We start from the raw sequence: 55,724 nt of genomic DNA on the forward strand, positions 1-55,724 counted from the left end.
TAAAGCAGCGAGTGCACGCATAGGACATTCCGAATTTGACAGCGCGACCCGAAGTGGCACCTCACAGAACGTATGCGAGTAATTGACTCGCTACCTTTTGCAAAGGCCTTTCATTATGAAGTCGGGTGCGCCGTTCTTATTGATAGGGGAGTGGCTGGCTTAAATGCCCTGAGGCGTGTCTTCGCCGCCCAATGCTTCGAACAACGGCGGCAGAAACTCGACCAGTGTCATCATCATCAGCGTGAAGCTGGCATCGAGTTGGCCCAGGTTGTCGTCGCCGCCATCCTGTTCAGCCTGATCCTGCAGCAGGTCGTCAAAACGCAGACGCTTGATGACCAGCTTGTCGTCCAGTACGAAAGACAGCTTTTCCTGCCAGGCCAGAGCCAGTTGAGTTACTTGCTTGCCGCTGCTCATGTGCAGTTGGATTTCTTCACCGGCCAGATCCTGACGCTTGCAGCGCACGATCCCGCCATCTTCGTGGGTGTCGCGCAGTTCGCACTCATCGCCAATCACAAAGTCGGCGGCGGCTTTCTGGGTGCTGACCCATTCAGTCAGGGTGGCTGACGGGGCGATCTTCACGGTGAGCGGACGTACTGGCAAGGATCCCATGACTTCACGCAGCGTCGAGAGCAGGTCTTCCGCACGCTTGGGGCTGGAGGCGTCGACCAGAATCAGGCCCTGTGCCGGAGCGATTGCCGCGAAGGTCGCAGACTTGCGGATGAAGGCGCGGGGCAGGAATGCCTGGACGATTTCATCTTTGATCTGGTCGCGCTCTTTCTTGTAAACCTTGCGCATTTGCTCGGCTTCGATCTCGTCGACCTTTTCCTTTAGTGCATCACGGACCACGCTGCCCGGCAGAATGCGTTCTTCTTTACGGGCAGCAATCAGCAGGAAGCCCTGGCTGCTGTGTACCAAAGGCGCGTCGGCGCCTTTGCCAAACGGGGCTACAAAACCATAAGTGGCGAGTTCCTGGCTTGCGCATGGGCGAGCAGCCTTGGTTGCCAGGGCAGTTTCCAGTGCTTCGATATCAAACGGAACATTCTGGGTGAGGCGATAAACCAGCAGATTACGAAACCACATGGCGGGGTGACTCTCCATTTACACAAAGGGGGGCATTATTCTCCCCTAAAGCCTTCAGGCCAACCCTGAGCTAAGTCTTTGGCGTATCAATAAATTATTTTTTGCAAAGGGGGTTGCCAAGGTTCGAAATGCTATCTAGAATGCGCACCACTTCGAGAGTGAAGGGTGATTAGCTCAGCTGGGAGAGCATCTGCCTTACAAGCAGAGGGTCGGCGGTTCGATCCCGTCATCACCCACCAACTCGCTTTTTGAAGTTACGCGCAGCGGTAGTTCAGTTGGTTAGAATACCGGCCTGTCACGCCGGGGGTCGCGGGTTCGAGTCCCGTCCGCTGCGCCATTTTTTCCCCCTCCTGCTTCATCCCCTAATATCCTGTAATCCTCTTCCTGCAATATTCATCGACTTGTCGATATTCTCTGCTGTTCCTTGTACTTCCCCGCAAATAGCTGAACTTATTAGCATTTTCCTGTTCTGATCGATGTAGCCAGTGATCCCGTAGGCCTGATAAGCTCGCGCTTTCACTCAATTGCCTAAATTGGGCGCACCGAACAAGGAATTAGCATGAAACAGCATCGTTTAGCAGCTGCGGTAGCCCTGGTAGGGCTGGTGCTTGCTGGTTGTGATTCTCAGACCAATGTTGAGCTGAAAACCCCGGCGCAGAAAGCGTCTTACGGGATCGGCCTGAACATGGGTAAGAGCCTCGCGCACGAAGGTATGGATGACCTCGACTCCAAGGCTGTTGCACTGGGTATCGAAGATGCGGTCGGTAAGAAAGAACAGCGTCTGAAAGACGACGAGCTGGTAGAAGCTTTTGCAGCCCTGCAGAAGCGCTCGGAAGAGCGTCTGGCCAAGATGAGTGAAGAAGCCGCTGAAGCTGGCAAGAAATTCCTCGCAGACAACGGCAAGCGTGATGGCGTTACCACCACCGATTCCGGCCTGCAGATTGAAGTGATCAAAGAAGCTGATGGCGCTCAGCCAAAGCCGACCGACACAGTAACCGTTCACTATGAAGGCAAGCTGACTGACGGCACTGTATTCGACAGCTCGATCGAGCGTGGTACGCCGATTGATCTGCCTGTGAGCGGCGTGATTCCAGGTTGGGTTGAAGGCCTGCAATTGATGCACGTTGGCGAGAAAGCCAAGCTGTACATTCCAGCTGAACTGGCTTACGGCGAGCAGAGCCCGAGCCCGGCAATTCCTGCCAACTCGGTTCTGGTTTTCGACCTTGAGTTGATCTCCATCAAGGATCCGGCAGCCGCTGCTGCTCCGCAGGAAGAGCCTGCTGCAGCACCGCAAGAAGAACCTGCTGCCGAGTAAAGCAGCCGGTGACTAAACAGCGCCCCGTTTATACGGGGCGTTGTTGTTTTTGGCGGCGAAAATGCACCTTCCGGAGGCATTCTGGTGTACAGGTGTTACGGTTATGCACATTGTGGGAACACCATTGATCAGTCATTTGCAATGATCGATTAAAAACCTTTGTTATTTTTAACTTGTTGATTTTATTGACTTTTTTAAGCTGTCCAAAAAATCGCCGATCTGACGCCAGCCCGCATGGGGTGGGCGTTTGCTAAGCTCATTAAGAATTTGTTAACAAGGTTATCCACAGCTTCGGTGGATAACCGCTAGCGGGCCTGCAAATACGCGGGTTGTCGAGGAGTCAGCATGAAAGCACCTTGGAATTTCAGTCGATATCTGGCACTGGCCAAGGGATTCATCCGTCGTGGCAGGTTGCCTTCTTTACTCGCATCGGTTGCACGAAAGAGTGATCGGCAAGCGATGCGTCTATCTGGCCTCAAAGACGATTTAAAACTGTTTCAGGCGCTATGTGTTGCCTGGTTCAGGGGTGACTATCGGGCAATAAGTACCCAGGCGTTACTGGCGGCTGTCGGGGCGTTGTTGTATTTCGTTACACCACTCGATGGGTTACCCGATTGGATACTCGGTTTTGGTTACATTGACGACCTCGCCGTGCTGGCTTGGGTGGCGCGAACCTGGAGTGATGAGTTGCAGGCTTTTCGCCTCTGGCGCGAGCAGCAAACACCCGAGCAACAGTTATTGCTCGAACATATACCCGACCCGGATGAGAGCCCTGCGCTGCCTGTCGAATAAGCAGGCGCTGCCTCTGCGCGGCTGTAGCCGTGTATTCAAAGTACCGGAAACGTGATTTAACCGGCCACTTCCTTTGCTCATCTGACGTCAGATCAGTTAGCAAATACGCCGCTTTGGCGTGGGGCTGTTACTATTAAAAAAAATAGACTCAGTGATGAAGCTGTCGTTCGTTTGCCATGGAGTGCAAAGCATGAAACCACAAATTATCAGTCGTGACGGTCAGCCCGAGTACGCGGTGCTGCCGTGGGAGCAATACCTGAAATTGCTCGAAGCCGCACAAGGTTCGCAGCAGGTTGTTGCTCCCCAAGCCGAAGTTGCGGTGCCAACGCCGGCGCTGGCCGATATCAAGCGCATGCGTGAGGCCAAGGGATTAAGTATCGAACAGTTGGCGCGGGCTGTTGGCGTCAGCCCGCATTACATGAACATGATTGAGTCTGGCGAGCGCGAGCCGGATGCAGCGATTCAACGTGCGCTGGCGTGGAACCTGAGCGCTCAGCGCGCGGAGTCAGACTCTTGAGCGTGAGCATTAGTCGCCAGCACTGGCAGGCGCTGTTGGGGGCACTCGAAGACGCCCGGCGGCAACGGCATCTGCTGACTTATCGTGCCCTGATCGAACGCCTCGATCTGCCGGTTCCGGCGATGCAAACACTCACTGCAGCACTTGAGCATCTGGCGGCGATAGATGCTCAGGCCGAGCGACCGCTGCGCAGTGCACTAGTGATCAGCCAGAGTGCCAGCCGACTGCCGCGCACCGGCTTCTTCGATTGTGTCACCCGTCTGGGGCGTTTTAGTGGCGCACCGGATGGGGTTGCGGCTGCCTCCTGGCATGCATCCGAAGTGGTGCGGGTGTTTGAGTTTGATTATGAGGCCACCGCTTAATGTTGATGAAGTGGCGCGCCGCTTTGGGCTACTGGGTTTCCCGGCGACTGTTTCATCTGCCTTGGGCAGTGAAGCAGCCGCAACTGTGGAAGTGGATGGAAGGCCAGTTTGCGCGTAAGGCTGCACTGGGCGATGTGGCTGCACAGAGTTTCTACGGCCATATCCTGCTGTTTCGTGGGCAGGGGCTTGGCGCGCGCGAAGAAGGCATCCGTTTGCTGCGTCTGGCGGCCGAAGCCGGTGACGCCAAGTCGGCTTATCAGGTTGGCGTTGTGAGTCTGGCCGGCAGCACGCGCACCGCTCCCGATGCCGTGCAGGCTGTGCACTACTGGAAAATCGCAGCCGCTGCGGGCCATCCATTGGCAGCCAAGCGGGTGGCGGATCTCTACCGCGAAGGCGCTGAAGGCCTGCCAGCAGATGCAGCGCAGGCCGATCAGTATGCTGAAAAGGCCCGTCAATTGGGGCTTTAACGCGTCTGTAGAGCTAGGCAGACAACGCCAGCGTGTCGATTATATGCAGGCTGTAGCCGGGCTCAGCCTTGGCTTGATGCTTGGCCTGTGAGGCCAGGTTTGCCAGATCATCGCTGTCGAGGCGGCAGCCGTTATTGGCATGCACGCGAACCACCCCGATCGACAGCGTCAGTAACGGAAACTGCTGCGGCTTACCCTCACGGTCCTCTCCGCTAAAAAATCCTGCCTGCAAATCTTCTGCGCGGAAAAATCTTCGGCATTTTGCGCGGAAGTCTTCGAGCATCTGTTCAAGCTTGTGCGGCCCGTTGCGGGCATCGAGCAGCAGAATGAAGTCGTCACCGCCAATGTGGCCGATAAATTCTTCGCTGTGATTGATGAAGCTGCTCAGGCAGCGGGCCAGACACAGCAGAACCTCATCACCTCTGGCGTAGCCGAAGTGATCGTTAAACGGTTTGAAGTGATCAATATCGACGTAGCAAATCAGCGCCTCGCGTGGCTCAGACAACGCTTTGCTCAAGCGCTTTTGAATCGGCACGTTGCCTGGCAGCTGGGTGAGTGGGTTGGCGTAGCGCGCCTGTTGGATTTTCTCATCGGTGATCAGCTTGAGTAAGTCCATAGCGCGCCCAAGGCCTGCGTAGCGGCCGTTCTGGGTGATGATGAAGTCTTCCTCTATGCGTTGCCGGGCGCGGCTGGTAAGCAGGCGGCTGACCTGCTGCAGCGATTGGCTCATCTCGACTCTGAGGTAGTCTTCACTCATCAGGCGGCTTATCGGTTTGCGGGTGAAAATTTCGGCTGCAAACGGTTTTAACAACGCTTCAGAGAGCGAGTGACGATGGACGATGCCTATTGGCTGATCCTGATCATCCAGAACCGCCAGCGTGTTGAGCGTAGAGTCCGCACGAAAGGCATCAAGCACCTGACACGTCGTGGTGTGTTGGCGAATGGCTTTTTGCGGGTGCAACAGCTCCTGCAGGCCGCAAGAGGCTTCGCTTGTGTGGTCGGCGGCGCTGTCTTCTCGCGGCAGGATTGTTCCGGCATCTCGTGGCGGCTGGTCTTGCGGACGGCAAATGTAATAACCCTGCAGCAGATCGACGCCCATGTTGGCCAATACGTCGAACTCTTCCCCCAGCTCAATGCCTTCGGCGATGACTTCGGCACGCGAGGCGCTGGCCATTTTCAGGATTGAGCCGACAAACTCGCGCTTGACCGGATCGAGGTGAATACCGTCGATGAAGTGACGGTCGATCTTGACGAAATCCGGGCGCAATTCCGACCAGAGCCGCAGGCTTGAATAGCCCGCGCCCAAATCATCCAGCGCAATATTGAAGCCCATGGCGCGGTAGTGATGCAGGGCGGTGTCGAGCAGCTGGAAGTCGTGAGTGGGCGAATGCTCGGTCAGTTCGATCACCACATTGCTCGGCGCAATGCCGTGAGTCTGGAGCATTTTCAGGGTGCAGCCCGGTTTGTGGTCCGGCTCCATCAGTGAGTCGGGTGAGATATTGAGAAACAGCTTGCCGCTCAACCCCAACTGATTGAAACGTTTGCAGGCGCTCTCCCGGCAGGCCAGCTCCAGTTCACTCAGGCGGCCGGCCAGGCGGGCGATGGCAAACAAATTGATAGGCGAGTGCAGGGGGCTATTGGAGGGACCACGTGTTAGCGCTTCGTAGCCCAGAATACTGCGCTGCGAAAGTGAAACGATAGGTTGGAAAACGCTATGCAGGTCGCCGTGAGCGAGGATGTTATCCAAAGCGCTCAACTGCTCGGTGACAGTCATGTAGGGTCTCGATATCGTCAGGTGTGCGCTGACGAGAATGTCAGCTCAGGTATTTGACGACAGATTGGTGACCGTTTAATGACACTTGGGATAAAGCGTTAGGCGGGAGTAACTGGAGTCCGGCGGGGAACCGCCGAACTCCATGTTGCTGTTTACTTCTTGGCAACGCTCGCTGAGAGGCCGGTGTAGTCGAGCAGGATTTGCCCGGCTTCACTGAGGAAGGCATCGTCTTCCGGCTTTTTCTTGCTGTCATCTTCCGGCAGTTCGTCTTCGTCCTCTACCTTCAGTTTGGTCAGCAAGGTTTCGCCTTTGGCCTTGCGGCGACTGTTCTCGATGCTCAATTGCTGGGCTTCGATATCGTCATGCTCGGCGCGACGCTTGGCTTCGTTGAGGCTGACGGTTTTATCTTTCATCAGCTTCTGGGTCAGCGACAGGCGCTCACGGGCAAACGTGAAGTCTGCATTGTTCGCGGTGCGCTTCTCGTAGCGGTGCTGCAGTTCGCTCAGGTAAGGCTTGATCGGATCACGTTCAGGCCTGATCGCCGGGCTGATGGTGTCCCACGGCATGGCTTCGGGCAGGGCGCTCTCACCGATTTCCTTGGTGTCCATGATGTCCGGATATTTAATATCCGGCAGTACACCCTGATGCTGGGTGCTCTGACCGGATACCCGGTAGAACTTGGCCAGTGTCAGTTTCAGTTCGCCATGGTTAAGCGGCTGGATGGTTTGCACGGTGCCTTTGCCGAAGGTCTGGCCGCCGATGATGATTGCGCGGTGATAGTCCTGCATGGCGCCGGCAAAAATTTCCGAAGCCGAGGCTGACAAGCGGTTAACCAGCAGCGCCATCGGGCCCTTGTAGAAAATGCCGGGCTCTTCATCGGCCAGCACATCAACCTGGCCGTCGCTGTTGCGCACCAGAACTGTCGGGCCCTGATCAATGAACAGACCGGTCAGTTCGGTGGCTTCCTGCAAGGAACCGCCGCCGTTGTTGCGCAGATCAATGACGACGCCATCCACTTTTTCTTTCTGCAGTTCAGTCAGCAGGCGCTTAACGTCACGCGTGGTGCTCTTGTAGTTCGGATCACCGGCGCGGTAGGCCTTGAAGTCGAGATAGAACGCTGGAATGTCGATCACTCCGAGCTTGTAATCGCGACCGTCGTGCTTGAGGTGCAGAATCGACTTCTTCGCCGCTTGCTCTTCAAGTTTTACCGCTTCACGGGTAATGCTTACCGTCTTGCTGGTTTGGTCATTGGGCGCGTTGGTTGCCGGAATGACTTCCAGGCGAACTTTCGAGCCTTTAGGACCGCGAATCAGTTTGACCACTTCATCGAGGCGCCAGCCAATTACATCAACCATTTCGTCATCGCCCTGGGCGACGCCGATGATCTTGTCGGCCGGGGAGATTTGCTTGCTCTTCTCAGCAGGGCCAGCCGGAACCAGGCGCACGACTTTGACGTTGTCGTTGTCGCTTTGCAGGACCGCGCCGATGCCTTCCAGAGACAGGCTCATGTTGATGTCGAAGTTTTCCGCGTTATCTGGCGACAGATAAGAGGTGTGCGGATCATAAGACATGGCAAAGGCGTTGATGTACGCCTGGAAAATGTCTTCCCCGCGGGTTTGATCCAGGCGGGTTAACTGGCGCTTGTAGCGCTTGATCAGTTGCTCCTGAATATCCTTGAGGTCTTTGCCGGCGATTTTCTGGCGCAGCACTTCGTCTTTAACGCGCTTGCGCCACAGATCGTCGAGCTCGGCTGTGTTTTTCGCCCAAGGTGCGTTTTCGCGATCGATCAGCAGATCTTCATCAACTGTGAAGTCGATTTTATCGACACCTTTTTCAAGCATCGCCAGGGCAAATTCAAGGCGCCCCTGCAAACGCTGAAGCTGGCGCTTGTACATGACAAAGCCAGGCTCAAGGTTGCCGCTTTTGAGAAAATCGTCGAACTGATCCTGCCACTTGTCGAACTCGGCAATGTCGCCCGCAGTGAAGTAACTGCGTGCCGGGTCGAGCATCTTCAGGTAGCTGTTGTAGATGATTTCCGAGCGCTCATCGTTGAGCGGCGGTTTGTTGTAGTGATGGCGTTTGAGCAACTCCACCACATTCAAACTGGCAATGACTTGCTCTCGATCTGGCTGCAAATAGTTCCAGTGATCGGCATCGTTAGTCTTTGCAGATAACGGTAGAGATCCCAGTCCTATAGTGAGTGCCAGGGTGGCGCTTAACAGTGAACGCTTCATGCAGATTCGACTTAGTGACAATTGATAACGCATATTAGGCCATCTGTAAGGGCGCCAGGTTCCATCGGCGCAATGCAAAAGCCCGGACGTCAGCGCCGGGCTCGGTATAAATGCACTATGGAGGCACTGTGAAAGCATTGCAAGGCGTTGAAGGACGGGCAGAGTGGGTTGAGCAAGAAATCCCAACCTGCGATGTAGGTGAAATTCGTATCAAAGTGGCGGCAGCTGGGCTCAACCGGGCTGATCTGTTGCAACGTGCCGGGCTTTATCCGCCACCGCCAGGCGCCAGCGAGACGCTGGGCCTTGAGTGTTCCGGGATCGTCAGCGAAGTTGGCCCCGGCTGCGATTGGCAAGTTGGCGACCGGGTTTGCGCGTTGCTTGCTGGCGGCGGCATGGCGCAAGAGGTTGTGGTCAATGCGCAACATGCATTGCCGGTGCCTGATGGACTGTCGTTACATGAAGCGGCGGCCATTCCCGAGGTTTATGCAACGGCATGGCTGAATTTATTTCAGCTGGCCGCGCTCAAGCCGGGCGAGAAGGTGCTTTTGCATGCGGGTGCCAGCGGTGTTGGCTCGGCCGGCATTCAGTTGTGCAAGGCGTTTGGTAATCCGTGCTGGGTGAGTGTTGGCTCGGCCGATCGTCTGGCCTATTGCGAATCGCTGGGTGCACAAGGCGGTGTGCTGCGTGGTGAAGACGGGCCGAATGCGCTGCGCGACTTTGCCCCGTTTGATGTGATTCTCGATCCGGTCGGCGGCAACTATGTCGGGCTGAACCTGGATGTCATTGCATTGGATGGCCGCTGGGTGAACATCGGTTTGATGGGCGGACGCAAGGCCGAAGTCGATCTAGCCAAGGTACTCGGCAAGCGGGTTCAACTGATTGGTTCGACCTTGCGCAGCCGTGATGATCAGTTCAAGGCGGATCTGCTGCGCGACCTGCATGCGCAAGTTTGGCCGCTGTTTGCCGAGGGCCGTTTGAAGCCGCAACTTGAGCGCACCTTTGCCGCCAAGGATGCCGAGTTGGCCTTTGCTGAACTGGCCTCGAACAAGGTTAACGGCAAGGTTGTGCTGGTGGTGGACGAAAGCCTCAGCTAAGGCAATAAGCCGGCAATAGGGCCGCTGCGCTGCTATCTAACGGCGCGTGGCGGCCCTTTAATCTTTGCAAGGTGCGCGCAAATACTCTGCGTGCGGGCTTACTGCGTGCTGATAGATTTTCCTGCAGTTATTATAGGTCTTCGATTAGCTCACTCAATCGAGGCCATGCGTTCAATCAATGTGCTGTTTGCGGCGTTGGCGAATATTCTTGTTGTGTAAGTTTTCAACTCACCCAAGGAGTTCATCGATGTCATATATCAACAGCGAAGTTAAGCCATTCAACGCAACTGCTTACCATCAGGGCAAGTTCGTCGAAGTTAGCGAAGCCAGCCTCAAGGGCAAGTGGTCTGTCGTGTTCTTCTACCCGGCTGACTTCACCTTTGTTTGCCCGACCGAATTGGGCGATCTGGCGGACAACTACGCCGAATTCGAAAAGCTTGGCGTTGAAATCTATGGCGTGTCGACTGACACCCACTTCACCCACAAAGCCTGGCACGACACGTCCGACACCATCAACAAGATCCAGTACCCACTGATCGGTGATCCGACTGGCACCATCACCCGCAACTTCGGTGTGATGATCGAAGAAGCTGGCCTGGCTGACCGTGGCACGTTCGTGATCGATCCGGAAGGCAAGATCCAAATCGCAGAAATCAACGCTGGCGGCATCGGTCGTGACGCACAGGAACTGCTGCGCAAGGTTAAAGCAGCTCAGTACGTAGCAGCGCACCCGGGCGAAGTTTGCCCAGCCAAGTGGAAAGAAGGCGAAGCCACTCTGGCTCCTTCGCTCGACCTGGTCGGCAAGATCTAAATCGCTGCACCGCTGCCCGCTAACGGCAGGTAGTTCGCACCGTCGCCACACCGCGACGGTGCCCCAAGCGCCTGGGCGCAATCCGTCCGGGCGTTTTTGTCTCTGAAATTCGTAAAGAGGGAAGTCAAATCATGTTGGACGCCAATCTGAAAAATCAGTTGAAGGCCTACCTGGAAAAGGTCACCCAGCCGTTCGAGATCGTCGCGTCCCTCGATGACAGCGACAAATCTCGTGAGTTGCACAGCTTGCTCGAAGACATTCGCAGCCTGAGCGACAAGATTACTTTGAAGACCGATGGCACTGATGCACGCACGCCATCGTTCGCATTAAACCGTCCCGGCGCAGACATCAGCTTGCGTTTTGCCGGTATCCCAATGGGCCACGAATTCACCTCGCTGGTGTTGGCACTCCTGCAAGTCGGCGGGCATCCTTCCAAGCTTGCGGCGGATGTGATTGAGCAGATCAAGGGCATCAAAGGCGAGTTCACCTTCGAGACTTATTTCTCGCTCTCGTGCCAAAACTGCCCGGATGTGGTTCAGGCGCTTAACCTGATGGCAGTGCTCAACCCGAATATCCGTCACGTGGCGATTGATGGCGCGTTGTTCCAGAATGAAGTTGAAGCGCGGCAGATCATGTCGGTGCCGAGCATCTATCTCAACGGCGAACTGTTCGGTCAGGGCCGCATGGATGTCGAGCAGATTCTGGCCAAGATCGACACCGGCGCCGCTGCGCGTGATGCCGAAAAACTCAATGCCAAAGACGCATTCGATGTGCTGGTAGTCGGCGGTGGCCCGGCCGGTGCAGCAGCCGCTATTTATGCAGCGCGCAAAGGCATTCGCACCGGCGTTGCCGCCGAGCGTTTTGGCGGTCAGGTACTCGATACCATGGCCATCGAGAACTTTATTTCCGTGCAGGAAACCGAAGGGCCAAAACTGGCGCGTCAGCTTGAGGAGCATGTGCGCCAGTACGAAGTCGACATCATGAACCTGCAGCGTGCCAGTGCCCTGATTCCAGCCGCCAGCGCCGGCGGTTTGCACGAAGTGCGTTTTGACAGCGGTGCATCGCTCAAAGCCAAAGCCGTGATTCTGGCGACAGGTGCACGCTGGCGCGAAATGAACGTGCCGGGCGAGCAAGAGTACCGTGGCAAGGGTGTGGCGTATTGCCCGCATTGCGATGGCCCGTTGTTCAAGGGCAAGCGTGTGGCGGTGATCGGCGGTGGTAACTCCGGCGTCGAGGCGGCGATTGACTTGGCCGGTATCGTTGCCCACGTGACTCTGATTGAGTTCGACAGCCAACTGCGCGCCGATGCTGTACTGCAGAAGAAGCTCGCAACGCTTGCTAACGTTACGGTGATCAAAAGTGCGCTGACCACCGAAGTGTTGGGCGACGGCCAGAAGGTCAATGCGCTGGTCTACCGTGACCGCAACACTGACGAGCTGCACACGGTTGAGTTGGAAGGCATCTTCGTGCAAATCGGCTTGCTGCCCAACAGTGATTGGCTCAAGGGCGCCATTGAGTTGTCCCCGCGTGGCGAGATCATCGTCGATGCCAAAGGCCAGACCAACGTTGCCGGGGTATTTGCCGCAGGCGATGTGACGACTGTGCCGTACAAGCAAATCGTGATCGCCGTAGGCGAGGGCGCCAAGGCTTCATTGAGTGCCTTCGATCACCTGATTCGCAGCGTCTGAATCGACGGCGTTATGTGAGCCAAAGCGGATAACCTCAACGGGTTATCCGCTTTTTTGTGCCTGCTTGTTTTGCAGCTGACCTGCTCATCCTTAATGCTGGCCGGCAGTCACACCCGCGGGTGTTTCATCCGCAGCATTTGAACCCGCTGTGCTCAGCTATTCTGATCTCTCGACCCGGCGCTGCTGGCCTTCAAGGTCCGCGTCAGGCTTTGGGCTTAATTAAGATTGTGGGTGTAATATAAAAATCATATTATGCTTGTAATCTAAATGGGTGGATAGTGATTCCACCGGCTCAAACGTAGCCATCTCCATCTGAGGGCAAGGCAATGAATCAACCATCTGCAAAAGGCACGGCATTGATTACTGGGGCATCGTCGGGTATCGGCGCCACATACGCGCAACGCCTCGCCAAGCGCGGTTATGACCTGTTGCTGGTCGCCCGCGATCTTGAGCGCCTGCAAGCACTGGCATCCAAACTGAGTGAGGAGAGCGGTGTTCGGGTCGAGACGCTCAAGGCTGATCTGACCAACAGTGCAGACTTGCAGATTGTCGAGCAGCGCTTGCGCAGCGATAGCGCCATTAGCCTGCTGGTCAACAATGCTGGCGTGGCGGTCAATGGCACCTTGGCCGAAAGTTCGACGGAAAAAACCAATGCCCTGATTCAGCTGAACATCGTGGCCCTGACCCAACTCTCGGCCGCCGCTGCTTCTGCTTTTAGCGCTGCCGGTCGTGGCGCGATCATCAACATCGCCTCGGTTGTGGCATTGCTGCCCGAGATGTTCAACGCGGTCTACAGCGCCAGCAAAGCCTATGTGCTGAGCCTCACGCAAACGTTGCACGGCGAAGTTCGCAAGCATGGGGTGCAGGTTCAGGCCGTATTGCCAGGCGTGACCCGAACCGAGATCTGGGAGCGTTCGGGCATGGATGCATCAGCCTTGCCTCCCGAGATGATCATGGAGGTCGGTGAGATGGTCGATGCTGCGCTGGCAGGCTTTGATCAGGCTGAACTGGTGACCATTCCTTCGCTGCCCGATTCAGCCGACTGGCAGGCACTTGTGGCAGCGCGCACCAAGCTTGGGCCGAATCTGTCGCGTAATCAGGCGGCGGCGCGTTACAAATAATCCGCATCTGCAAAAAAGCCCCGGTCTGCGAAGTCCGGGGCTTTTTTGCGGCTGTAGTTTGGTCAACGTCAGCTGGCGGATTCAACCTGCTCGAGCAGTTGCTGGCGAACAGTTTTCAGCAGGTGCTGGGATAGTTGCTGATCACTGACGCTGCGCGCCAACACCAGAGCGCCGACCATGGCCGAGATCATCATGATGCTCTGCGCCTCAGCCTCTTCGGAATCCAGACTTTCTTCGATTGCTTGCAGGCGATCACGTACCACCTGATCAGTAATTTCGCTGGCCTGACCGCGCAGTCCTAACTCAGACGACATGGTGGGCAGCGGGCAGCCATCGCCCGGATTGGCACAATGTGCGCTCGACAAGTAACGGCGAATAAACGTCGGCAGAGGCGCGTCATTGGCAAAAATCTCATCGGTACTGGCCTTGAGCTGTTCGGCTGTGTGCGCCAAGGCCGTTTCGACCAGTTGATCCTTGGATTTGAAGTGCGCGTAGAACCCGCCATGAGTCAACCCAAGCGTCTTCATCAGCGGCTGCAAGCCAGTCGCACCAATGCCGTCCCGACGAAACAGGCGTGCGGCCTCATCGATGATGCGCTGGTGGGTTTTGGCTTTGTGGTCTTCTGAATAACGCATGGGTTACCTCATTTGGCGCTTTGTATGCTGATTGACATCTTAGGCTATCGGCGTGCGCTTATATAGCCTTGCCGCTGCACCCAGGCAGGCATTGATCGCGGGCTGAAGCTCCTGAGTAAGGTGGTCTAAATGTGCTAGCTGGGGCTTCCCAGAATCATGCAGGTGGTTGAGCCCACTGCGTAAAGGCGGTCATCGACGTCATAAATGCGGCCTTCGGCGATTGCCGTGGAGCGACCGACGTGAACGATTCGGCCTTCGGCACGGATTGGCCCGACCTTGTCGGTCAATGCACGGATATAGCTGATCCGCAGGTCTGTGGTGGTATAGCCCTGGCCGCGTTGCAGGCGCGTATGAATGGCGCAACCCATGCACGAATCGAGCAGTGTTGCGGCATAACCGCCATGCACAATGCCGAGCGGGTTGTAGTGCTGAGCGCCGGGCGAGCCCTGGAATACAAACAGGCCGGCCGACCACTCAATGGGTACGTAGTCAAGCAAGTGGCCGAACGGCGGGCAGGGCAGTTGGCCCTCGCCAATCCCATCAAAGAACTCCTGAGGCGACAGTTCGCAGACCTGGGCAAGCGTCATGCTGCCGGGCGCTGCCAACTTGTTGCGGGCAGTTTGTTCGGCCAACAGCCAGTTGGCGAGTTTTTCATCACGGGTTTCAGTGGACATGACGCGGACCTCGGTGGGATTCGATCAAGTGGATTGAATTATTAAATTACAGGTGTAATCTAAAGATGTAAATTATACCCATCATATAAGTCGTGCAAGTCGATAGCCGGTTTCAAGTCAGCTCCTTCTCTGTAGGAACAACGCCATGCCGAATGCCGTTCAGCCTTCGCGTCAGCTTCTCGTGTTATTGATGGCGCTCACCGCGCTGGGGGAAGTCTCGACTCAGCTAATCATCCCAAGTCTTTCTGCCATCGAGTGGGTTCTCGCCGCCAAGCCCGGCAGCAGCTTGCTGGCACTGTCGGTGTTTGTTGCAGCCTTCGGTGCCGGCCAGTTGGTGCTCGGGCCGTTGTCGGACCGTTTGGGCAGACGGCCAATCTTGCTCGCTGGGCTTCTGGTCTACTTGCTTGCGACTGGCTGGATGCTGCTGGCCTCGAGCATGCCTGAGTTTGTTGGCGCACGGGTCCTGCAAGGTCTGGGCGCTTGCTCGGCGCTGGTCATGGCGCGGGCCATTGTGCGCGATGTGTGGCAAGAAAAAGCCGGGCCAGCGTTGGCTGCAACGGTGATCGGCATGCTCTGCGCGATTGTCATATCACCTGCATTGGGCGGCTTGTTGTACAGGCTTGGCGGCTGGCATGCGCCGATCCTGTTGGCGTTCGGATTTGCCACGCTGACCCTGCTGGTCGTGGTTGGCCGTTACCGCGAAAGCAATCCTCATCTGAATCCGCAAGCCGGCCGTATGCGTTCACTGGCTACTGACTATTTCGACTTGCTCAAGGCTCCGTCATTTCGCGCGCTGGCCCTGACCTTGGCTTTCACCTATGGCGCTATGTTCGCAGTCATCGCCGGCTCATCTGCTGTGTATATCGGCCTGCTGCACCTGAGCCCGAGCCAATACGGCATGACGCTCAGCGCCATTGTGCTGGCGCTGATTGCGGGTGCGCTGTTTACCCGCAGTTACATCACCCGTCTGGGGCCAAACAAGGTGGTCAGTATTGGCGTGACCTTGGTTGCCGTTGGCGGGCTGGCGACACTGGCTACGTATCATTTGTTCGGATTATCTGTACTCGGTTTGTCGATTCCGCAGGTTCTGGTGACGCTGGGTGGCGGCATGGTATTGCCGGCCTCGGTGGCTGGTGCTGTGATTCCCAACGCCCATCGAGCGGGGCTGGCAGCGGGTTTTATGGGGTTCGCGCAAATGGCCGGAGCGACGTTGAGCGGGATCTTGCTCAGCGCCCTGCAAGATGGCAGCGCCTGGCCTATGGTTTTTCTCAATGGCAGTTTTGGGTTTATTGCCTGGGCCATTTTTCAAGGCCTGAATCGTCGACAGCTGGCCGTCGGGGCGGCGTTGCCCTGAGTTGGGCGAATGAGTTTACGCGCAGTCGGGCGCGGCTGTTTTCGCGGCCAGGCACTGCGCACTCGCCACTTTGCAGAGGAACGAGACATGAGTGAAACATTTGACGTGGTGATAATCGGTGGCGGGCCTGGCGGATATAACGCCGCCATTCGTGCCGGTCAGTTGGGGCTTAAAGTAGCCTGTGTCGAGGGCCGTGAAACCCTGGGCGGCACCTGCCTGAATGTCGGCTGCATGCCATCGAAGGCTTTGTTGCACGCATCCGAGTTTTATGAGGCCGCTGCCAGCGGCGAACTCAATAGCCTGGGCGTTGAGGTGCAGCCGAGGTTGAATCTTGAGCAAATGATGAAGCAAAAGGATGCCAGCGTCAGCGCGTTGACCAAGGGCATCGAGTTTCTGTTTCGCAAAAACAAGGCGCAGTGGATCAAGGGCTGGGGCCGTCTTGACGGTCCGGGCAAGGTATTGGTGACCCATGCCGATGGCACTGAAACCACGTTGCAGGCACGCGATATTGTTTTGGCCAGTGGTTCCGAGCCGATGCCGTTGCCGGGCGTGACGATTGATAATAAGCGCATTCTCGACTCCACCGGCGCTCTGGCCTTGGCCGAAGTACCCAAACATCTGGTGGTGATTGGCGCCGGGGTGATTGGCTTGGAGTTGGGCTCGGTTTGGCGGCGGCTGGGGAGTGAGGTCACGGTGGTCGAATACCTCGACCGTATCTGTCCGGGACTCGATGATGAAACAGCCGGTGCGCTGAAACGCACGCTGGGCAAGCAAGGCATCAACTTCAAGCTCGGCAGTAAAGTCGTCAGCGCGCAGGCCTCAAACGCGGCAGTTGAGTTAGCGCTTGAACCAGCAGCGGGTGGGGCGACAGAAACCCTTGCGGCCGATTACGTGCTGGTCGCCATTGGCCGGCGTCCTTATACCGAGGGGCTGGGGCTGGAAACGGTGGGGATCACAACCGATAAGCGCGGCATGCTTGGCAACCAGCAGCATCGCAGCGAAGTACCCGGTATTTGGGTGATTGGTGATGTCACCTCCGGGCCGATGCTTGCGCACAAGGCTGAAGATGAGGCGATCGCCTGTATCGAGCGGATTGCCGGGCACGCTGCCGAGGTGAATTACGCGGTGATACCGAGCGTGATTTACACCAAGCCCGAGGTCGCCAGCGTGGGCAGCAGCGAGCAGGCGTTGAAGGAGCAGGGACGTGCGTACAAGGTCGGCAAGTTCCCGTTTACCGCTAACAGCCGGGCCAAGATCAATCATGAGGCCGAAGGTTTTGTGAAGGTGTTGGCGGATGAGAAAACCGATCAGATTCTTGGCGTGCACATCATTGGGCCCAGTGCGGGCGAGTTGATTGGTGAGTACTGCGTAGCCATGGAATTTGCCGCCAGCGCGGAAGACATTGCGCTGATTTGCCATCCGCATCCAACCCGTTCCGAAGCGCTTCGCCAGGCAGCCATGAGTGTCCATGGCTGGGCGATGCAGGGCTGAGGATTGCGTGGCCGCCAGAATGGTCTGGCGGCCGCAGGTGCATTTACATGCCCATTGCCTTGGCGACACCGGCGCCGTAGGCCGGATCGGCCTTGCTGCAGTTGTCGATATGACGTTGCTTGATCGCCGCGGGCACGCCGTCCATGGCGCGAGCGGTGTTATCAAACAGTGCTTGCTGGCGCTCAGGGCTCATCAGGCGGAACAGCGCACCGGGCTGCTCAAAGTGGTCAACATCCACGCGGTGATCCCAGTTGGCGGCGTCGCCTTCAAGGGCCAGTGGCGGCTCGGCAATGTCGCGCTGGTCTTCCCATTCGCCCATGCTGTTGGGGTAATAGGCGATGGTTGAGCCTTGGTTGCCATCCGTGCGCATGGCGCCATCGCGGTGATAGCTGTTGTGCGGGCAGCGAGGCGCATTCACCGGAATGTGGTTGAAGTTGACGCCCAGCCGGTAGCGCTGTGCATCGCCGTATGAAAACAGGCGCGCCTGAAGCATTTTGTCCGGCGAGAAACCAATGCCCGGCACAATATTGGCGGGCGAAAAGGCGGCTTGCTCAACCTCGGCGAAATGGTTTTCGGCGTTTTTGTTGAGTTCCAGCATACCCACTTCGATCAGCGGATAGTCGGCATGCGGCCAGACCTTGGTCAGATCGAATGGGTTGTGTTTGTGGTGTCGGCCTTGCTCTTCGGTCATGACCTGAATGCTCATCTTCCACTTGGGGAAGTTGCCGGCTTCGATGCTCTCGTAGAGATCGCGCATGCTGCTTTCCCGATCCTTGCCGACGACCGTTTCAGCTTCGGCGTCAGTGAGGTTTTCAATGCCTTGCTGGCACTCGAAATGGAACTTGACCCACACCCGCTCGTTGGCAGCGTTAAGCATGCTGAATGTGTGGCTGCCGAAGCCGTGCATATGCCGAAAGCTTTTGGGAATGCCGCGATCACTCATGACAATCGTCACTTGATGCAGTGCTTCCGGTAACAGGGTCCAGAAGTCCCAGTTGCTGGTGGCATTGCGCATGCCGGTGCGCGGGTCGCGCTTGACCACGTGATTAAGGTCGGAGAAGCGCATTGGGTCACGGAAGAAAAACACCGGGGTGTTGTTGCCGACCATGTCCCAGTTGCCTTCCTCGGTGTAGAACTTCACCGCGAAACCGCGAATATCGCGCTCGGCATCGGCCGCGCCACGCTCACCGGCTACGGTTGAGAAACGCAGAAATAGTGGGGTTTGCTTGCCGATCTGGTTGAACAGCTTGGCCCGGCAATACTGGCTGATGTCATGAGTAACAGTGAATGTGCCGTAAGCGCCAGAGCCTTTGGCGTGCATGCGGCGCTCGGGAATCACTTCGCGGTCGAAATGCGCCAGTTTCTCGATCAACCATATGTCTTGCAGCAATGCCGGGCCACGCGGGCCAGCGGTCTGAATATTCAGGTTGTCGACGACCGGTGCCCCAGTTGCGTGGGTCAGGTTCTTCTTGCTCATCAGGAATCTCCATGGACGTTGCACATTCACCGCCGAGTCCACTCAACGGTGTATTGAATTCATGCATCAACAATAGAGCGTAGTGCATCTGCGAAGGTTCAGGCGGGCGCGCAACCATGCCACTTGCGGCGAAGCCTGCAATGACGCTGAAGGCCGGCAGCTCGGGTGCCTCAATGGTTGTGAAGTTAATTGAGACTCATAGTTTGGATGCATTCTGTAATCAGGCAGCGACGCCGCAACAGAGGCGCGAATTTAGCCAATGGATTCACATCTTGGTGCTCCGGCAGGCTTTCTTGACGGTAATTTCATGAGTTTTTCACGTTTACAGTTCTATCGTTCTGGCTCTAAAACAGGAGCCACACATGCCGTTTCTCTCACGCAAGGTGATTCTCTCTGTCAGTGTCGCCGTGATCGCTGTCGCCGCCTTAACCACTGTCGGTCTGCAGCGCTATAAGCCGCTTGAACCGGTCACTGTGACCGAGCATCAGCAAATCTGGGCCACGCCGGTCGACAAGGGTTTTAATCTTTATCAGATGACGCCCAACCTGTACCGCAGCGCGTTGCCGACTGCCGACAACGTGCCGATGCTCCAGGCGTTGAATGTCGGCACTGTTGTTACCTTCATCAAAGATGATGACAAAACGTGGATGGGCAACGCGCAGATGAGCCGCGTGAGCATCCCGCTGCATGCGGATCGGGTCACCGATGCCGACGTCATACGCGTGCTTCACGTGCTGCAGGATGCCGGTGAGAAAGGACCGGTGTTGATGCATTGCAAGCACGGCCGTGATCGCACTGGTTTGATGGCGGCCATGTACCGCATGGTTATTCAGGGCTGGAGCAAGACCGAGGCCATCAGTGAGATGCGCACTGGCGGTTTTGGCGATCCTGAGCGAATGGCAGATGCACTGGCTTATGTGCAGAACGCCGATGTCGAGGCGATCAAGCAGGCCTACAACTCTGGCAAATGCAGCACCTCGCCACTGTCGACTTGCTACGCCAAGAACTGGCTGACCAGCGTATTTTCCTTGGCCAAGGTTGACGATTGAGTCGTTCGCTGGGCCCCGCTTAAGGCTTACTCAAATGCCAACCCGTAAACGGCCTTTGTCCTGTGCAAAGGCCGTTTTTTGTACTCAGGGTTTATTGGCGAATGCCCAGTCGCTTGGCCAGCCGGTTCAGGTTGGCGCGATCTACGCCCAGTTCGCGGGCGGCGTCGGCCCATTTATGGTTGTGGCGGCTCAACGCCTCGATGATCAGCGTGCGCTGATAGTTGTCCAGCGAGGTTTTCAGGTCCTTACCCGGCGGACTCGACACAACCGGCGCCAGTGCGGCAGGTGATTCAATTGCTGCCGTGGGCTGGCTCAGGCCAAGCTGGTCTTCCTCAATACTGACCATGCGTGCACGCGGGGCATTATTGGCCAACGCTTTAAGCGCGGCGCGGCCGATCAGGTGTTCCAGTTCACGCACATTGCCAGGCCAGTCGTAACCTAGCAGCGCGCGTTGGGCATCACTGCTCAGGCGCAAACTGCGCAAGCCCAGACGCGCGCGGTTCTGTTCCAGAAAATAACCTGCCAGCATCAAAATATCCCGGCCGCGATCGCGCAACGCCGGGACGGGCAGCGGATACACGCTGAGGCGGTGATAGAGGTCGGCGCGGAAGCGTCCAGCGCGCACCTCGCCCGCCAAGTCGCGGTTGGTCGCCGCAATAATCCGCACATCAACATGCAGCTCTCGGTCAGAGCCGACGCGTTGCAACTGCCCGCTTTGCAGCACCCGCAGCAACTTGGCTTGCGTTGCCAGTGGCAGTTCGCCGACTTCATCGAGAAACAGGCTGCCGCCATCGGCCAGTTCAAACTTGCCCTGGCGCTCGCTCATGGCGCCGGTGAATGAGCCTTTCACGTGGCCAAACAACTCACTCTCAACCAGCAGGTCGGGCAGGGCGGCGCAGTTGATCCGAATCAGCGGTTTGCGCAGGCGCGCGGATTGCGCATGAATGGCTTCGGCGACCAGCTCCTTGCCGACTCCGGTTTCGCCGGTGATCAGCACGGTGAGCGGGCTGTTGGCGATCAGTTGAATTTCGTGCAGCAGTTGTTTGTGCGCCGCGCTTTGGCCGATCAACTCTTGTGGCTGATGTTGGCCGGCCGCCTGTTTGTAGCTCTCGGCCAGATGGCGCTGGTCTTCAACACTGCGTGCCAGTTGCTTGATGCGTTCGCTGGCCATGACGCTGGCGGCGGCTAGACTGGCAAAGGCTTGCAGGCTGTCGAGATCGACACTGCCAAAGCGTGTCGGGTCCAGCGAGTCGAGGGTCAGCAGCCCCCACGTCTCGCCGCTTACTTGTAATGGGCAGCCGAGACAATCGTGAACCTGTAAATGGCCACGATGCCCGTCAACCAAGCCGTCATAAGGGTCTGGCAGGTCGCAGTCCGAAGCAAAACGGGTAGGGCCCTGATTCTCCAATAACGCGTGCAGGCGCGGGTGTTCGTCGACTTTGAAGCGGCGTCCGAGGGTATCGGTGCTCAAGCCTTCAACGGCGAGCGGGATCAGTGTTTCGCCTTCGAGTTTGAGCAGTGCAACGGCGTCGCATGGCAGTACCTCGCGCAAGGCATGCAGCAGCCGGCGATAGCGTTCCTCGTCGCTTAAATCACGCGAAAGGTCGGCGACCAAGGGAACGAGAGCGTGTAAAAGTGGATTGGTCATAATGACTCTTGTGAGTCTAAAAGACTGCAAAAGTTAATTGTCATAATGACTCACTATTTTTGTAAGTCATTGAATTTATTAGATTTATAAGCTGGCACGAAGATTGACTGTTAATACATAGGAGCACGCTATCACGCAATTTCGACTGTAGAGGCGTTGCTCATCGTACCCCTGATATTTCTGACTTGCGAGAACACTGATGATGACTCCACAGCAGCGCGCGATTATCAAATCCACTGTGCCATTGCTCGAAACCGGTGGCGAGGCACTCACCCGGCATTTCTATCAATTGATGTTCAGTGAATACCCGCAAGTGCGTGTGCTGTTCAATCAGGCGCACCAGGCCAGCGGTGATCAGCAGCGCGCATTGGCCAACGCGGTCTTGATGTATGCCAAGCACCTCGATCACCTTGAGGCGCTCGGTCCGTTGGTCAACCAAATCGTTAACAAGCACGTGGCGTTGCAGATTCTGCCTGAGCATTACCCGATTGTTGGCACCTGCCTGTTGCGCGCCATTCGCGAAGTGCTCGGCGAAGAGATCGCCACGGATGAGGTCATCGAGGCGTGGGGATTGGCTTACGGCATGCTTGCCGACATCTTGATCGGTGCTGAAGAAAGCGCGTATCAAGCCAATGAACAAGCTGAAGGCGGCTGGCGCGGCGCTCGCACCTTCACCCTGGCGCGCAAGGTTGCAGAATGTGAAGAGATCGTCTCGCTGTATTTTGTGCCAGCTGACGGCGGTGCAGTCGTTGCTTATCAGCCGGGCCAGTACATCGGCATGAAGCTTGAAATCGACGGTGAGGAAGTGCGCCGCAACTACTCGCTGTCCGCCCTGAGTGACGGTAAGCAGTACCGCATCAGTGTTAAGCGTGAGGCCCAGGGGCGTGTTTCTAACTACCTGCATGACACCTTGCAGGTGGGCGACAGCATCGAGTTGTTTGCGCCAGCCGGTGATTTTGTCTTGCAACCGTCTTCACGGCCAATTGCCCTGATTACAGCCGGTGTGGGGATTACGCCTGCAGTGGCCATGGTTGAGGCGGCGAAAAACAGCGGTCGGCCCATTCACTTCATTCACTGCGCGCGTAATGGCAGTGTGCATGCGTTCAAGAACTGGATTGAGTCGGTGACAGCCGCTCACCCGCAGGTCCGTTACTACGTGAGCTACAGCGAGCCGCAAGCGGCCGATGAATGTGACGCCAGCGGCTTTCTGACACGTGAATGCCTGGGAAATTGGTTGCCGCAAGATCGCAACATCGATGCCTATTTCCTCGGCCCCAAGCCTTTTATGGCAATGGTTAAGCGCCATCTGAGTGAGCTGGGCGTGCCCACCGGGCAGTGCCACTACGAGTTCTTCGGGCCTGCCAGCGCGCTCGACGCGTAAAAGCCAACCAAGGGCGGCTTATCTCCGCCCTTGGTTGAGGCTACAGCTTTTCCTGCACGTGAGTGATTACTGGGTTAAGTGAGGTTAAACATGTTCATTCAATCGGCTGCGTCATGGTCACTGCATAAGCTGAGCTCGATACTGCTCAGTTTGGGCGTGCTGATGCTGGTGATCGGTGTGGTAGCTGCGTACCGGTTTGATCATTTACTCGCAATAGGGCCGCTCATCGCAGCGCACACAATGACGATTCTGGGGCCTGCATTACTCAAAATCGGCTATGTCATGCGCCTGCTGGCTGCCAATCAGGCTAAGGCGGTTTATCAGTTGGCCTGATGCCAATCGGCGCCTGATTTTTGCAGAATCGTAAAACCCGCTGGACAGTATATATGTTTTTTCGTATATTCGAATTTCCATATATTGTCCCTGAGCGGGTTTTTTTATGTCTGCTGACTTAACCCCCACCGCTGTTTTCAAGTGTCTGGCTGACGATACTCGCGTGCGTTTGATGTTGCTCATCGCCCGTGAGCAGGAGTTGTGCGTGTGCGAACTGATGTGCGCGCTGGAGCAGAGCCAGCCGAAAATCTCCCGCCATTTAGCCCAGCTGCGCAACTGCGGCCTGCTCACCGACCGGCGTCAAGGGCAGTGGGTGTATTACCGCCTGACCCCAGAGCTGCCAGCCTGGATCGAGCACGTCATCGCTATCACTCTGGAGGCCAATGCGCACTGGCTCGCGCCCGATGCACAGCGCCTTGATCACATGGGTGACCGCCCTCAACGTCTCACGTCTTGCTGCTAGGAAATAACCATGAAAGTCATCTTTATGTGTACTGCCAATAGCTGTCGCAGCGTGCTGTGCGAAGCGATGTTCAACCATATCGCGCCGGCCGGCATGCAAGCGTTCAGTACGGGCAGTCAGCCCAAGGGGCAGATTCACCCGATGAGCCTTAAAACTCTGGAGAAAGCCGGCATCAGCGCACAAGGCCTTTACAGCAAAGGCAACGAAGCATTGGCAGATTTGCAGCCTGATTTTGTTATCACCGTGTGTGACAACGCCGCGGGTGAGGCTTGCCCGATCTACTTCGGTTCTGCGCACAAGGCGCATTGGGGTTTGGCAGACCCCTCTGATTGTGATGAGTCAGAGGCGCAGATGGTCGCTGCGTTTGATGCAACTCTGGTACAGATTCGTCGCCGCCTGGAAGCTTTCATGGCGTTGCCATTTGCAGAGCTGGATCGCGACCAACTCAATGCACAGATGGCCCGAATTGGCCAGCTCTAGGCAAAGGAGATAGCGCAATGAGTAACAGCCGTTTGTCCTTTCTTGATCGCAATCTGACGCTATGGATTTTCCTGGCGATGGCGTTGGGCATCACCCTTGGCAGTGTGTTTGAGGGTTTCCCGGTGTGGCTGGACAGCTTGTCGGTCGGCAGTACCAACATCCCGATTGCACTGGGCTTGATCGTAATGATGTACCCGCCATTGGCGCGGGTGAAGTACGAGCAGTTGCCCGAGGTGTTCAAGGACAAGCGGATTCTGTTGCTGTCGCTGGTGCAGAACTGGGTGATTGGCCCGGTGCTGATGTTCGTGCTGGCCGTGGTATTTCTCTCCGACAAGCCGGAATACATGACCGGCCTGATTCTGATTGGTCTGGCGCGTTGCATTGCCATGGTCTTGGTCTGGAATCAGCTCGCCGGGGGCAACAATCAATATGTCGCCGGGTTGGTGGCATTCAACAGTATTTTTCAGATCCTGTTTTTCAGCGTCTATGCGTGGTTTTTTCTGGGCGTTCTGCCGCCCTTGTTTGGCCTGGAAGGCAGCGTGGTCGAGGTCAGTTTTATCGACATCGCCCAGTCGGTGTTGATCTACCTTGGCATCCCGTTCTTCGCCGGTTTTATAACCCGTAAAATGCTTATTGCACGCAAGGGGCAGGAATGGTTTGAGAACAGTTTCATGCCACGCATCAGCCCGCTGACACTGGTGGCGTTGCTGCTGACCATCGTTGCCATGTTCAGCCTTAAAGGCGACATGGTGCTGGAACTGCCGCTGGATGTATTGCGCATTGCCATCCCGTTGGCGATCTACTTTCTGGTGATGTTTTTCATCAGCTTTATCATGGGTAAATGGCTCGGCGCCGATTACCCGCGCACCACAGCGCTGGCCTTTACCGCGGCGAGCAACAACTTCGAGTTGGCCATTGCGGTGGCGATTGCAACCTTCGGGCTGGCCTCACCGGTGGCGTTTGCCACGGTGATCGGGCCGCTGGTTGAGGTGCCCGTACTGATCTCGCTGGTCAGTGTGTCGTTCTGGCTCAAGCGCCGCTGGTTCGACCCTGAGACTCAACTTCAAACAAAGGACTGATTGATGACCGATATATCCCAACACACCGAGCAGTTGTCTGCTACGGATCTGCCCAATGCCGATGAGCAATTGTTGGATATTCCGAATATCGACAAGCTCAAGGCTGCTGCTCAACTTACCCACAAGCCGCGCATTCTGCTGCTTTACGGCTCCAACCGGGAGCGCTCATTCAGCCGCTTGCTGACCGAAGAGGCCGCGCGCCTGCTTGAGCATTTCGGTGCTGAAACGCGGATATTCAATCCGTCCGGTTTGCCATTGGCCGACGATGCGCCGGACGACCATCCCAAGGTGGCTGAGCTGCGCGAATTGATGGTCTGGAGTGAAGGGCAAGTGTGGTGCTCACCCGAGCGCCACGGCGCCATGAGTGGCGTGTTCAAGACTCAGATCGACTGGGTGCCTCTGGCTATGGGCGCGGTACGACCCACGCAAGGCAAGACGCTGGCCGTGATGCAGGTGTGTGGTGGCTCGCAGTCGTTCAACGTGGTCAACCAGTTGCGCGTGCTCGGGCGCTGGATGCGCATGTTCACTATTCCCAATCAATCATCGGTGCCCAAGGCGTTTCTGGAGTTTGATGAAGCAGGGCGGATGAAACCTTCGGCGTTCTACGACCGCGTGGTCGACGTGATGGAAGAGTTGGTCAAGTTCACGCTGCTGTTGCGTGGGCAGTCCGAGTATCTGGTCGACCGTTACTCGGAGCGCAAGGAGTCTGCCGAGGCGCTCTCGGCGCGGGTCAATCAGCGCGCCATTTAGCGCTTACTCGACTGCTTCGGCGGTGGGTGCAGGTGCCGTGATATTGTCCTGCGCCTCACCCACCTGGCCGAAACGCTGTAACTGCATCTCTTGCAGGCGGCTCAGCGTGCGGCGGAACGCGAAGGCCAGATACCCCTCGGTATACAACTCGGTCAACGCCACGGCGGCTTCTATATAGAGCGGCACTTTGCGGTCGTAGCATTCATCGACCAGTGCAATGAAACGCCGCACGCTGTCATCGTGTACCGACAATGCCGGTAATTGCCGGTCACCCGCATCCACCTTTACCGGCGCATCCTCAGTGCCACGGGCTATCTTGGCCTTGCGTTGGCTGGCGCTCAGGTTGGGCACTTCACTGAGTATGATGGTGCTGAACTGATCGCACAGTGCGATAAAGTCCGGCGCGGCCAATGGCTGCATGCACAGGTCGCTGAAACGGCACCAGAGCACCGACTCGCAACGTTGCACCAATGAGAGTGTGCGGTTGCCGATTATCAGCGGCTCTGCGCTGCCGGTTTGCCCGCCGCTTAGCTTGGCAAACAACTCGGGCATGGCGCTCGGGGCGCCTGACTCCCTTAACCAGTAGCGTTGCTGGCGCTTTCCCGGATGCTGGCGATGATCTTGTCCGCCATCGACATTGACTACCTGCATGTGTTGCTCGATGGCGGCGATAGCGGGGAAGAAGCGTTCACGGTTGAAGCCATCGGCATAGAGATCTTCGGGCGGCTGGTTGGAGGTCGCAACCACGACCACGCCGCAGTCGAACATCACCCTGAACAGGTTGCCAAGGATGATCGCATCGCCAATATCTCCCACAAACAATTCATCAAAGCACAGCACCCGCACCTCAGTGCTGAGCTCGCGCGCCAATGCTTTTAGCGGGTCCGCAGTGCCGGTGAGTTGAAACAGACGCTGGTGCACCCAGCTCATAAAGTGATGAAAGTGCTGGCGCCGCGCCGGTATCGGCTGCGCGCTTGCTTGCAGGCTTTGATAGAACGCATCCATCAGCCAGGTCTTGCCGCGACCGACCGGGCCCCACAAATACACGCCGTTTATTGCAGTCGCCTGGCCATTGAGTGCGTTGAAGCATGCCTCCAGCGCTTCAGCAGCCTGGCGCTGCGCGGGGTCTTCGTGGAAGCCCTGAGTGGCAACGGCATGCAAATAGACAGCGAGCGGGGAGGCGGCGGGCATGAAGACTCTCTGGTTTGAAACGGCGGGGGCATTGTAATGCCTGCGTGCAGCTTGCAGGGCGCGGAGCGACTGATTGCCGCGCGCTGAAACGCAAGGGGAAGGGCGTTAGCTGCGGAAAATATTCACCGGGCTGAGCATGCGCGTTGGCAAATTCCCCCTCATGTTGGCTTCGATTGTGTCGATAACATATTGACGGCAAAGCTAAAACGTCTTGCCCGAAAGCAGTTGCAAAAAAATTTCTAAAGCAATTGCAGGTAGCGCCGATACAACTCTTGAATGCGAAGTAACTGGGTGATAGCGCAACACAGCAACCCAAACGCTCGCACCACCCGGTTACCTAAAGTACTAGCCCATTGGAGGCATGAATCATGGCCCTTACAGTCAATACTAACGTTGCTTCTCTGAACACTCAGCGCAACCTGAACTCGTCTTCCAATGCGCTGAGCACCTCTTTGCAGCGTCTGTCTACCGGTTCGCGCATTAACTCCGCCAAGGACGACGCAGCTGGTCTGCAGATCTCCAACCGTCTGGGCAGCCAGATCAGCGGTCTGGGCGTTGCTGTTCGTAACGCCAACGACGGCATCTCTTTGGCGCAAACCGCTGAAGGCGCACTGCAGCAGTCGACCAACATCCTGCAGCGTATGCGTGACCTGTCTCTGCAAGCCGCTAACGGCAGCAACGACTCCACCGACCGTTCTGCTCTGCAGAAAGAAGTGGGCGCTCTGCAAAACGAATTGAACCGTATTGCTGAAACCACCACTTTCGGTGGTCGTAAATTGCTCGACGGCTCGTTCGGTTCCACTGCTTTCCAGGTAGGTGCCAATGCTAACGAAACCATCAACGTTTCGATCGGCAACGCCAGCTCCAACAAAATCGGTGCTTACACCTCGGACAAAGCCGGTACAGCACTGGGAATCACTACTGCTACTGCCGCTGACGCAAGTGGCACACTGAAAATTTCGGCAAACGGTAAGCAAACCGACGTTCAAGCTTTCACTGCAACTGACACAGCAGCTTCGGTTGCAAGCAAAATTAACAGCGCTGGTACCCCGGTTAAAGCGTCTGCTCGTACCGATGCAGTGCTTACCAAAGCCTCTACAGTTGCAACTTTCAATCTGAAAATTGAAGTTTCTGGCACCGATACCTCAAAAGTAGATTCGACCATTGATTTGGCAGGTCTCACCAGCTTCGACCAAGTCGTAAGCGCAGTGAACTCAAGTGGTTCGGGTCTGCAGGCTAAAGTTAATGGTGATGGAACGCTTGAGATCAGCTCGGACAGTGGCGCTGCCATCAAGTTTACCGCCTCTGGTCTCCAGGCAGACGGCACTACTGCATCAGCCGCAGCAGACATCACCGTTCAGGCTCGCTCTTCGGAAGACTCGGATGGCGATAACGCGGGTGATCTCTCAACCGCCTCTAACATTGGTGCAGGTACTGCTGTTGCCAACGGTGCGCTGAAACTGAGCTCATCTTCAGCGTTCTCACTGTCTGGTACGGGTGCTGCCAAAGTGACTGGCGAGCCAGCCGGTATCCTGGCTACCGTTAGTGACGTTGACGTAAGCACAGCTTACGGTGCTCAGAACGCTATCGATGTCATCGACGCGGCGATTGCCTCTATCGACTCCCAGCGTTCGGATCTCGGTGCGGTGCAGAACCGTTTCGACAACACCATTAGCAACCTGCAGAGCATTTCGGAGAACGTATCGGCTGCAAAAGGCCGTATTCAGGACACCGACTTCGCTGCTGAAACTGCCAACCTGAGCAAGAACCAGGTTCTGCAGCAGGCTGGTACTGCGATCTTGGCTCAGGCCAATCAGCTGCCACAGGCCGTTCTCAGCCTCCTGCAGTAACACGCCGGTTAGTCAGGCAAACACCGCGGGGGGAAGTGCTTAGCGCTTCTCCCCGTCTTGCCATTCAGAGGATTTAACGATGGACGTAGCAACCACGAATACGTTGTCGTTGGTTAACAGCGGAACTAAAACTCTGCTAGCGGCTACTGGTAGTCACCAGGTAGCTGCTCAAACTGATCTGATTACGGCCAGTGAACAAGCCCAAACTGGAATCAAGGCTGATGCCTCAGCTCAAACAGTTGAGCAGGCAGCTTCTTCGATTCAGAGTTATGTGCAGTCAATTCGCCGAGACTTGAACTTTGCGGTGGATGACTCTTCCGGCCGTGTAGTGGTCAAGGTAACGGATTCAACTTCGGGTGATGTAATCAGGCAGATTCCGTCTGAGGATGCGCTCAAGTTAGCTGAAAACCTTGATGCCGTCCGCAGCTTGTTGTTTAGAGCTGAAGCATAAAAAGCCGTATTACTATCCAGTTATCGCAGATGTTGGATAGGCGGCATGATTTTTGATGGAGATTGGCTCTAGACGATTTAGCGTCAAACCCATGACGAGGTGGAGAACATGGTAGGAATAACAGGTCTTGGTGGTTCCGGTCTGGACATAGACAGCATTGTCAGTGCTTTGGTGAATGCTGACTCAGCCCCGAAGACAGCGCAACTGTCGCGCCTTGAAACTGCCACAACTTCCAAGTTTTCTGCGTTGGGAACACTTAAGGGTGCCTTGAGTGAGTTCCAGACTGCGTTGGCGGGGCTGAACGATATCACGTTGTTTGAGAACCGCACCGCCAGTTCCTCCAATACCAGTTCGCTGACTGCATCAGCGTCAAAGAATGCCTTGCCGGGTACCTACTCGGTGGTGGTAAACAGCTTGGCGACTTCGAGTAAAGTTGCCACGGCTGCTGTAGCCAGTACCTTTGAAAGCGGTGCAACTGAAGAGACCTTCTCTGTGCAATTGGGCGCTTCAGGCGCAGTGACTGAAGTCAAAATTGCTGCAGGCTCCGATCTTGCCAGTACGCGTGACCAGTTGAACACAGCGCTCAAAGACCAGGGTATCAGCGCTAACATCGTCAATAACCCAAGCACGGGCGAAGCGCGTTTGGTCTTTAGTTCGACCACCACCGGCGCTGGCAACGATATTATCGTCAGTGGTACTGGCAATCTATCTGCGCTGAGTGCCGACGGCAGCCAAGCCATGAATAGCGCGGATCCGGCCAGCGCGGGCTACATTACCCAATCTGCTGACGCTGAGTTCAGCGTTGATGGCTTGGTTCTGAACAGCAAAACCAACACTGTGACTGATGCGATTCCTGACGTTACTTTGTCTCTGGTTGCTGTGACTGAGTCGGGCAAGAATGCGACCGTCAAGGTCGGGCAGGACACATCAGGCGTCACCGCCAACATCAAGAAATTTGTCGACGCCTATAACACGCTCATCACTACCAGTAACGAGTTGACCCGAGTCGTTAGCGTCGGCGAGGGTAAAGAGCCTGTTACCGGTGGTTTGGTGGGCGATGCGACAGTGCGTAACCTGCTCAGTGCTGTGCGCAAAGAGTTGGTTAATCCGGCAAACCAAGCGGGAATAAATGCGCTTGCGGATATGGGTATCACCACCCAAAAAGATGGCACACTGGCCATTGACGATACCAAGCTGCAAACCGCGATCACTGATAATTTCGATTCAATTGGCACGTTCTTCACCGGTGATACGGGTTTAACCAGTCGGCTCGACAGTAAAATTGATGGCTTCATCAAAGGCGGCGGTGTGCTTGAGCAGCGTATGGATGGCTTGCAATCGACGCTGACCAATATCGATAAGCAAAAAGAAGACCTCAATCGTCGCATTGAGTCACTTCAGGAGCGACTCTATAAGCAGTTCAATGCAATGGATGCTCTGGTAAGCCAGTTGTCGCAGACCAGCGACCGCTTGACGCAATCGCTTGAGGCGTTGCCTGGTATCGTCAAGAAAGATAAGTGATAGTAGGGAAGGGCAGTCTCGGCTAATCAGGCCGGGACAAAATGGCTGTTCTTGAGCCTTTCCGTCTCGAATTTTGGCAAATTTCCGTTAAAGCATCTCGCACCCTTGCCGATACCTTAAGTATCAGCAATCAACACAGCGAGAGCGACAATGAACGCGATGGCAGCCCTTAAGCAATATCAAACAGTCAACACGCACGCGCGTGCCGTGGACGCAAGCCCACACCGTTTGATCCAGATGCTCATGGAAGGTGGCTTGACTCGCATCGCTCAAGCGCGCGGCGCCATGGAGCGTCAGCAGCTGGCACTCAAAGGTGAAATGATTGGCAAGGCCATCGCTATTGTTGGCGGTCTGCGTCAGGGGCTGGATTTCGAGAAGGGTGGCGAGTTGGCCACTAATCTGGACAACCTGTACACCTACATGGAAACTCGCCTGATGCACGCCAACTCCAAAAATGAGCTGGCGCCGCTGGATGAAGTATCCGCACTGCTACGCGAAGTTAAATCCGGTTGGGATGCAATCGGCTGATCAACCCTGATTTGTACGTAAGGAAGTCGATATGAGCTCATCTGTCCAGCGCCTCGAGGAAACCGGTACTGCACTGCGCAGCGCTTTGGCGACACACGACTGGAGCGCAATCAGCGAGCTGGACTTGCGCTGCCGTCAGGTGGTGGATGATGCCATGCTCGAAACCGTGCAAGACGAAGAGTCGCTGCGCCTGCGCATGCAAGAGATGCTCGACCTGTATCGCGAGTTGGTCGCTGTTTGCCAGGCCGAGCAAAAGCGTATTGCGGCTGAGCTGCGTCAGCTCAATCAGTCGCATCAAGGTGCCAAGGTTTATCAGATGTTTGGCTGACAGCCGCTTTATAGCAGCATGTTCCGCGCATATCCCCGCGCTAGAGTCCTGCATGCTGGTTTGCCGTTGTTCTTGAGAAAACGGCTCCACGTATCACTCTGCAAATAAAACACGCCATTAAATTGACATGCCTGGGGTAAATTGATTTAACTACTGGCAACATGCTGGCGGCCCATTTTCTTGAGGGCGCCTCGAATACCCCGGGGAAGTCCAAAAAAACTATGTGGCGTGATACCAAAATTCTGTTGATTGATGACAACATCGAGCGCCGAAGGGATCTGGCGGTCATTCTTGGTTTTCTGGGTGAAAGCTTTGTTGCCTGCGGCAGTCAGGACTGGCGCGAAACTGTGGCCAAACTTGAATCAAGCCGCGATGTTTTGTGTGCCTGGGTCGGTGAAGTTGAAGCCTCACAGCCACTGATAGGCTTGCTCAAACAAATATTCGAATACGACGCCTGTCTGCCCGTGTTGCTGGTGGAAGAGGCGGTTGCGCCTGAGTGGCCGGAAGACATTCGCCGCCGGGTTCTGGCCACCCTCGAAATGCCCCCTAGCTACAACAAGCTCCTGGATACGCTGCATCGCGCTCAGGTTTACCGCGAAATGCACGACCAGGCGCGTGATCGTGGCCGTCAGCGTGAAACCAATCTGTTTCGCAGCCTGGTTGGTACCAGTCGCGCCATCCAGCATGTACGGCAGATGATGCAACAAGTGGCCGACACTGAAGCCAGCGTGCTGATTCTGGGCGAGTCGGGCACTGGCAAAGAGGTGGTTGCGCGCAATCTGCATTATCACTCCAAGCGCCGTGAAGGCCCGTTTGTACCGGTTAACTGCGGCGCAATTCCGGCCGAGTTGCTGGAGAGCGAATTGTTCGGGCACGAGAAGGGCGCCTTTACCGGTGCAATTACCTCGCGCGCCGGGCGTTTCGAGTTGGCGAGCGGCGGCACCTTGTTCCTCGATGAGATCGGCGATATGCCGTTGCCGATGCAGGTCAAGCTGCTGCGGGTGCTGCAGGAACGTACGTTTGAGCGCGTGGGCAGCAACAAGACGCAAACCGCTGATGTGCGCATTATCGCGGCGACTCACAAAAACCTGGAGGACATGATCGAGAGCGGAAGCTTCCGTGAAGATTTGTTCTACCGGCTGAATGTGTTCCCGATCGAGATGGCGCCGCTGCGCGAGCGCATCGAAGATATCCCGTTGTTGATGAACGAGTTGATCTCGCGCATGGAGCACGAGAAGCGCGGTTCGATCCGTTTCAATTCAGCCGCCATCATGTCGCTCTGCCGTCACGACTGGCCGGGCAACGTTCGTGAGTTGGCCAATCTGGTTGAGCGCATGGCGATTATGCATCCCTATGGCGTGATCGGGGTGAGCGAGCTGCCGAAGAAGTTCCGCCATGTGGATGATGAAGACGAGCAGGCGAGCCAGACTTTCTTCGACGAGATGGACGAACGTTCGGCAATCGTCGCCGGCTTGCCGGGCATGGACATGCCGGCGATGCTGCCAGCGGAAGGGCTCGACCTGAAAGACTATCTCGGCAATCTTGAGCAAGGCCTGATCCAGCAGGCGCTGGATGATGCCAATGGCGTGGTGGCGCGTGCGGCTGAGCGGTTGCGCATTCGCCGCACGACCCTGGTTGAGAAGATGCGTAAATACAACATGAATCGTCGCGACGAAGACGGCATGGATGACAGCGTCAGCTAAGCTCTGAACCACTGGTCGAGTCAGGCGATTGGCGCGACCCCCGTAAATAAAGCCGAAGGTTTGACAGAATCTTCGGCTTTATTTTTATGTGATTGATTTATAACGATATTTTTTTAGGCACGGGTATTGCTAACTCTCTGCTAACTGACTGTCTTATGACGGCTCGCCGCGCGAGAGAAAAGCATGAAACCGAGTGCCTTACCTGTTCAATCCATCGAGTCCGCTGGTCGCCTTGAAGCGCCACGTGTTGCTGTGTCCGCAACTGCCGAGCCGTTGGAGCAAGCCAGCCGCGAAAGCCTGGAGCATGCCTTTAATCTGTTTAACCAGATGTCGTCGCAGCTCACTGAGTCTTACAGCATGCTCGAAGCGCGGGTCACTGAGCTCAAGGGCGAACTGGCGTTTGTCAGCGCTCAGCGCATGCAGGAGCTGGCCGAAAAAGAACGTCTGGCGCATCGTCTGCAAAGCCTGCTTGATCTGTTACCGGGCGGGGTAACGGTTATTGATGGCCAGGGCGTGGTGCGCGAAGCCAATCCGGTGGCGCGTAACTTACTCGGTCAGCCTCTGGTCGGGATGCTCTGGCGCGAAGTGATTGCCCGCAGTTTTGCCCCGCGTGACGACGATGGCCATGAGGTTTCGCTCAAGGATGGTCGGCGTTTGTCGATTGCCACCCGTTCACTGCGCGGCGAGCCGGGCCAATTGGTATTGCTTACCGACCTCACCGAAACCCGTCGTTTGCAGGATCAGCTCTCGCGTCACGAGCGGCTATCGGCGCTGGGGCGCATGGTCGCCTCGCTGGCCCACCAAATTCGCACACCGCTCAGCGCCGCGCTGCTGTATGCCAGCCATCTGACTGAACAAGTGCTTCCGGCTGAAACACAGCAGCGCTTTGCCGGACGCCTGAAAGACCGCCTGCATGAGCTTGAACATCAGGTGCGCGACATGCTGATTTTTGCCCGTGGCGATTTACCGTTACCGGACCGCCTGACACCGCAGGCTTTGTTCGGCGCATTGCGTGCCGCTGGCGAGTCGCATGTTCAGGGCATGCAGGTGCGCTGGCAGTGTGATGCGGTGGCGGGCGAGTTGCTGTGCAACCGCGACACGCTGATCGGCACGGTGCTCAATCTGGTCGAAAACGCCATTCAGGCGGCCGGACGTGATGCGCGCCTGAAGATCCATCTGTACCAGCGCGGCAATACCCTGCGCCTGGCGATTACCGATAACGGCCCCGGCATTGATCCCGCTGTATTGACGCGTCTCGGCGAGCCGTTCTTCACCACTAAAACCACAGGCACCGGGCTTGGCCTTGCCGTGGTCAAGGCGGTTGCGCGTGCACATCAGGGCGAGTTGCGCATGCACTCGCGGCTGGGCCGCGGCACCTCTGCACTATTGATATTGCCGCTGATTCCAGTGGCGCAACCGGTTACTCAGGAGTAAGTCCATGTCTGCGAAAGTTTTGCTGGTCGAAGACGATCGCCCGTTGCGCGAAGCGCTGGCCGACACCCTCGAGTTGGGTGGTTACACGTTTCGTGAGGCCGACAGCGCCGAGGCTGCACTGGTTGCGCTGGCGCAGGAGCCGTTTGCGCTGGTCGTCAGCGACGTCAACATGCCGGGCATGGACGGCCATCAATTGCTGGCGGTGATTCGTGAGCGCTATCCGCAATTACCGGTGCTGCTGATGACTGCGCATGGTGCTGTCGAGCGTGCGGTGGATGCCATGCGCTGTGGCGCTGCCGATTATCTGGTTAAACCGTTTGAGCCTAAAGCGTTGCTGGAACTGGTGGCGCGACATGCCAAAGGCCAGTGGGCGAGCAGCGACAAGCAAGGTCCGGTGGCTGTCGAGCCGGCCAGTCAGCAATTGCTGGCGCTGGCAACGCGGGTGGCGCAGAGCGATTCGACCGTGCTGATTACGGGTGAGTCGGGGACTGGTAAAGAGGTGCTGGCGCAGTTTATTCACCAGCAGTCGCCGCGTGCGCAAAAGCCGTTTATTGCCATCAACTGCGCCGCGATTCCCGACAACATGCTGGAAGCCACTTTGTTCGGTCATGAAAAAGGTGCCTTCACCGGCGCTGTTGCCAGTGCGCCAGGCAAGTTTGAAATGGCCAATGGCGGCACTATCTTGCTCGACGAGATTTCTGAAATGCCGCTGGCGCTGCAAGCCAAGATGCTCCGCGTGCTGCAGGAGCGTGAAGTTGAGCGCGTCGGTGCGCGCAAACCGATCGAGCTGGACATTCGGGTGCTGGCGACCAGTAACCGCGATCTGGCAACAGAAGTGGCGGCGGGGCGTTTCCGCGAAGACTTGTTCTATCGTTTGTCGGTGTTTCCGTTGGCCTGGTTGCCATTACGTGAGCGCCCGGCCGACATCGTGCCGCTGGCTGAGAGAATGCTGGCCAATCACGTCAAAAAAATGAACCACGCGCCCATTCGGTTTTCCGAGGCCGCACAGTTCAGCCTGCAGGCACATGCCTGGCCGGGCAATGTGCGCGAACTGGATAACGCCATTCAGCGCGCGCTGATCTTGCAGCAGGGCGGTTTGATTCAACCGCAGGATCTCTGTCTGCCGGGCCCGGCGGGTATGCCTAACCTTGCGCCAGCCGCCGCGCCTGCCGTGGCACTGGTGCGTAGCGCGCCAGTCGAACCGGCCGTCACGGGCGCAGGAGTGTTGGGTGACGACCTGCGTCAGCGCGAGTTTCAGGTGATTATTGACACCTTGCGGGCCGAGCGTGGCCGGCGCAAAGAGGCGGCTGATCGGCTAGGCATCAGCCCGCGAACCCTGCGTTACAAGTTGGCCCAAATGCGTGACGCGGGTCTGGATGTCGAGGCTTATTTGTTCGCCAGTTAAGCGTTAGGGCGTAACTGGCACCCTTGTTGCAATCACCTTGTTATAGCGCCGCCAAGTGTCAAAAAAGCGCGGCCAACGGAGGAATGTGATGAGTCAGGGTGTCGAATTCAATCGCTTGATGCTGGAAATGCGTTCCATGCAAGCCGAGGCTATGGCGCGCAAACCCGTTGCCAGCACGCCAGAGCCGGGCGCACCGAGCTTTTCCGAGATGCTCGGCAGCGCGGTGAATAAGGTTAACGAAACCCAGCAAGCGTCCAACCAACTGGCCACCGCGTTCGAGATGGGCCAGAGCGGCATTGATCTGACCGACGTGATGATCGCCTCGCAGAAGGCCAGCGTTTCGTTTCAGGCCATGACGCAGGTGCGCAACAAGCTGGTTCAGGCGTATCAAGACATCATGCAGATGCCGGTTTAAGGCGGGTTGAATCATGGCTGAAGCATTAGCAGCAAACGTCCCGGCGACTACCGCCGCCAGCGACGCCAAAAAACCGTTATTCGGGCTTACCGTTCTGGAAAACCTGTCGGACATGAGCATGCTCCGTCAGGTTGGTCTCATGGTCGGTCTGGCTGCCAGCGTGGCGATCGGTTTTGCCGTGGTGCTGTGGTCGCAGCAACCTGATTACCGTCCGCTGTATGGCAGCCTTGAAGGCATGGACTCCTCGCAGGTTATGCAGACCCTGGCCGCCGCCGATATCGACTACACCGTTGAGCCAAGCTCCGGTGCGTTGTTGGTACAAGCCAGTGATGTGGCGCGTGCGCGCATGCGTCTGGCCGCTGCCGGTGTGGCGCCGGTCGATAAAAGCCTGGGCTATGAAATTCTCGATCAGGAACAAGGCCTGGGCACGAGCCAGTTCATGGAAACCACCCGCTATCGTCGCGGTCTGGAAGGTGAGCTGGCGCGTACCGTCTCGAGCCTGAACAACGTTAAGTCTGCGCGTGTGCACTTGGCCATTCCCAAGAGCTCGGTGTTCGTGCGTGATGAGCGCCGGCCAAGTGCCTCGGTGTTGGTAGAGCTGTATTCCGGTCGTGCGCTGGAACCCAGCCAGGTCATGGCGATTATCAATCTGGTCGCGACCAGCGTGCCGGAACTGGATAAGTCGCAAGTCACTGTGGTCGATCAGAAGGGCAACTTGCTGTCGGATCAGCAGGAAAACTCGGCCATGACCATGGCCGGCAAACAGTTCGATTATTCGCGCCGCCTCGAAAGCCTCTTCACCCAGCGCGTGCACAATATTTTGCAGCCGGTGTTGGGCAGCGGCCGTTACAAGGCTGAAGTTTCGGCCGATGTCGATTTCAGTGCAGTCGAGTCGACGTCCGAGATGTTCAATCCGGATCAGCCTGCACTGCGCAGCGAGCAGAAAGTTGACGAGCAGCGCAGCAGCAGTCTGCCGCCGCAAGGGGTGCCTGGTGCGTTGAGCAACCAGCCGCCTGGCCCTGCAGCTGCACCGGCGCAAGCCAACGCAGCCGCCGCGCCTGGCGCAGCGGGGGCGGTTGCAGCGGGTCAGCCGTTACTCGATGCCAATGGCCAGCAGGTGATGGACCCGGCGACTGGCCAGCCGATGCTGGCGCCGTTCCCGGCGGACAAGCGTGAGCAGGCAACCCGTAACTATGAGCTGGACCGCTCGATCAGCCACACCAAGCAACAGCAAGGCCGTTTGCGCCGGTTGTCTGTGGCGGTGGTGGTCGATGACCAATTGAAGGTTGATCCGGCCACCGGCGAGACCACGCGTACACCGTGGACTGCCGATGAAATCGCCAGATTCACCCGGCTTGTGCAGGACTCGGTCGGCTTCGATGCCAGCCGTGGCGATAGCGTGAGCGTGGTTAATACGCCGTTCAGTACTGCAGCGCCGGAAGAAATTGCCGATATTCCGTTCTACACCCAGCCGTGGTTCTGGGATGTGGTCAAGCAGGTGCTCGGCGTGCTGTTCATTCTGGTGCTGGTGTTCGGCGTTCTGCGTCCGGTACTGAATAACCTCACCGGTGCCAGCAAGAGCCGCGAACTTGCCGAAGGTGGCCGTGACGGTGATATCGAGCTGGGCGAAATGGGCGGGCTCAACAGTGAACTCTCTGCCGACAGGGTAAGCCTTGGCGGTACACAAAATCTGCTCTTGCCAAGCCCTTCAGACGGGTATGATGCGCAGCTGAATGCGATCAAGGGGCTGGTCGCGGAAGACCCGGGCCGAGTAGCGCTCGTAGTTAAAGACTGGATCAACGACGATGACTGAGAACCGCGCTGCAGTTAAGCTGAACAAGGTCGACAAGGCTGCAATCCTGCTGCTGTCTCTGGGCGAGACCGATGCCGCGCAAGTGCTGCGCCATCTCGGGCCCAAAGAGGTGCAGAAGGTTGGCGTGGCCATGGCCAACATGCGCAACATTCACCGCGAGCAAGTCGAGCAGGTGATGGGCGAGTTCGTCGAAATTGTCGGCGACCAAACCGGCCTCGGCGTGGGCGCGGATGGCTACATCCGTAAGATGCTCACTCAGGCACTCGGCGAAGACAAAGCCGGCAACCTGATCGACCGGATTCTGCTGGGCGGCAACACCAGTGGTCTCGACAGCCTGAAGTGGATGGAGCCGCGCGCGGTTGCCGATGTGATCCGTTACGAACACCCGCAGATTCAGGCGATTGTGGTGGCTTACCTCGACCCCGATCAGGCCGGCGAGGTGCTCGGTCATTTCGATCACAAGGTGCGCCTGGATATTGTCATGCGCGTGTCTTCGCTGAACACGGTGCAGCCGGCGGCGCTGAAAGAACTCAATCTGATTCTCGAGAAACAGTTCTCCGGCAACTCCAACACCACACGCGCCAGCCTCGGCGGGATCAAGCGTGCGGCCGATATCATGAACTTCCTCGACAGCTCGGTGGAAAGCCAGTTGATGGATTCGATCCGCGACATGGACGAAGACCTGTCGAGCAAGATCGAAGACCTCATGTTTGTCTTCGATAACCTGGCCGATGTGGATGACCGTGGCATTCAGGCATTGATGCGTGAGGTTTCCTCGGACGTGCTGGTGCTGGCACTCAAGGGTGCGGATGATGCGATCAAGGACAAGGTGTTCAAGAACATGTCCAAGCGTGCGGCCGAGCTGCTGCGTGATGATCTTGAAGCCAAGGGCCCGGTGCGCGTCAGTGACGTCGAGGCGGCACAAAAAGAAATTCTGACTATCGCCCGGCGTATGGCCGACGCCGGTGAGATTGTTCTGGGCGGCAAAGGTGGCGAGGAGATGCTCTAAGCCATGGCCAACAAGGAACCCGTTAGCGAGGTTATTCGCGCGCAGGACGTCAACGTATTTGACCGCTGGGCGCTGCCAAGTTTTGATTCGCACGACCCGCAGGCAGAGCCTGAGGTTGTCGAGGAAGTAGTCGAGGCCGAGCCGCCCGCTACCCACGAAATCGAGGATGTGGAGCCCGAGTCGGTTCAGCCGATGACCCTCGAACAACTCGAGGCCATTCGCCAGGAAGCCTATAACGAAGGTTTCAGCACCGGCGAGAAAGACGGTTTTCATGCCGGCCAGCTCAAGGCCCGGCAAGAGGCGCAGGCTGCTTTGGAACCCAAGCTGGCGGCACTTGAGCAGGTGATGAATCAGCTGTTCGAGCCGATCAACGAGCAAGACCACGCCCTTGAGATGACCCTGGTGAATCTGGTCAGTCATATCGCCCGCGAGGTGGTGCAGCGCGAGTTGACGACCGACTCCAGCAATCTGCGTCAGGTGTTGCGAGCGGCGCTAAAGTTGCTGCCGAGTGGCGCTGAGAACATCAGTATTCATCTCAATCCGCAAGACTACGACCAGATCAAGGCGCTGCGTGACCGCCACGAAGAAGATTGGCGGATCATCGAAGACGATGCCCTGTTGCCAGGCGGTTGTCGGGTTGAGTCGAATCACAGCCGCGTTGATGCAAGCATCGAGACACGCCTGAGCCAGGCGCTCAAGCAGCTCTTTGATCAGCAGCGCGAACAGTCCGTGCACCCGCTGACGCCGGATCTCAATGTCGATCTGGATAACCCGGATGCGCCTTGAACGAATAAGCCTGAGCAAACGCATGAGCGGCTACGCCGACGCCGTCAAATTGCCGCCGGTGCCGGTTGTCGAAGGCCGCTTGCTGCGCATGGTCGGCCTCACGCTCGAAGCAGAGGGGCTGCGTGCCTCGCTGGGCAGCCGTTGTCTGGTAATCAATGATGACAGCTACAACCCGATGCAAGTCGAGGCTGAGGTCATGGGTTTTTCCAACGGCAAGATATTCCTCATGCCGGTCGGCAGCCTCGCCGGCATAGCGCCAGGCGCTCGCGTGGTGCCGCTGGCTGATACCGGTCGCTTACCGATGGGTATGTCCATGCTGGGTCGGGTGCTGGATGGCACCGGCGCGGCGCTGGATGGCAAGGGCCGGATGAAGGCCGAAGACTGGGTGCCGATTGATGGGCCGACCATCAACCCACTCAAGCGCCACCCGATCAGCGAACCGCTGGATGTTGGTATTCGCAGCATCAACGGCTTGCTCACGGTGGGCCGTGGCCAGCGCTTGGGCCTGTTTGCCGGTACGGGTGTGGGTAAGAGTGTGCTGCTCGGCATGATGACGCGCTTTACCGAGGCCGACATTATCGTGGTCGGGCTGATTGGTGAACGTGGCCGCGAAGTTAAAGAATTTATCGACGAAATTCTCGGCACCGAAGGCATCAAACGTTCAGTTGTGGTGGCTTCACCAGCCGATGACGCTCCGCTGTTGCGTTTGCGTGCGGCGATGTATTGCACGCGTATTGCCGAGTATTTTCGCGACAAGGGCAAGAATGTCCTGTTGCTGATGGACTCGCTGACGCGCTTTGCTCAGGCCCAGCGTGAAATTGCTCTGGCCATTGGGGAACCGCCTGCGACCAAAGGCTATCCGCCTTCGGTATTCGCCAAGTTGCCCAAGCTGGTCGAGCGCGCCGGTAATGCCGAGCAGGGCGGTGGCTCGATTACCGCGTTCTACACCGTGTTGTCCGAGGGCGATGACCAGCAGGACCCAATCGCCGATGCGGCGCGGGGTGTGCTCGACGGCCACTTTGTGTTGTCACGGCGTTTGGCCGAAGAGGGTCATTACCCGGCAATCGACATCGAGGCGTCAATCAGCCGGGTGATGCCGCAAGTGGTGTCTGCCGAGCATTTGCGTGACTCGCAACGCTTCAAGCAGTTGTGGGCGCGGTATCAGCAGAGCCGTGATCTGATCAGCGTCGGCGCCTATGTGGCGGGCGGCGATGCGGACACTGATCTGGCCATCGCCAAGATGCCGCTGATGGTCAGTTATCTGCGTCAGGGTTTGGGCGAGAGTGAAAATATTCTGCGCAGTTGCGCCCAGCTGTCGGCCACTCTCAATCCTCCCAACAAACCGGCAGGTTGATAGATGTCGCTGAGTCGCGCCAAGCGTCTGTTACCGGTTATCAGCATGGCGGAGAAAGCTGAGCGTGAAGCCGCCTTGCAGGTGGGCCATTGCAATGGCCTGGTCACGCAGGGCGAAGTGCAACTCGGCACCCTCGAAAGCTACCGCGCCGATTATCAGCAGCAATGGATCACCGAGGGGCAGCGCGGTGTTTCCGGCCAGTGGCTGATCAACTATCAGCGCTTTCTCGGCCAACTGGACACCGCGATCAATCAGCAGCAAACCAGCCTCGACTGGCACCGCAACAACCTCGGCAAAGCCCGGGAAATCTGGCAGCAGCGCCACGCCCGGCTCGAAGGGCTGCGCAAACTGGTGCAGCGTTATCAGGATGAAGCCCAGCGCGCCGATGACAAGCGCGAACAGAAACTACTCGATGAGCTTTCCCAGCGCCTGTCGGCGCACCGTCACGATTAAGCGTCTATCATCCACAGCGGTCCGGCCCGGCTGGCTGATTTGTGCGTGCGTCTTGCGGCAATTTTATTCAGCAGAGCTAGGCGAAAGCTGTAAACCCTGTGATGATTGATCCATCAAGGCCGTTTAGCAAAAGGAGTTCACATGGTTATCACTTCGCAGCCCTCGACTGATGGAAAAGTGCTGACTATTCAGGTGCAGGGACGGTTCGATTTTGCCGCCCATCAGCATTTTCGCGACGCCTATGAAAAAGCCTCAATCTCGCCTTCGCGCTATGTGGTTGATCTGGCGGAAACGACCTATCTCGACAGTTCGGCGTTGGGTATGTTGTTGCTGCTGCGCGACTATGCCGGTGGCGAAACCGCGAAAATCAGTGTGATCAACAGCAACGCTGATGTGCGCAAGATCCTCTCCATTTCCAATTTCGAACAGTTATTCGACGTTCGTTGAGTGAGCGCCACGCATGGCTGAGCGCTTGACCATCCTGATTGCCGAAGACAACGCTGCTGACCGTATGCTCTTGTCGACCATTGTCAGTCGTCAGGGGCATCGCGTGATCACGGCTGCCAATGGCCTTGAGGCCGTGAGCCTGTTTCACAGCGAGCGCCCGCAACTGGTTTTGATGGATGCTCTGATGCCGGTCATGGACGGCTTCGAAGCGGCGCGCCTGATCAAGCAGGCTTCGGGCGAAGAGCTGGTGCCGCTGATTTTTCTCACCTCCCTGAGCGAGGGCGAGGCGTTGGTGCGCTGCCTTGAGGCGGGCGGTGATGATTTTCTGGCCAAGCCTTACAACCGCGTGATCATCGAGGCCAAATTGCTGGCGATGGACCGGCTGCGCAGCCTGCACGCCACCGTGTTGCAGCAGCGTAATCTGATTTCTGCACACAATGATTATCTGCTGAACGAGCAACATGTGGCCAAGGCGGTATTCGATAAAGTCGCCCACTCGGGTTGCCTGAATGCGACCAATATCCGCTACCTGCAATCGCCCTACGCAGTGTTCAGTGGCGACTTGCTGCTGGCGGCTTATCAGCCTTCAGGCGACATGCATATTTTGCTCGGTGACTTCACCGGCCATGGCCTCAGGGCCGCTGTCGGGGCCATGCCATTGGCGCAGATTTTCTACGGGATGACCGCCAAAGGGCATGCGCTAGAGGACATCCTGCGGGAGATAAACGGCAAGCTGAAGCAGATATTGCCGGTGGATGTATTCTGCTGTGCGACCGTGCTGCATGTCGGTTTCCAGCAGAAAATCGTCAAGGTCTGGAATGGCGGGCTGCCTCAGGGCTATCTGTTGCCAGATGACGGCGGTGAACCGGTGCCATTGGTTTCGAAGCACTTGCCGCTTGGGGTGCTCGACCCGAAAGCTTTCAGGGCCGATTTTGAGGTGTACCCGCTGGCGGATGGCGATCGGGTCTTTCTGCTTACCGATGGCGTGCTTGAAGCGGCAAATGCCCAAGGCGAGCTGTTCGGCGAGGCCCGCCTGCTTGAAGTGCTGAGTTGTGAGGACGGTCGGCGCAATGTATTTACTGCGATCCAGCAGGCCCTGGGCGATTTTCGTGGCGAGGCCAAAGACGACGTCAGCTTTATCGAAGTGAGCATGATCGACACGCCCGCTCACGGTCGCGCCAGCGCGGCGTTTGCTCACGACAGTCACGAAGGGCCGGTTGATTGGGGCACGCGTTTTGAATTTCGTGGCGAGACGCTGCGCAGTTTCAATCCTCTGCCCATGTTGCTGGATATGCTCCTGCGCACGCGCGGCCTGCAAGAGCGCATGGGCGATATTTACAGCGTGCTGGTCGAGCTGTATTCCAATGCGCTTGAGCACGGCGTGCTGGCGCTCGACTCGAGCCTTAAAGTCGATGCGCAGGGGTTCAGCGAATATTACCGTCAGCGTGGCGAGCGGCTGGCGACGCTGGAGTCGGGCTACGTGCGCTTTGATGTGCAACTGCGCCCGCAAGGTTCGGGCGGTTCGCTGATCATACGGGTTGAAGACAGCGGGGCAGGCTTCAATGCTCAGTCAGTAGCCCGGCAAAGGGTATCCAGCAACAGCTTGCGCGGGCGCGGGCTGACGTTGATTAAGCAACTCAGCGATACCTGCGACTGGAGCGATGCCGAAAATGGCATTCAGGTCGAATTCAAATGGTCGGGCCAACCCATCGAAACATCTTCTTCGAGTATTAACGGATGAACAGTTCACCCATAGACATGGATATTCTGCTGGCACTTGAAGATTTGATGGGCGCTGATTTTCCTCTGCTGCTGAAAACCTTCCAGATCGATACCGCCGAGCGCCTTGCCAAGCTGCAGCGTGCCTGTGCGCAGGCGGACCGGGCGCAATTGCACCTCACCGCGCACAGCCTCAAAGGCAGTTCGAGCAATATGGGCGCAACCGAGTTGACCGAGCTTTGCCGCGAGCTGGAGCTGGCAGCCGACAACCAACCGCTTGCAGTACTGGAGGCGTTGGTTGCCCAGTTGCAAGTGCAATGCGCGCGGCTGGATCGAGCGCTTGAGGTCGAGCTTCAGCGCTTGAATGCCTGAGCAAGCGCTCATGTACGTGGTATCTGTGCCGCCAACTTAAAGTTGGCCCAGCGTTTGCTATCTCCTGTGCAAGATCCATTTCGCACGGAGAGTGCTTATGTCCGCCGCCCCCGATTTGCTATTGAAGTCGGCTCCAGTCAACAACAGCCGGGTAGACTCGGCCAGGGCCTCGAGTCGCGCCGCAGAAGCCCCAGCCAGTAAGGGCTCCAGCTTCGCTGATGTGTATGCGCAGGAGCGTCAGGACCAGAGCAGAATCGCTCAGGAAAACGCCAGCAAGGCGGCCCAGCAGGAAAAAAATCAAGCGCAAAAGAAGTCCGCGACGACGGATGATGCGGCTGCATCTGGCAGCCAGTCGCCAGCGGTTGCCGACAGCGGCAATGCCTTGCCGGGTGATGACACGGTCGCGGCCACTGACGACGAAACCGTCACGGCCACCGATGCATCGGCGGGCGAAGACGCCAGCACAGACGATGCAACGGCGGACGCCACCTTGCTCACCGAAAATGCCGGGTTGCTGGCAACCCCGGAGAATCTGGCGGCGCAGGCGCAGCTTGGCAGTAGCAGTTTCAAAAGCTCGGGGCCTGCGAGCATGACAGCCGCAAGCTTCGATCCTGAGCTTGATGCCCTGAACCAACTGCCAGCAGTGAAGATGGCGCTGGAACTTGGCGCCAAAGCCAAGGCTGCCGCAGCGGCGGCGACTGCAACAGGCAGCGCTGAGGCGACTGGCAAGATGGTCAGTCCCGATGGCGGGTTTGCCAGTGCCATGGCCGCGATGAGCCAGGACCTCAACGCTGGCGTTGAAGAAGGTGGTGAGCTGGGCGATATCAAGCTGGGCGATTTGTCGGTCGATCAGCTCAAGAGTCTGGAGCAGGGCGCAACAGATAGCCGTCCCGAAAACTTTGTCAGCAAACTCAATGCACTGACGCAGGCGATGAATCAGCAGCAGGGCGTCGCCAAGCCGGTTCTGGTTCCGGGCCAGCCGATTGCCATGCAGCAGGGCGGCTGGAGTGAGGCGGTTGTGGATCGCGTCATGTGGCTTTCCAGCCAGAATCTGAAGTCTGCCGAAATTCAGCTGGACCCCGCTGAACTGGGCCGCCTCGATGTGCGCATTCACATGGGCGCCGATCAGACCCAAGTCAGCTTCGCCAGCGCCAACCCGGTGGTGCGTGACGCGCTCGAAGGGCAGATGCACCGCTTGCGCGAAATGTTCAACCAGCAGGGAATGGGCCTGATGGATGCCAGCGTATCGGATCAGTCATCGGGGCGCGGCTGGCAAGGGCAGGGCTCGGATGATGGCGCGGGCACTGGTTCCAATCGGGGTTCTCTGGCGGCAAGCGATGAGTTGGAGCCGCTGAGCGTGGCGGTCGAGTCGCGCCAGATGACCGGCGCGAGCCTGCGCAGCATGGTCGATTACTACGCCTGATCCATAGCCTGCGGCAGATAAATCCGGCGCCCGGCTTGCTTATGCATGCCGGGCGTTGTCGTGTTTAACGTGCGCTCAAGTCACTAATTGCTACGCCGATATACGCTTCAATGGCTGCGTTGCTATAAAGTAGCGCCCGCTCTACCCGCAAGCTGGCATAACACTTGCTCCAAACCCCTTAAAGCGTATTTCGCGCAGCGAAGCGACGGATTATTGGCATGGCTAAGAAACAGGCAGCGCAGGACGCTCCGGCAGCAGACAAAAAGCCTTCGGGCAAATTGAAAATCATTGTCCTCGGGTTGGTCGCCTTGCTTGTGATCGTCGGTGCAACCGTGGCCGCTACCTGGTTTTTTCTGGGCAAGAACAGCGACGCCCCAGCGCCCGCCGCCGAAGAAGCGGCAGCCGCTGAGCCCGTGCGTAAACCGGCTATTTATGAAGAATTGACCCCGGCCTTCGTGGTGAATTTTTCGGACAACGGCCGCGCCCGCTACATGCAGGTCAGCGTTGCCTTGATGTCGCGTGATCAGGCGGCTCTGGATGCGCTCAAGGTGCACATGCCGGTGCTGCGCAACAAGCTGGTGATGCTGTTCTCCAGCCAGCAATTTGCTTCGGTGGCAACGCCGGTCGGCAAGGAAATGCTGCGTCAGCAAGCGACTGCCAGCGTGCAGGAACTGGCGCAAAAAGAGATCGGCAAACTGGCTGTAGAGCAAGTGCTGTTCACCAATATCGTAGTGCAGTAGTCAGGAGCTCAGATGTCTGTGCAAGATCTGCTTTCACAGGATGAAATCGATGCCTTGTTGCATGGTGTTGATGATGGCCTGCTCGAGCCCGAAGATGCAGTAGAACCGGGCAGCATCAAACAATATGACCTGACCACTCAGGACCGTATCGTGCGTGGGCGCATGCCAACGCTGGAAATGATCAACGAGCGCTTTGCCCGCTATACCCGCATCAGCATGTTCAACCTGCTGCGGCGCAGTGCCGACGTGGCCGTGGGTGGCGTGCAGGTGATGAAGTTTGGTGAGTACGTACACTCGCTGTATGTGCCAACCAGCCTCAATCTGGTGAAGATGAAACCGCTGCGCGGCACAGGCTTGTTCATTCTTGACGCCAAGCTGGTGTTCAAGCTGGTGGACAATTTCTTTGGCGGCGATGGCCGGCACGCCAAGATCGAAGGCCGTGAATTTACCCCGACCGAATTACGCGTCGTGCGCATGGTGCTGGATCAGGCCTTTATCGACCTCAAGGAAGCGTGGCACGCGGTGATGGATATCAACTTCGAGTACGTCAACTCGGAAGTTAACCCGGCCATGGCGAATATTGTCAGCCCGAGCGAAGTGATTGTCGTCTCGACCTTCCATATCGAGCTGGACGGCGGTGGCGGAGACCTGCACATCACCATCCCGTATTCGATGATCGAGCCGATCCGGGAAATGCTCGACGCCGGTTTTCAATCGGATGTTGATGATCAGGATGAACGCTGGGTCAAGGCGCTGCGTGAAGACATTCTCGACGTCAGCGTGCCGCTGACCGCCACCGTTGCGCGGCGTCAGCTCAAGGTTCGCGACATTCTGCACATGCAGCCCGGCGATGTAATTCCCGTCGAGCTGCCGGAACACATGGTTATGCGCGCCAATGGCGTGCCGGCCTTCAAGGTCAAACTGGGTGCCAACAAAGGCAATCTGGCCTTGCAGGTGCTTGATCCTATCGAACGTCGCTAAGGGGCATTTCGCCCCTGGCAGACGCCTAACTGTTATCCGCCAGCCGAGGAAAGACCATGGCAGACGAAAATCAAACAACCTCAGCCGAGGAGCAAGCGCTGGCTGATGAATGGGCTGCAGCGCTGGCCGAGTCGGGCGACGATGATGCCAATCAGGCCGATATCGACGCCATGCTGGCCGAAACCGCCAAGCCTGCGGCGCCGCGTGCGCCAATGGAAGAATTTGACGGCGGCGCTGCGCCAAGCAACAGCGCGCTGACCAATCTCGAAGGGCCGAATCTGGATGTGATTCTCGACATTCCCGTGTCGATCTCGATGGAAGTGGGCAACACCGACATCACCATCCGCAACCTGCTGCAGCTCAATCAGGGTTCGGTTATCGAACTCGACCGACTGGCCGGCGAGCCGCTGGATGTGTTGGTTAACGGCACCCTGATCGCCCATGGCGAAGTGGTCGTGGTCAACGAGAAGTTCGGCATCCGCCTGACCGACGTGATCAGCCCAAGCGAACGCATCAAGAAGCTCCGTTGAGATGAAAATACTGCCGCTGCTGTTGTTGCTGCCCGTGCCGGCGTTCGCCGAAGAGGCGGCAGTTAAAGCTGTAACTGAACCGGCCAAAAACCTCGCAACCAGTAATGTCAGCGGCCAGTTGGCGCAGCTGGTTCTGGGCTTGCTGCTGGTGATCGGGCTGATTTTTTTGCTGGCTTGGCTGGTGCGTCGGGTGCAGCAGATTACCCCGCGTGGCGGGCAGGTTATCCAGATCGTCGCCACCCAGACGCTGGGCCCGCGTGATCGTCTGGTGCTGGTGCAGGTGGGAGGCGAGCAGGTTCTGATCGGGCTCACGCCGGGGCGTATTGCGCCACTGCATGTGATGGCCGAGCCGGTTTCTGCTGCGAGTAGTACGCCGGCTTCGGGCGATTTTGCCCAGCGCCTGATGCAGGCACTGGGCAAACACTCGGGTAACGCCAATAAGGATGTTGATTGATGCGTGTTCTCGCGTTACTGCTGTTGCCGTTGTTGATGCTGGCCGCGCCGCATGTGTTTGCCGCCGAAGACCCGTTGTCGATCTCGGCCATTACCCTGAGCACCGATGCACAGGGCCAGCAGGAATATTCGGTCAGCCTGCAGATTCTGCTGATCATGACCGCGCTGAGCTTCATTCCTGCGGTCCTGATGTTGATGACCAGCTTCACCCGGATCATTATCGTCTTCTCGATTCTGCGTCAGGCACTGGGTTTGCAGCAGACACCGTCGAACCAGATTCTGACTGGTCTGGCGCTGTTTCTGACGATGTTCATCATGGCGCCGGTGTTCGACCGGATCAATCAGGACGCCTTACAGCCCTATCTCAATCAGCAATTGCCGGCGCAAGAGGCGATTGCCAAGGCCGAAGGCCCGATCAAGGATTTCATGCTGGCGCAGACCCGCTCCAGTGACCTTGAGTTGTTCGTGCGTTTGTCCAAACGTACCGACATTGCCAGCCCGGATGATGCGCCACTGACCATCCTGATTCCGGCGTTCGTGACGTCCGAGCTAAAAACCGCATTCCAGATCGGGTTCATGATCTTCATTCCGTTTCTGATCATCGACCTTGTTGTATCGAGCATCCTGATGGCCATGGGGATGATGATGCTGTCGCCGCTGATTATCTCGCTGCCATTCAAGATCATGCTGTTTGTGCTGATCGACGGCTGGGCGCTGATCATGGGCACGCTGGCTGCCAGTTTCGGAGGGGTTTAGGCATGACACCCGAAGTCGCGGTCGATCTGTTTCGTGATGCCTTGTGGCTGACGGCCCTGATTGTTTCAACTATTGTTGTGCCCAGTTTGCTGGTGGGTCTGGTCGTGGCCATGTTTCAGGCGGCGACCCAGATCAACGAGCAAACCCTGAGCTTTTTGCCGCGTCTGATCGTGATTTTGCTGACATTAATCGTTGCCGGGCCCTGGCTTGTGCAGAAATTAATGGAATACACGCAAAATTTAATCATGAGCATTCCGACGATGATTGGCTGAATGTACGCGCCTGAAACGGAGTGGCTGCAATGCCTTTGCTAGAGCTTAGCGATGCGCAAATTGGCGGCTGGGTCAGTACGTTTTTATTGCCGCTTTTTCGCATCGCCTCACTGTTGATGACCATGCCGGTCATCGGTACGCAGTTGGTTCCACTGCGTGTGCGCCTGTACCTTGCACTGGCGGTGAGTGTGGTGTTGGTGCCGAGTTTGCCACCAATGCCGGCCGTGGATGCACTCAGTTTGCAAACTTGGTTGCTGATTGCACAGGAGGTGCTGATCGGCGTGATGATGGGTTTCACCCTGCAGTTGTTTTTCCATGCGTTCGTGATCGGCGGGCAAATACTCTCGACTCAGATGGGTCTGGGTTTTGCGTCGATGGTTGACCCTACCAACGGTGTTTCCGTGCCGGTAATCGGTCAGTTTTTCACGGTGCTGGTAACGCTGCTGTTTTTGGCCATGAATGGCCATCTGGTGGTCTTTGAAGTGTTGGCCGAAAGCTTCACTTCATTGCCGGTTGGCGAGAGTCTGGTCAGTCAGCACTATTGGGCAATTGCCACGCGCTTGGGATGGGTCATGGGCGCCTCGCTGCTGTTGGTGTTGCCGGCGATTACCGCGTTGTTGGTGATTAACCTGGCGTTTGGGGTCATGACCCGGGCCGCGCCGCAGTTGAACATCTTCTCCATCGGTTTTCCGCTGACGTTGCTGCTGGGTTTGGGGATTGTCTGGATTGGTACCGCGGATATCCTCTCGCAGTATCAGGTGTTCGCCACTGAGGCTTTGCAGTTCATGCGTGAACTGGTTCGGGCGAGTTAAAAAATAAAATGGCAGAATCTGAAAGCGGTGCCGATAAAAGTGAAGACCCCACGGAGAAACGCCTTCGTGAGTCCAGGGAAAAGGGACAGGTCGCACGCTCGAAAGAGCTTAATACGTTAGCTGTAATGCTCGCGGGTACAGGTGGATTGTTACTCGTCGGCGGCAATCTAGCCAATGCAATGCTCGAGGTAATGAGCACGAGTTTCGCGTTGAAGCGAGACATGATCATGGATGATCGAATGATGGGTATGTTGTTTATGTTCTCCGGGCGTGTAGCCCTGGAGGCGATGATGCCGCTTTTGCTGGTATTACTGGTCGCCTCCATTCTGGGGCCGATTGCTCTGGGTGGCTGGCTGTTTTCAGCCAAGGCCATGGCGCCCAAAGTCAGCCGGATGAATCCGGGGCCCGGCCTCAAGCGGATGTTTTCCGCCAAGGCGCTAATCGAACTTCTCAAGGCGCTGGCCAAGTTCAGTATCGTTTTGGTCGTGGCGTTGGCCGTGCTCAAATCGAATGAGCAGGAACTGCTTAAAATCGTTCACGAACCCCTTGAGGGCGCCATTAAGCACGCAATCAATATTGTCGGTTGGAGCGCGCTGTGGATGTCCTGCGGGCTGGTTCTGATTACCTTGGTCGATGTGCCGTTTCAGCTCTGGGATAACAAGCAGAAGCTGATGATGACCAAGCAGGAAGTACGCGACGAATACAAGGACAGCGAGGGCAAGCCCGAGGTCAAACAACGTATTCGCCAACTGCAGCGTGAAATGACCGAGCGGCGAATGATGCAGGCGGTGCCGCAGGCCGACGTGATCATCACCAACCCGACGCACTTCGCCGTGGCGCTCAAGTACGATCCCGAAAAGGGTAATGCACCCGTGATGCTGGCCAAGGGCGCCGACTTTACCGCGCTGAAAATTCGTGAGATCGCGCAAGAGCATAACGTCATGCTGTTGGAATCTCCGGCGCTGGCGCGGGCGGTGTTCTACTCCACTGACATCGACCAGGAAATTCCCGCGGGTCTGTATATGGCGGTGGCGCAGGTGCTGGCTTACGTCTATCAGATTCGCCAATTCCAGGCAGGGCGGGCCAAGCGCCCGGCGCCGCTCAAGGATCTGCCTATTCCCCCCGATCTGCGCCGCGACGAGTAACGCAAAAATAGCCATTGTTTTTGCCGGATACAGCTTATCCGGCAAAGTTGGACAGCTTTTTGCAAAACCAACCCCAAGGACGCTTCATGCGTCAAAAGTTTGAATCGTCTGGGGTAGGCAAGTGGCATTAGATCGCTCACAAATGCTGGGGAACGTGCGCAGTAACCTGTCTGGTTTGCGCGAAGGCAATCTCGGTATTCCGTTGATGTTGCTGGTCATGCTTGGCATGGTCATGCTGCCGATCCCGCCGTTCCTGCTCGATGTGCTGTTTACCTTCAGTATCGCCCTGTCGATCGTCGTGCTGCTGGTGAGCATCTACGCGCTGCGCCCGCTCGATTTTGCTGTATTCCCCACCATTCTCCTGGCCGCCACCTTGCTCCGGCTGGCGCTAAACGTCGCCTCTACGCGCGTGGTATTGCTCAATGGTCACGACGGCCACGCAGCGGCGGGGCAGGTGATTCAGGCCTTCGGTGAAGTGGTGATCGGCGGTAACTACGTGGTCGGTATCGTGGTGTTTGCGATCCTCATGATCATCAACTTCGTGGTGGTGACCAAAGGTGCCGGGCGTATCTCCGAGGTGAGCGCGCGCTTCACTCTGGATGCAATGCCAGGCAAGCAGATGGCCATCGACGCCGACCTCAATGCCGGCCTGATCGACCAGCCGGAAGCCAAGAAGCGCCGGACTGAAGTGGCGCAGGAAGCCGACTTCTATGGTTCGATGGACGGTGCCAGCAAGTTTGTTCGCGGTGACGCGATTGCGGGCCTGCTGATCTTGTTCATCAACCTGATTGGCGGTATCGCCATCGGTATCTTCCAGCATCAGCTGAGTTTTGCCGACGCCGGCAAGGTCTACACCTTGCTGACCATTGGTGACGGTTTGGTGGCGCAGATTCCGTCACTGCTGCTGTCGACCGCTGCCGCGATCATGGTGACCCGGGTTTCCAGCTCCGAAGACATGGGCGCGCAGGTCAACCGGCAGATGTTCGCCTCGCCGCGTGCGCTGGCTGTCGCCGCGTCGATCATGATTGCCATGGGCCTGGTGCCGGGCATGCCGCATTTCTCGTTTATCAGCCTGGGCCTCGTGGCTGCCGGTGCGGCTTACTGGATCGCCAACAAGCAGCGCAAGGTCAAGGAAACCGAGATCAAGGAAGTCCAGCGTCAGCAGGAATTACTGCCGGCTCAGCGTGCTCAGGAAACCAAGGAGCTTGGCTGGGATGACGTGACCCCGGTGGACATGGTCGGGCTCGAAGTGGGCTACCGGCTGATTCCATTGGTCGACCGCAATCAGGGTGGCCAGCTGCTGGCGCGGATCAAGGGCGTGCGTAAGAAACTCTCGCAGGAAATGGGCTTTTTGATGCCCTCGGTGCACATTCGCGACAACCTGGATTTGCAGCCGAATGCTTACCGCCTGACGTTGATGGGCGTCAGCGTTGCCGAGGCAGAGGTGTACCCGGAACGCGAGCTGGCGATCAATCCGGGGCAGGTGTTTGGCCCGCTGAACGGCATTGCCGGTAAAGACCCGGCATTTGGCCTTGAGGCGGTATGGATCGACCAGAGCCAACGTGATCAGGCGCAATCGCTCGGCTACACCGTGGTCGACGCCAGCACCGTGGTGGCGACTCATCTCAATCAGGTGCTGCACAAGCATGCGCATGAGTTGCTCGGCCATGAAGAAGTGCAGCAGTTGTTGCAACTGCTGGCCAAGAGTTCGCCAAAGCTGGCCGAGGAATTAGTCCCGGGGCTGGTGTCGCTGTCGACCTTGCTCAAGGTGCTGCAAGCGCTGCTGCAAGAGCAGGTGCCGGTGCGTGACATTCGCACCATCGCTGAGGCGTTGGCCAACGTCGCCGGCAAGAGTCAAGATCCCGCCGCTATGGTCGCAGCCGTCCGGGTTTCGTTGGCCCGTGCAATCGTGCAAAGCATTGTGGGACTAGAGCCGGAGCTGCCTGTGATCACTCTGGAACCAAGGTTGGAACAGATATTGCTAAATAGCTTGCAGAAGGCCGGGCAAGGCGCCGATGAAGGCATCCTGCTTGAGCCGGGCATGGCAGAAAAACTGCAGCGCTCATTGATTGACGCCGCGCAACGCCAGGAAATGCTCGGCAAGCCGGTTGTGTTGTTAGTAGCGGGCCCGGTACGGGCAATGCTTTCACGGTTTGCGCGGATGGCAGTGCCGAGTATGCATGTACTGGCCTACCAGGAAATTCCAGACAATAAACAGGTCACTATCGTTGCGACGGTAGGGCAGAACTAAACGAGGTTAAGGCATGCAAGTTAAACGCTTTTTCGCAGCTGATATGCGTCAGGCCATGAAGCTTGTGCGTGATGAGTTGGGTGCCGACGCCTCGATTATTGCTAATCGCCGCGTGGCGGGTGGTGTCGAGCTGACAGCGGCGCTGGATTACCAGATGCCGGCCGCACCATCGCGCCAGGCCAATCCTGAGCTTGAAGCCGAGTTGCGCAAAACCCAGTCGCTGATCGCTACGGCGCATGCCGAATTGGTCACCCGCAGCGAAGTTGGCAGCAAGGATTTGCAACTGCAGGCAGAAGACCTGGGCCCGGCCCCGGTTGTAGCGGCCGCGCCAATCGCCCAGCCAGCTGCTGGTGGCCACTTCGAGCAGAGCGCGCTGGATGCCATGCGCTTTGAGCTTAATGGCCTGCGTGAATTGATCGAGGTCCAGCTGGGTTCGCTGGCGTGGGGCCAACTGCAAACGCGGCGCCCGCAGCAAGCCAATTTGTGGCGTCGTCTGCAGCGCATGGGCTTGTCTGCCGACCTGTCGCGCAGCCTGCTGGAAAAAGTCTCAAACATTGATGAGCCACGTCAGGCCTGGCGCATGTTGCTGGCGCATCTGGCGCAGGCTATCAACACGCCGAAGGTCGAGCCGCTGGAAGAGGGCGGAGTTATCGCGCTGGTGGGGCCGGCTGGTATGGGTAAAACCACCACGCTGGCCAAACTGGCTGCACGTTATGTGCTCAAGTACGGCGCGCAGAATGTGGCGCTGGTAAGCATGGACAGCTACCGCATCGGCGCGCAGGAACAATTGAACACGCTGGGGCGCATTCTCAATGTGTCGGTCACTCAGGTCGACCCTGGCCAGTCACTGACTCAGGCGCTTGCACCGTTGGCGCGTCGTCGCGTGGTGTTGATCGATACCGCTGGTTTGCCCGCCAATGATCCGGCGCTGCGCATGCAGCTTGAGGCATTGGCCAGCCGTGGCGTGCATGCACGCAACTATCTGGTTATGGCCGCCACCAGTCAGGATCAAGTGCTCACCGCCGCCTTTCACACCTACAAGCGTTGTGGGCTGGCAGGCTGCGTGCTGACTAAACTGGATGAAGCAGGCAGTCTGGGCGGCGTATTGAGCCTGGCCATCAGTCAGCGTCTGCCGGTGGCGTACACCACCGATGGTCCGCGGATTCCGGATGACCTGCAGATTCCGCGCAGCCATCAGCTGGTAAGCCGGGCCGTTGGCATGCAGGCTCAAGATGAGCCCAGCGAAGACACAATGGCGCAAATGTACAGTGCAATTGGCAGCCAACCGGCTTTGCGCGCCAGTTAGTAGAATGAATTACACGGTTATAGGCCCACTATCTGGCCTAGTGGGTGGTTTGCAGGGCAGAATAAGCCATGGGCTCACGACGGATTGACAAGGTAACGGAAAAAAATGGTTAAGCATCCCGTACAGGTGATCGCGGTAACTGGTGGCAAAGGTGGCGTCGGCAAGACCAACGTGTCGGTGAACCTCGCGCTGGCGCTGGCGGAACTC

The 55,724-nt window shown here is 57.3% G+C and carries 56 protein-coding genes and 2 tRNA genes (2 of these 58 running past the window's edge); 49 read left to right on the top strand and 9 right to left on the bottom strand.

The window, feature by feature from the left end:
• Window positions 1-21: the beginning of a bile acid:sodium symporter family protein gene (locus tag FEZ62_RS03155; protein WP_172926791.1), read on the bottom strand. 921 nt of this gene lie to the left of the window's left edge; only the first 21 of its 942 coding nucleotides appear in the window; the start codon lies at window positions 19-21; the stop codon falls past the left edge of the window.
• Between the two features lie 138 nt (window positions 22-159).
• Entirely contained in the window at window positions 160-1,080 is a 921-nt protein-coding gene (rdgC, locus tag FEZ62_RS03160) for a recombination-associated protein RdgC (RefSeq protein ID WP_172926792.1), read from the bottom strand.
• A 163-nt stretch (window positions 1,081-1,243) separates the two neighbouring features.
• Here rdgC and FEZ62_RS03165 point away from each other — a divergent pair.
• The 7 genes from FEZ62_RS03165 (at window position 1,244) to FEZ62_RS03195 (ending at window position 4,533) form a co-directional block, all read left to right on the top strand.
• Window positions 1,244-1,319, top strand: a tRNA-Val gene (locus FEZ62_RS03165).
• 21 nt (window positions 1,320-1,340) lie between these two features.
• A tRNA-Asp gene (locus FEZ62_RS03170) sits at window positions 1,341-1,417 on the top strand.
• Between the two features lie 222 nt (window positions 1,418-1,639).
• On the top strand, window positions 1,640-2,395 hold the full coding sequence (locus tag FEZ62_RS03175; RefSeq protein ID WP_172926793.1) for an FKBP-type peptidyl-prolyl cis-trans isomerase: 756 nt from the start codon (window positions 1,640-1,642) through the stop codon (window positions 2,393-2,395).
• 345 nt (window positions 2,396-2,740) lie between these two features.
• Window positions 2,741-3,187 (top strand): YkvA family protein, encoded by a 447-nt coding sequence (locus tag FEZ62_RS03180; RefSeq protein ID WP_069901722.1) that lies wholly within the window; start codon window positions 2,741-2,743, stop codon window positions 3,185-3,187.
• A gap of 190 nt (window positions 3,188-3,377) precedes the next feature.
• Window positions 3,378-3,704 carry a helix-turn-helix transcriptional regulator gene (locus tag FEZ62_RS03185; RefSeq protein ID WP_069901723.1) on the top strand — a complete coding sequence of 109 codons (327 nt, stop codon included), beginning with the start codon at window positions 3,378-3,380 and terminating at the stop codon, window positions 3,702-3,704.
• Window positions 3,701-4,066 carry a hypothetical protein gene (locus tag FEZ62_RS03190; protein ID WP_069901724.1) on the top strand — a complete coding sequence of 122 codons (366 nt, stop codon included), beginning with the start codon at window positions 3,701-3,703 and terminating at the stop codon, window positions 4,064-4,066. Before FEZ62_RS03185 ends, FEZ62_RS03190 begins: the two co-directional genes overlap by 4 nt.
• Complete coding sequence (locus tag FEZ62_RS03195) at window positions 4,066-4,533, top strand: SEL1-like repeat protein (RefSeq protein ID WP_172926794.1); 468 nt, start codon at window positions 4,066-4,068, stop codon at window positions 4,531-4,533. Before FEZ62_RS03190 ends, FEZ62_RS03195 begins: the two co-directional genes overlap by 1 nt.
• A 13-nt stretch (window positions 4,534-4,546) precedes the next feature.
• On the opposite strand, the gene FEZ62_RS03200 is transcribed toward FEZ62_RS03195, so the two are convergent.
• Both FEZ62_RS03200 and FEZ62_RS03205 read right to left on the bottom strand, forming a co-directional pair.
• Complete coding sequence (locus FEZ62_RS03200) at window positions 4,547-6,307, bottom strand: bifunctional diguanylate cyclase/phosphodiesterase (RefSeq protein WP_172926795.1); 1,761 nt, start codon at window positions 6,305-6,307, stop codon at window positions 4,547-4,549.
• A 152-nt stretch (window positions 6,308-6,459) separates the two neighbouring features.
• Window positions 6,460-8,541 (bottom strand): carboxy terminal-processing peptidase, encoded by a 2,082-nt coding sequence (locus FEZ62_RS03205; protein WP_170827795.1) that lies wholly within the window; start codon window positions 8,539-8,541, stop codon window positions 6,460-6,462.
• Between the two features lie 128 nt (window positions 8,542-8,669).
• Here FEZ62_RS03205 and FEZ62_RS03210 point away from each other — a divergent pair, with 128 nt between their 5' ends.
• The 4 genes from FEZ62_RS03210 to FEZ62_RS03225 all read left to right on the top strand — a co-directional run bounded on the left by FEZ62_RS03210 (window position 8,670) and on the right by FEZ62_RS03225 (window position 13,255).
• Window positions 8,670-9,635, top strand: a complete 966-nt coding sequence (locus tag FEZ62_RS03210; RefSeq protein ID WP_069901728.1) for a zinc-binding dehydrogenase — start codon at window positions 8,670-8,672, stop codon at window positions 9,633-9,635.
• A 247-nt stretch (window positions 9,636-9,882) separates the two neighbouring features.
• Window positions 9,883-10,446 (top strand): alkyl hydroperoxide reductase subunit C, encoded by a 564-nt coding sequence (gene ahpC / locus FEZ62_RS03215; RefSeq protein ID WP_172926796.1) that lies wholly within the window; start codon window positions 9,883-9,885, stop codon window positions 10,444-10,446.
• 131 nt (window positions 10,447-10,577) lie between these two features.
• Window positions 10,578-12,134, top strand: a complete 1,557-nt coding sequence (gene ahpF / locus FEZ62_RS03220; RefSeq protein WP_172926797.1) for an alkyl hydroperoxide reductase subunit F — start codon at window positions 10,578-10,580, stop codon at window positions 12,132-12,134.
• A gap of 326 nt (window positions 12,135-12,460) precedes the next feature.
• Window positions 12,461-13,255, top strand: a complete 795-nt coding sequence (locus tag FEZ62_RS03225) for an SDR family oxidoreductase (RefSeq protein WP_172926798.1) — start codon at window positions 12,461-12,463, stop codon at window positions 13,253-13,255.
• Window positions 13,256-13,323: 68 nt separating this feature from the next.
• Here FEZ62_RS03225 and FEZ62_RS03230 read toward each other — a convergent pair whose 3' ends face one another.
• Window positions 13,324-13,890 (bottom strand): TetR/AcrR family transcriptional regulator, encoded by a 567-nt coding sequence (locus FEZ62_RS03230; protein ID WP_090510707.1) that lies wholly within the window; start codon window positions 13,888-13,890, stop codon window positions 13,324-13,326.
• Window positions 13,891-14,024: 134 nt separating this feature from the next.
• Window positions 14,025-14,564, bottom strand: a complete 540-nt coding sequence (locus tag FEZ62_RS03235; protein ID WP_069901733.1) for a PaaI family thioesterase — start codon at window positions 14,562-14,564, stop codon at window positions 14,025-14,027.
• 145 nt (window positions 14,565-14,709) lie between these two features.
• Here FEZ62_RS03235 and FEZ62_RS03240 point away from each other — a divergent pair, with 145 nt between their 5' ends.
• Complete coding sequence (locus FEZ62_RS03240; RefSeq protein WP_172926799.1) at window positions 14,710-15,918, top strand: MFS transporter; 1,209 nt, start codon at window positions 14,710-14,712, stop codon at window positions 15,916-15,918.
• Window positions 15,919-16,005: 87 nt separating this feature from the next.
• Window positions 16,006-17,409 (top strand): dihydrolipoyl dehydrogenase, encoded by a 1,404-nt coding sequence (gene lpdA, locus FEZ62_RS03245; protein ID WP_172926800.1) that lies wholly within the window; start codon window positions 16,006-16,008, stop codon window positions 17,407-17,409.
• 43 nt (window positions 17,410-17,452) lie between these two features.
• Here lpdA and FEZ62_RS03250 read toward each other — a convergent pair whose 3' ends face one another.
• Complete coding sequence (locus tag FEZ62_RS03250) at window positions 17,453-18,886, bottom strand: catalase (RefSeq protein ID WP_172926801.1); 1,434 nt, start codon at window positions 18,884-18,886, stop codon at window positions 17,453-17,455.
• A 362-nt stretch (window positions 18,887-19,248) separates the two neighbouring features.
• On the opposite strand from FEZ62_RS03250, the gene FEZ62_RS03255 reads away from it, so the two are divergent.
• Window positions 19,249-19,935: a dual specificity protein phosphatase family protein gene (locus FEZ62_RS03255; RefSeq protein WP_150548855.1), complete on the top strand. Its 687-nt coding sequence runs from the start codon at window positions 19,249-19,251 to the stop codon at window positions 19,933-19,935.
• Window positions 19,936-20,026: 91 nt separating this feature from the next.
• Here FEZ62_RS03255 and norR read toward each other — a convergent pair whose 3' ends face one another.
• Complete coding sequence (gene norR / locus FEZ62_RS03260) at window positions 20,027-21,586, bottom strand: nitric oxide reductase transcriptional regulator NorR (protein WP_172927065.1); 1,560 nt, start codon at window positions 21,584-21,586, stop codon at window positions 20,027-20,029.
• A 196-nt stretch (window positions 21,587-21,782) separates the two neighbouring features.
• Here norR and hmpA point away from each other — a divergent pair, with 196 nt between their 5' ends.
• From hmpA to arsH, 6 genes are all read left to right on the top strand, one after another.
• A complete protein-coding gene (hmpA, locus tag FEZ62_RS03265) occupies window positions 21,783-22,964 on the top strand; it encodes an NO-inducible flavohemoprotein (protein WP_172926802.1) in 1,182 nt (393 codons plus the stop codon).
• A gap of 90 nt (window positions 22,965-23,054) precedes the next feature.
• Window positions 23,055-23,297: a hypothetical protein gene (locus FEZ62_RS03270; RefSeq protein WP_069901738.1), complete on the top strand. Its 243-nt coding sequence runs from the start codon at window positions 23,055-23,057 to the stop codon at window positions 23,295-23,297.
• A gap of 106 nt (window positions 23,298-23,403) precedes the next feature.
• On the top strand, window positions 23,404-23,760 hold the full coding sequence (locus tag FEZ62_RS03275; RefSeq protein ID WP_069901739.1) for a metalloregulator ArsR/SmtB family transcription factor: 357 nt from the start codon (window positions 23,404-23,406) through the stop codon (window positions 23,758-23,760).
• Between the two features lie 9 nt (window positions 23,761-23,769).
• On the top strand, window positions 23,770-24,240 hold the full coding sequence (locus FEZ62_RS03280; protein WP_172926803.1) for an arsenate reductase ArsC: 471 nt from the start codon (window positions 23,770-23,772) through the stop codon (window positions 24,238-24,240).
• A gap of 17 nt (window positions 24,241-24,257) precedes the next feature.
• Complete coding sequence (gene arsB, locus FEZ62_RS03285; RefSeq protein ID WP_172926804.1) at window positions 24,258-25,319, top strand: ACR3 family arsenite efflux transporter; 1,062 nt, start codon at window positions 24,258-24,260, stop codon at window positions 25,317-25,319.
• A 3-nt stretch (window positions 25,320-25,322) separates the two neighbouring features.
• Entirely contained in the window at window positions 25,323-26,069 is a 747-nt protein-coding gene (arsH, locus tag FEZ62_RS03290; RefSeq protein ID WP_172926805.1) for an arsenical resistance protein ArsH, read from the top strand.
• 3 nt (window positions 26,070-26,072) lie between these two features.
• Here the strand turns inward: arsH and zapE are convergent, their stop codons facing one another.
• On the bottom strand, window positions 26,073-27,260 hold the full coding sequence (zapE, locus tag FEZ62_RS03295) for a cell division protein ZapE (RefSeq protein ID WP_172926806.1): 1,188 nt from the start codon (window positions 27,258-27,260) through the stop codon (window positions 26,073-26,075).
• A 368-nt stretch (window positions 27,261-27,628) separates the two neighbouring features.
• Between zapE and FEZ62_RS03300 the strand changes: the two genes are divergently transcribed.
• The 29 genes from FEZ62_RS03300 to fleN all read left to right on the top strand — a co-directional run.
• Window positions 27,629-29,110 (top strand): flagellin, encoded by a 1,482-nt coding sequence (locus tag FEZ62_RS03300; protein ID WP_090510687.1) that lies wholly within the window; start codon window positions 27,629-27,631, stop codon window positions 29,108-29,110.
• A gap of 79 nt (window positions 29,111-29,189) precedes the next feature.
• Window positions 29,190-29,561, top strand: coding sequence for a flagellar protein FlaG (locus FEZ62_RS03305; protein WP_172926807.1), 372 nt, complete (start codon window positions 29,190-29,192; stop codon window positions 29,559-29,561).
• 108 nt (window positions 29,562-29,669) lie between these two features.
• Window positions 29,670-31,082, top strand: a complete 1,413-nt coding sequence (gene fliD, locus FEZ62_RS03310) for a flagellar filament capping protein FliD (RefSeq protein ID WP_172926808.1) — start codon at window positions 29,670-29,672, stop codon at window positions 31,080-31,082.
• Window positions 31,083-31,232: 150 nt separating this feature from the next.
• Complete coding sequence (gene fliS, locus FEZ62_RS03315) at window positions 31,233-31,610, top strand: flagellar export chaperone FliS (RefSeq protein WP_069901746.1); 378 nt, start codon at window positions 31,233-31,235, stop codon at window positions 31,608-31,610.
• Between the two features lie 31 nt (window positions 31,611-31,641).
• Window positions 31,642-31,938: a flagellar protein FliT gene (gene fliT, locus FEZ62_RS03320; protein WP_069901747.1), complete on the top strand. Its 297-nt coding sequence runs from the start codon at window positions 31,642-31,644 to the stop codon at window positions 31,936-31,938.
• 221 nt (window positions 31,939-32,159) lie between these two features.
• Entirely contained in the window at window positions 32,160-33,641 is a 1,482-nt protein-coding gene (locus FEZ62_RS03325) for a sigma-54 dependent transcriptional regulator (RefSeq protein ID WP_172926809.1), read from the top strand.
• Window positions 33,642-33,824: 183 nt separating this feature from the next.
• Entirely contained in the window at window positions 33,825-35,075 is a 1,251-nt protein-coding gene (locus tag FEZ62_RS03330) for an ATP-binding protein (RefSeq protein WP_172926810.1), read from the top strand.
• A gap of 4 nt (window positions 35,076-35,079) precedes the next feature.
• On the top strand, window positions 35,080-36,480 hold the full coding sequence (locus FEZ62_RS03335) for a sigma-54 dependent transcriptional regulator (protein WP_172926811.1): 1,401 nt from the start codon (window positions 35,080-35,082) through the stop codon (window positions 36,478-36,480).
• A gap of 88 nt (window positions 36,481-36,568) precedes the next feature.
• The gene (gene fliE / locus FEZ62_RS03340) at window positions 36,569-36,895 is read left to right on the top strand and encodes a flagellar hook-basal body complex protein FliE (RefSeq protein ID WP_069901749.1); all 327 of its coding nucleotides are present in this window, start codon (window positions 36,569-36,571) and stop codon (window positions 36,893-36,895) included.
• A 13-nt stretch (window positions 36,896-36,908) separates the two neighbouring features.
• Complete coding sequence (gene fliF, locus FEZ62_RS03345) at window positions 36,909-38,708, top strand: flagellar basal-body MS-ring/collar protein FliF (protein WP_172926812.1); 1,800 nt, start codon at window positions 36,909-36,911, stop codon at window positions 38,706-38,708.
• Window positions 38,701-39,717 carry a flagellar motor switch protein FliG gene (fliG, locus tag FEZ62_RS03350; RefSeq protein ID WP_069901751.1) on the top strand — a complete coding sequence of 339 codons (1,017 nt, stop codon included), beginning with the start codon at window positions 38,701-38,703 and terminating at the stop codon, window positions 39,715-39,717. Before fliF ends, fliG begins: the two co-directional genes overlap by 8 nt.
• A 3-nt stretch (window positions 39,718-39,720) precedes the next feature.
• The gene (gene fliH, locus FEZ62_RS03355) at window positions 39,721-40,503 is read left to right on the top strand and encodes a flagellar assembly protein FliH (RefSeq protein ID WP_172926813.1); all 783 of its coding nucleotides are present in this window, start codon (window positions 39,721-39,723) and stop codon (window positions 40,501-40,503) included.
• Window positions 40,493-41,857, top strand: coding sequence for a flagellar protein export ATPase FliI (fliI, locus tag FEZ62_RS03360; protein ID WP_069901753.1), 1,365 nt, complete (start codon window positions 40,493-40,495; stop codon window positions 41,855-41,857). Before fliH ends, fliI begins: the two co-directional genes overlap by 11 nt.
• A gap of 3 nt (window positions 41,858-41,860) precedes the next feature.
• Entirely contained in the window at window positions 41,861-42,310 is a 450-nt protein-coding gene (fliJ, locus tag FEZ62_RS03365; RefSeq protein ID WP_069901754.1) for a flagellar export protein FliJ, read from the top strand.
• Window positions 42,311-42,451: 141 nt separating this feature from the next.
• Window positions 42,452-42,757: an STAS domain-containing protein gene (locus tag FEZ62_RS03370; protein ID WP_069901755.1), complete on the top strand. Its 306-nt coding sequence runs from the start codon at window positions 42,452-42,454 to the stop codon at window positions 42,755-42,757.
• 13 nt (window positions 42,758-42,770) lie between these two features.
• On the top strand, window positions 42,771-44,498 hold the full coding sequence (locus tag FEZ62_RS03375) for a fused response regulator/phosphatase (RefSeq protein WP_172926814.1): 1,728 nt from the start codon (window positions 42,771-42,773) through the stop codon (window positions 44,496-44,498).
• Window positions 44,495-44,848 (top strand): Hpt domain-containing protein, encoded by a 354-nt coding sequence (locus tag FEZ62_RS03380; RefSeq protein ID WP_172926815.1) that lies wholly within the window; start codon window positions 44,495-44,497, stop codon window positions 44,846-44,848. Before FEZ62_RS03375 ends, FEZ62_RS03380 begins: the two co-directional genes overlap by 4 nt.
• Window positions 44,849-44,945: 97 nt before the next feature.
• The gene (locus tag FEZ62_RS03385; RefSeq protein ID WP_172926816.1) at window positions 44,946-46,271 is read left to right on the top strand and encodes a flagellar hook-length control protein FliK; all 1,326 of its coding nucleotides are present in this window, start codon (window positions 44,946-44,948) and stop codon (window positions 46,269-46,271) included.
• A 218-nt stretch (window positions 46,272-46,489) separates the two neighbouring features.
• A complete protein-coding gene (gene fliL / locus FEZ62_RS03390; RefSeq protein WP_069901759.1) occupies window positions 46,490-47,011 on the top strand; it encodes a flagellar basal body-associated protein FliL in 522 nt (173 codons plus the stop codon).
• A gap of 12 nt (window positions 47,012-47,023) precedes the next feature.
• Complete coding sequence (gene fliM / locus FEZ62_RS03395) at window positions 47,024-47,992, top strand: flagellar motor switch protein FliM (RefSeq protein ID WP_069901760.1); 969 nt, start codon at window positions 47,024-47,026, stop codon at window positions 47,990-47,992.
• A gap of 56 nt (window positions 47,993-48,048) precedes the next feature.
• A complete protein-coding gene (gene fliN / locus FEZ62_RS03400; RefSeq protein WP_172926817.1) occupies window positions 48,049-48,522 on the top strand; it encodes a flagellar motor switch protein FliN in 474 nt (157 codons plus the stop codon).
• A gap of 1 nt (window position 48,523) precedes the next feature.
• Window positions 48,524-48,976, top strand: coding sequence for a flagellar biosynthetic protein FliO (gene fliO, locus FEZ62_RS03405; RefSeq protein ID WP_172926818.1), 453 nt, complete (start codon window positions 48,524-48,526; stop codon window positions 48,974-48,976).
• Between the two features lie 35 nt (window positions 48,977-49,011).
• Window positions 49,012-49,731 carry a flagellar type III secretion system pore protein FliP gene (gene fliP, locus FEZ62_RS03410; protein WP_242454890.1) on the top strand — a complete coding sequence of 240 codons (720 nt, stop codon included), beginning with the start codon at window positions 49,012-49,014 and terminating at the stop codon, window positions 49,729-49,731.
• A 2-nt stretch (window positions 49,732-49,733) separates the two neighbouring features.
• A complete protein-coding gene (gene fliQ, locus FEZ62_RS03415; RefSeq protein ID WP_069901764.1) occupies window positions 49,734-50,003 on the top strand; it encodes a flagellar biosynthesis protein FliQ in 270 nt (89 codons plus the stop codon).
• Between the two features lie 35 nt (window positions 50,004-50,038).
• The gene (gene fliR / locus FEZ62_RS03420) at window positions 50,039-50,815 is read left to right on the top strand and encodes a flagellar biosynthetic protein FliR (protein ID WP_069901922.1); all 777 of its coding nucleotides are present in this window, start codon (window positions 50,039-50,041) and stop codon (window positions 50,813-50,815) included.
• 8 nt (window positions 50,816-50,823) lie between these two features.
• The gene (gene flhB, locus FEZ62_RS03425; RefSeq protein WP_069901765.1) at window positions 50,824-51,960 is read left to right on the top strand and encodes a flagellar biosynthesis protein FlhB; all 1,137 of its coding nucleotides are present in this window, start codon (window positions 50,824-50,826) and stop codon (window positions 51,958-51,960) included.
• 142 nt (window positions 51,961-52,102) lie between these two features.
• Window positions 52,103-54,211 carry a flagellar biosynthesis protein FlhA gene (gene flhA / locus FEZ62_RS03430; protein ID WP_090510651.1) on the top strand — a complete coding sequence of 703 codons (2,109 nt, stop codon included), beginning with the start codon at window positions 52,103-52,105 and terminating at the stop codon, window positions 54,209-54,211.
• Between the two features lie 13 nt (window positions 54,212-54,224).
• Window positions 54,225-55,517, top strand: coding sequence for a flagellar biosynthesis protein FlhF (flhF, locus tag FEZ62_RS03435; protein WP_090510648.1), 1,293 nt, complete (start codon window positions 54,225-54,227; stop codon window positions 55,515-55,517).
• 105 nt (window positions 55,518-55,622) lie between these two features.
• Window positions 55,623-55,724, top strand: the 5' end (the start) of a protein-coding gene (fleN, locus tag FEZ62_RS03440; protein ID WP_069901768.1) for a flagellar synthesis regulator FleN. The gene runs 729 nt beyond the window's last position; the window shows 102 of its 831 coding nt (coding positions 1-102); the start codon lies at window positions 55,623-55,625; its stop codon lies off the right edge, out of view.

The sequence above is a fragment of the Pseudomonas sp. MS19 genome, assembly GCF_013277615.1.
Taxonomy (GTDB): Bacteria; Pseudomonadota; Gammaproteobacteria; order Pseudomonadales; family Pseudomonadaceae; genus Aquipseudomonas; species Aquipseudomonas marincola.

What these genes read in the sequence shown, in the direction of transcription:
- rdgC (WP_172926792.1), bottom strand. Translation starts at nt 1,080, where the DNA reads ATGTGGTTTCGTAATCTGCTGGTTTATCGCCTCACCCAGAATGTTCCG.
- FEZ62_RS03175 (WP_172926793.1), top strand. Translation starts at nt 1,640, where the DNA reads ATGAAACAGCATCGTTTAGCAGCTGCGGTAGCCCTGGTAGGGCTGGTG.
- FEZ62_RS03180 (WP_069901722.1), top strand. Translation starts at nt 2,741, where the DNA reads ATGAAAGCACCTTGGAATTTCAGTCGATATCTGGCACTGGCCAAGGGA.
- FEZ62_RS03185 (WP_069901723.1), top strand. Translation starts at nt 3,378, where the DNA reads ATGAAACCACAAATTATCAGTCGTGACGGTCAGCCCGAGTACGCGGTG.
- FEZ62_RS03195 (WP_172926794.1), top strand. Translation starts at nt 4,066, where the DNA reads ATGTTGATGAAGTGGCGCGCCGCTTTGGGCTACTGGGTTTCCCGGCGA.
- FEZ62_RS03200 (WP_172926795.1), bottom strand. Translation starts at nt 6,307, where the DNA reads ATGACTGTCACCGAGCAGTTGAGCGCTTTGGATAACATCCTCGCTCAC.
- FEZ62_RS03205 (WP_170827795.1), bottom strand. Translation starts at nt 8,541, where the DNA reads ATGAAGCGTTCACTGTTAAGCGCCACCCTGGCACTCACTATAGGACTG.
- ahpC (WP_172926796.1), top strand. Translation starts at nt 9,883, where the DNA reads ATGTCATATATCAACAGCGAAGTTAAGCCATTCAACGCAACTGCTTAC.
- ahpF (WP_172926797.1), top strand. Translation starts at nt 10,578, where the DNA reads ATGTTGGACGCCAATCTGAAAAATCAGTTGAAGGCCTACCTGGAAAAG.
- FEZ62_RS03225 (WP_172926798.1), top strand. Translation starts at nt 12,461, where the DNA reads ATGAATCAACCATCTGCAAAAGGCACGGCATTGATTACTGGGGCATCG.
- FEZ62_RS03230 (WP_090510707.1), bottom strand. Translation starts at nt 13,890, where the DNA reads ATGCGTTATTCAGAAGACCACAAAGCCAAAACCCACCAGCGCATCATC.
- FEZ62_RS03235 (WP_069901733.1), bottom strand. Translation starts at nt 14,564, where the DNA reads ATGTCCACTGAAACCCGTGATGAAAAACTCGCCAACTGGCTGTTGGCC.
- FEZ62_RS03240 (WP_172926799.1), top strand. Translation starts at nt 14,710, where the DNA reads ATGCCGAATGCCGTTCAGCCTTCGCGTCAGCTTCTCGTGTTATTGATG.
- lpdA (WP_172926800.1), top strand. Translation starts at nt 16,006, where the DNA reads ATGAGTGAAACATTTGACGTGGTGATAATCGGTGGCGGGCCTGGCGGA.
- FEZ62_RS03250 (WP_172926801.1), bottom strand. Translation starts at nt 18,886, where the DNA reads ATGAGCAAGAAGAACCTGACCCACGCAACTGGGGCACCGGTCGTCGAC.
- FEZ62_RS03255 (WP_150548855.1), top strand. Translation starts at nt 19,249, where the DNA reads ATGCCGTTTCTCTCACGCAAGGTGATTCTCTCTGTCAGTGTCGCCGTG.
- hmpA (WP_172926802.1), top strand. Translation starts at nt 21,783, where the DNA reads ATGATGACTCCACAGCAGCGCGCGATTATCAAATCCACTGTGCCATTG.
- FEZ62_RS03270 (WP_069901738.1), top strand. Translation starts at nt 23,055, where the DNA reads ATGTTCATTCAATCGGCTGCGTCATGGTCACTGCATAAGCTGAGCTCG.
- FEZ62_RS03275 (WP_069901739.1), top strand. Translation starts at nt 23,404, where the DNA reads ATGTCTGCTGACTTAACCCCCACCGCTGTTTTCAAGTGTCTGGCTGAC.
- FEZ62_RS03280 (WP_172926803.1), top strand. Translation starts at nt 23,770, where the DNA reads ATGAAAGTCATCTTTATGTGTACTGCCAATAGCTGTCGCAGCGTGCTG.
- arsB (WP_172926804.1), top strand. Translation starts at nt 24,258, where the DNA reads ATGAGTAACAGCCGTTTGTCCTTTCTTGATCGCAATCTGACGCTATGG.
- arsH (WP_172926805.1), top strand. Translation starts at nt 25,323, where the DNA reads ATGACCGATATATCCCAACACACCGAGCAGTTGTCTGCTACGGATCTG.
- zapE (WP_172926806.1), bottom strand. Translation starts at nt 27,260, where the DNA reads ATGCCCGCCGCCTCCCCGCTCGCTGTCTATTTGCATGCCGTTGCCACT.
- FEZ62_RS03300 (WP_090510687.1), top strand. Translation starts at nt 27,629, where the DNA reads ATGGCCCTTACAGTCAATACTAACGTTGCTTCTCTGAACACTCAGCGC.
- FEZ62_RS03305 (WP_172926807.1), top strand. Translation starts at nt 29,190, where the DNA reads ATGGACGTAGCAACCACGAATACGTTGTCGTTGGTTAACAGCGGAACT.
- fliD (WP_172926808.1), top strand. Translation starts at nt 29,670, where the DNA reads ATGGTAGGAATAACAGGTCTTGGTGGTTCCGGTCTGGACATAGACAGC.
- fliS (WP_069901746.1), top strand. Translation starts at nt 31,233, where the DNA reads ATGAACGCGATGGCAGCCCTTAAGCAATATCAAACAGTCAACACGCAC.
- fliT (WP_069901747.1), top strand. Translation starts at nt 31,642, where the DNA reads ATGAGCTCATCTGTCCAGCGCCTCGAGGAAACCGGTACTGCACTGCGC.
- FEZ62_RS03325 (WP_172926809.1), top strand. Translation starts at nt 32,160, where the DNA reads ATGTGGCGTGATACCAAAATTCTGTTGATTGATGACAACATCGAGCGC.
- FEZ62_RS03330 (WP_172926810.1), top strand. Translation starts at nt 33,825, where the DNA reads ATGAAACCGAGTGCCTTACCTGTTCAATCCATCGAGTCCGCTGGTCGC.
- FEZ62_RS03335 (WP_172926811.1), top strand. Translation starts at nt 35,080, where the DNA reads ATGTCTGCGAAAGTTTTGCTGGTCGAAGACGATCGCCCGTTGCGCGAA.
- fliE (WP_069901749.1), top strand. Translation starts at nt 36,569, where the DNA reads ATGAGTCAGGGTGTCGAATTCAATCGCTTGATGCTGGAAATGCGTTCC.
- fliF (WP_172926812.1), top strand. Translation starts at nt 36,909, where the DNA reads ATGGCTGAAGCATTAGCAGCAAACGTCCCGGCGACTACCGCCGCCAGC.
- fliG (WP_069901751.1), top strand. Translation starts at nt 38,701, where the DNA reads ATGACTGAGAACCGCGCTGCAGTTAAGCTGAACAAGGTCGACAAGGCT.
- fliH (WP_172926813.1), top strand. Translation starts at nt 39,721, where the DNA reads ATGGCCAACAAGGAACCCGTTAGCGAGGTTATTCGCGCGCAGGACGTC.
- fliI (WP_069901753.1), top strand. Translation starts at nt 40,493, where the DNA reads ATGCGCCTTGAACGAATAAGCCTGAGCAAACGCATGAGCGGCTACGCC.
- fliJ (WP_069901754.1), top strand. Translation starts at nt 41,861, where the DNA reads ATGTCGCTGAGTCGCGCCAAGCGTCTGTTACCGGTTATCAGCATGGCG.
- FEZ62_RS03370 (WP_069901755.1), top strand. Translation starts at nt 42,452, where the DNA reads ATGGTTATCACTTCGCAGCCCTCGACTGATGGAAAAGTGCTGACTATT.
- FEZ62_RS03375 (WP_172926814.1), top strand. Translation starts at nt 42,771, where the DNA reads ATGGCTGAGCGCTTGACCATCCTGATTGCCGAAGACAACGCTGCTGAC.
- FEZ62_RS03380 (WP_172926815.1), top strand. Translation starts at nt 44,495, where the DNA reads ATGAACAGTTCACCCATAGACATGGATATTCTGCTGGCACTTGAAGAT.
- FEZ62_RS03385 (WP_172926816.1), top strand. Translation starts at nt 44,946, where the DNA reads ATGTCCGCCGCCCCCGATTTGCTATTGAAGTCGGCTCCAGTCAACAAC.
- fliL (WP_069901759.1), top strand. Translation starts at nt 46,490, where the DNA reads ATGGCTAAGAAACAGGCAGCGCAGGACGCTCCGGCAGCAGACAAAAAG.
- fliM (WP_069901760.1), top strand. Translation starts at nt 47,024, where the DNA reads ATGTCTGTGCAAGATCTGCTTTCACAGGATGAAATCGATGCCTTGTTG.
- fliN (WP_172926817.1), top strand. Translation starts at nt 48,049, where the DNA reads ATGGCAGACGAAAATCAAACAACCTCAGCCGAGGAGCAAGCGCTGGCT.
- fliO (WP_172926818.1), top strand. Translation starts at nt 48,524, where the DNA reads ATGAAAATACTGCCGCTGCTGTTGTTGCTGCCCGTGCCGGCGTTCGCC.
- fliP (WP_242454890.1), top strand. Translation starts at nt 49,012, where the DNA reads ATGCTGGCCGCGCCGCATGTGTTTGCCGCCGAAGACCCGTTGTCGATC.
- fliQ (WP_069901764.1), top strand. Translation starts at nt 49,734, where the DNA reads ATGACACCCGAAGTCGCGGTCGATCTGTTTCGTGATGCCTTGTGGCTG.
- flhB (WP_069901765.1), top strand. Translation starts at nt 50,824, where the DNA reads ATGGCAGAATCTGAAAGCGGTGCCGATAAAAGTGAAGACCCCACGGAG.
- flhA (WP_090510651.1), top strand. Translation starts at nt 52,103, where the DNA reads ATGCTGGGGAACGTGCGCAGTAACCTGTCTGGTTTGCGCGAAGGCAAT.
- flhF (WP_090510648.1), top strand. Translation starts at nt 54,225, where the DNA reads ATGCAAGTTAAACGCTTTTTCGCAGCTGATATGCGTCAGGCCATGAAG.